Origin of the sequence: Bittarella sp. HCP28S3_D9 (assembly GCF_052065655.1) — a bacterium.
Taxonomy (GTDB): domain Bacteria; phylum Bacillota; class Clostridia; order Oscillospirales; family Ruminococcaceae; genus Bittarella; species Bittarella massiliensis.
This window is the reverse complement of the sequence record NZ_JBQHTP010000008.1, coordinates 54,928-98,544: the sequence shown is the minus strand read 5'-3', so window position 1 is coordinate 98,544 and position 43,617 is coordinate 54,928. Positions and strand designations below refer to the sequence as shown.

At 63.7% G+C, this 43,617-nt stretch carries 43 protein-coding genes (1 of these 43 only partly in view); 41 read left to right on the top strand and 2 right to left on the bottom strand.

Annotated features, from left to right (window positions below):
• Positions 1 to 73: 73 nt before the first annotated feature.
• From mutS to ACTNAU_RS06250, 17 genes are all read left to right on the top strand, one after another.
• Positions 74 to 2,677: a DNA mismatch repair protein MutS gene (mutS, locus tag ACTNAU_RS06330; protein WP_441097896.1), complete on the top strand. Its 2,604-nt coding sequence runs from the start codon at positions 74 to 76 to the stop codon at positions 2,675 to 2,677.
• A gap of 45 nt (positions 2,678 to 2,722) precedes the next feature.
• The gene (gene mutL / locus ACTNAU_RS06325; protein ID WP_441097895.1) at positions 2,723 to 4,750 is read left to right on the top strand and encodes a DNA mismatch repair endonuclease MutL; all 2,028 of its coding nucleotides are present in this window, start codon (positions 2,723 to 2,725) and stop codon (positions 4,748 to 4,750) included.
• Between the two features lie 6 nt (positions 4,751 to 4,756).
• Complete coding sequence (gene miaA / locus ACTNAU_RS06320) at positions 4,757 to 5,704, top strand: tRNA (adenosine(37)-N6)-dimethylallyltransferase MiaA (protein ID WP_441097894.1); 948 nt, start codon at positions 4,757 to 4,759, stop codon at positions 5,702 to 5,704.
• A gap of 27 nt (positions 5,705 to 5,731) precedes the next feature.
• Positions 5,732 to 6,991, top strand: a complete 1,260-nt coding sequence (locus ACTNAU_RS06315; protein WP_185915102.1) for an HlyD family efflux transporter periplasmic adaptor subunit — start codon at positions 5,732 to 5,734, stop codon at positions 6,989 to 6,991.
• Entirely contained in the window at positions 6,975 to 7,682 is a 708-nt protein-coding gene (locus ACTNAU_RS06310) for a YggS family pyridoxal phosphate-dependent enzyme (RefSeq protein WP_441097893.1), read from the top strand. Before ACTNAU_RS06315 ends, ACTNAU_RS06310 begins: the two co-directional genes overlap by 17 nt.
• 14 nt (positions 7,683 to 7,696) lie before the next feature.
• Positions 7,697 to 8,170 carry a cell division protein SepF gene (locus ACTNAU_RS06305; RefSeq protein WP_185915104.1) on the top strand — a complete coding sequence of 158 codons (474 nt, stop codon included), beginning with the start codon at positions 7,697 to 7,699 and terminating at the stop codon, positions 8,168 to 8,170.
• A gap of 4 nt (positions 8,171 to 8,174) precedes the next feature.
• Complete coding sequence (locus tag ACTNAU_RS06300; protein ID WP_441097892.1) at positions 8,175 to 8,933, top strand: RNA-binding protein; 759 nt, start codon at positions 8,175 to 8,177, stop codon at positions 8,931 to 8,933.
• Positions 8,934 to 8,944: 11 nt separating this feature from the next.
• The gene (locus tag ACTNAU_RS06295; protein WP_185915106.1) at positions 8,945 to 9,595 is read left to right on the top strand and encodes a DivIVA domain-containing protein; all 651 of its coding nucleotides are present in this window, start codon (positions 8,945 to 8,947) and stop codon (positions 9,593 to 9,595) included.
• 136 nt (positions 9,596 to 9,731) lie between these two features.
• Positions 9,732 to 10,748 (top strand): signal peptidase II, encoded by a 1,017-nt coding sequence (gene lspA, locus ACTNAU_RS06290; protein ID WP_441097891.1) that lies wholly within the window; start codon positions 9,732 to 9,734, stop codon positions 10,746 to 10,748.
• Between the two features lie 11 nt (positions 10,749 to 10,759).
• Positions 10,760 to 11,692 (top strand): RluA family pseudouridine synthase, encoded by a 933-nt coding sequence (locus ACTNAU_RS06285; protein WP_441097890.1) that lies wholly within the window; start codon positions 10,760 to 10,762, stop codon positions 11,690 to 11,692.
• On the top strand, positions 11,685 to 12,506 hold the full coding sequence (locus ACTNAU_RS06280; RefSeq protein ID WP_185915109.1) for a Cof-type HAD-IIB family hydrolase: 822 nt from the start codon (positions 11,685 to 11,687) through the stop codon (positions 12,504 to 12,506). The genes ACTNAU_RS06285 and ACTNAU_RS06280 overlap by 8 nt, the downstream gene beginning before the upstream one ends.
• Positions 12,507 to 12,623: 117 nt before the next feature.
• On the top strand, positions 12,624 to 13,466 hold the full coding sequence (locus ACTNAU_RS06275) for a transketolase (RefSeq protein WP_021659268.1): 843 nt from the start codon (positions 12,624 to 12,626) through the stop codon (positions 13,464 to 13,466).
• A 4-nt stretch (positions 13,467 to 13,470) separates the two neighbouring features.
• Complete coding sequence (locus ACTNAU_RS06270) at positions 13,471 to 14,421, top strand: transketolase family protein (protein ID WP_216401278.1); 951 nt, start codon at positions 13,471 to 13,473, stop codon at positions 14,419 to 14,421.
• A 419-nt stretch (positions 14,422 to 14,840) separates the two neighbouring features.
• Positions 14,841 to 15,467 carry a DUF2812 domain-containing protein gene (locus ACTNAU_RS06265; RefSeq protein WP_441097889.1) on the top strand — a complete coding sequence of 209 codons (627 nt, stop codon included), beginning with the start codon at positions 14,841 to 14,843 and terminating at the stop codon, positions 15,465 to 15,467.
• Positions 15,468 to 15,480: 13 nt separating this feature from the next.
• Positions 15,481 to 15,651: an HD domain-containing protein gene (locus ACTNAU_RS06260; RefSeq protein ID WP_441097888.1), complete on the top strand. Its 171-nt coding sequence runs from the start codon at positions 15,481 to 15,483 to the stop codon at positions 15,649 to 15,651.
• Positions 15,652 to 15,760: 109 nt separating this feature from the next.
• Positions 15,761 to 15,958, top strand: coding sequence for a hypothetical protein (locus tag ACTNAU_RS06255; RefSeq protein WP_441097887.1), 198 nt, complete (start codon positions 15,761 to 15,763; stop codon positions 15,956 to 15,958).
• Between the two features lie 127 nt (positions 15,959 to 16,085).
• Positions 16,086 to 16,355 (top strand): thioredoxin family protein, encoded by a 270-nt coding sequence (locus ACTNAU_RS06250; protein ID WP_208074190.1) that lies wholly within the window; start codon positions 16,086 to 16,088, stop codon positions 16,353 to 16,355.
• Positions 16,356 to 16,404: 49 nt separating this feature from the next.
• Here ACTNAU_RS06250 and ACTNAU_RS06245 read toward each other — a convergent pair whose 3' ends face one another.
• The gene (locus ACTNAU_RS06245; protein WP_441097886.1) at positions 16,405 to 16,806 is read right to left on the bottom strand and encodes a secondary thiamine-phosphate synthase enzyme YjbQ; all 402 of its coding nucleotides are present in this window, start codon (positions 16,804 to 16,806) and stop codon (positions 16,405 to 16,407) included.
• Between the two features lie 130 nt (positions 16,807 to 16,936).
• Between ACTNAU_RS06245 and ACTNAU_RS06240 the strand changes: the two genes are divergently transcribed.
• The 15 genes from ACTNAU_RS06240 to thrC all read left to right on the top strand — a co-directional run bounded on the left by ACTNAU_RS06240 (position 16,937) and on the right by thrC (position 33,607).
• Positions 16,937 to 17,197 carry a ComEA family DNA-binding protein gene (locus ACTNAU_RS06240; RefSeq protein ID WP_441097885.1) on the top strand — a complete coding sequence of 87 codons (261 nt, stop codon included), beginning with the start codon at positions 16,937 to 16,939 and terminating at the stop codon, positions 17,195 to 17,197.
• 445 nt (positions 17,198 to 17,642) lie between these two features.
• A complete protein-coding gene (locus tag ACTNAU_RS06235) occupies positions 17,643 to 18,230 on the top strand; it encodes a helix-turn-helix domain-containing protein (protein WP_441097884.1) in 588 nt (195 codons plus the stop codon).
• A 3-nt stretch (positions 18,231 to 18,233) separates the two neighbouring features.
• Positions 18,234 to 19,871 carry an AMP-binding protein gene (locus tag ACTNAU_RS06230; protein WP_441097883.1) on the top strand — a complete coding sequence of 546 codons (1,638 nt, stop codon included), beginning with the start codon at positions 18,234 to 18,236 and terminating at the stop codon, positions 19,869 to 19,871.
• Positions 19,872 to 20,260: 389 nt separating this feature from the next.
• Positions 20,261 to 23,215, top strand: a complete 2,955-nt coding sequence (locus ACTNAU_RS06225; protein ID WP_441097882.1) for an N-acetylmuramoyl-L-alanine amidase — start codon at positions 20,261 to 20,263, stop codon at positions 23,213 to 23,215.
• Between the two features lie 128 nt (positions 23,216 to 23,343).
• On the top strand, positions 23,344 to 24,213 hold the full coding sequence (locus ACTNAU_RS06220; RefSeq protein ID WP_441097881.1) for a M23 family metallopeptidase: 870 nt from the start codon (positions 23,344 to 23,346) through the stop codon (positions 24,211 to 24,213).
• 57 nt (positions 24,214 to 24,270) lie between these two features.
• A complete protein-coding gene (locus ACTNAU_RS06215; RefSeq protein WP_441097880.1) occupies positions 24,271 to 24,837 on the top strand; it encodes a site-2 protease family protein in 567 nt (188 codons plus the stop codon).
• Positions 24,838 to 24,947: 110 nt separating this feature from the next.
• Complete coding sequence (locus ACTNAU_RS06210) at positions 24,948 to 26,816, top strand: TIGR03960 family B12-binding radical SAM protein (RefSeq protein WP_185915123.1); 1,869 nt, start codon at positions 24,948 to 24,950, stop codon at positions 26,814 to 26,816.
• A complete protein-coding gene (locus ACTNAU_RS06205) occupies positions 26,791 to 27,441 on the top strand; it encodes a TIGR03936 family radical SAM-associated protein (RefSeq protein ID WP_441097900.1) in 651 nt (216 codons plus the stop codon). The genes ACTNAU_RS06210 and ACTNAU_RS06205 overlap by 26 nt, the downstream gene beginning before the upstream one ends.
• A gap of 213 nt (positions 27,442 to 27,654) precedes the next feature.
• Positions 27,655 to 27,999 (top strand): 50S ribosomal protein L19, encoded by a 345-nt coding sequence (gene rplS / locus ACTNAU_RS06200; protein WP_044992397.1) that lies wholly within the window; start codon positions 27,655 to 27,657, stop codon positions 27,997 to 27,999.
• Positions 28,000 to 28,436: 437 nt separating this feature from the next.
• The gene (gene lepB / locus ACTNAU_RS06195) at positions 28,437 to 29,021 is read left to right on the top strand and encodes a signal peptidase I (protein ID WP_243164279.1); all 585 of its coding nucleotides are present in this window, start codon (positions 28,437 to 28,439) and stop codon (positions 29,019 to 29,021) included.
• 5 nt (positions 29,022 to 29,026) lie between these two features.
• Entirely contained in the window at positions 29,027 to 29,917 is an 891-nt protein-coding gene (ylqF, locus tag ACTNAU_RS06190; protein WP_441097899.1) for a ribosome biogenesis GTPase YlqF, read from the top strand.
• Complete coding sequence (locus ACTNAU_RS06185) at positions 29,914 to 30,540, top strand: ribonuclease HII (RefSeq protein ID WP_256135704.1); 627 nt, start codon at positions 29,914 to 29,916, stop codon at positions 30,538 to 30,540. The genes ylqF and ACTNAU_RS06185 overlap by 4 nt, the downstream gene beginning before the upstream one ends.
• On the top strand, positions 30,537 to 30,914 hold the full coding sequence (locus ACTNAU_RS06180; protein ID WP_052537630.1) for a YraN family protein: 378 nt from the start codon (positions 30,537 to 30,539) through the stop codon (positions 30,912 to 30,914). The genes ACTNAU_RS06185 and ACTNAU_RS06180 overlap by 4 nt, the downstream gene beginning before the upstream one ends.
• A gap of 23 nt (positions 30,915 to 30,937) precedes the next feature.
• On the top strand, positions 30,938 to 31,858 hold the full coding sequence (locus ACTNAU_RS06175) for a dipeptidase (protein WP_441097879.1): 921 nt from the start codon (positions 30,938 to 30,940) through the stop codon (positions 31,856 to 31,858).
• 261 nt (positions 31,859 to 32,119) lie between these two features.
• Positions 32,120 to 33,607: a threonine synthase gene (gene thrC, locus ACTNAU_RS06170; protein ID WP_256135697.1), complete on the top strand. Its 1,488-nt coding sequence runs from the start codon at positions 32,120 to 32,122 to the stop codon at positions 33,605 to 33,607.
• 78 nt (positions 33,608 to 33,685) lie between these two features.
• On the opposite strand, the gene ACTNAU_RS06165 is transcribed toward thrC, so the two are convergent.
• Positions 33,686 to 33,856: a DUF1540 domain-containing protein gene (locus tag ACTNAU_RS06165; RefSeq protein ID WP_021659173.1), complete on the bottom strand. Its 171-nt coding sequence runs from the start codon at positions 33,854 to 33,856 to the stop codon at positions 33,686 to 33,688.
• Positions 33,857 to 33,966: 110 nt separating this feature from the next.
• Between ACTNAU_RS06165 and ACTNAU_RS06160 the strand changes: the two genes are divergently transcribed.
• From ACTNAU_RS06160 to ACTNAU_RS06120, 9 genes are all read left to right on the top strand, one after another.
• Positions 33,967 to 34,653 carry a metallophosphoesterase gene (locus ACTNAU_RS06160; RefSeq protein WP_185915128.1) on the top strand — a complete coding sequence of 229 codons (687 nt, stop codon included), beginning with the start codon at positions 33,967 to 33,969 and terminating at the stop codon, positions 34,651 to 34,653.
• A 146-nt stretch (positions 34,654 to 34,799) separates the two neighbouring features.
• A complete protein-coding gene (gene tig / locus ACTNAU_RS06155; protein ID WP_256135696.1) occupies positions 34,800 to 36,167 on the top strand; it encodes a trigger factor in 1,368 nt (455 codons plus the stop codon).
• A gap of 77 nt (positions 36,168 to 36,244) precedes the next feature.
• Entirely contained in the window at positions 36,245 to 36,826 is a 582-nt protein-coding gene (gene clpP, locus ACTNAU_RS06150) for an ATP-dependent Clp endopeptidase proteolytic subunit ClpP (RefSeq protein ID WP_044992346.1), read from the top strand.
• Positions 36,827 to 36,838: 12 nt separating this feature from the next.
• Positions 36,839 to 38,146, top strand: a complete 1,308-nt coding sequence (clpX, locus tag ACTNAU_RS06145; RefSeq protein ID WP_441097878.1) for an ATP-dependent Clp protease ATP-binding subunit ClpX — start codon at positions 36,839 to 36,841, stop codon at positions 38,144 to 38,146.
• Positions 38,147 to 38,388: 242 nt separating this feature from the next.
• Entirely contained in the window at positions 38,389 to 40,782 is a 2,394-nt protein-coding gene (lon, locus tag ACTNAU_RS06140; protein ID WP_441097898.1) for an endopeptidase La, read from the top strand.
• Between the two features lie 10 nt (positions 40,783 to 40,792).
• Positions 40,793 to 41,419 carry a ribosome biogenesis GTP-binding protein YihA/YsxC gene (gene yihA, locus ACTNAU_RS06135; protein ID WP_185915131.1) on the top strand — a complete coding sequence of 209 codons (627 nt, stop codon included), beginning with the start codon at positions 40,793 to 40,795 and terminating at the stop codon, positions 41,417 to 41,419.
• 4 nt (positions 41,420 to 41,423) lie between these two features.
• A complete protein-coding gene (lysA, locus tag ACTNAU_RS06130; RefSeq protein WP_441097877.1) occupies positions 41,424 to 42,722 on the top strand; it encodes a diaminopimelate decarboxylase in 1,299 nt (432 codons plus the stop codon).
• Positions 42,723 to 42,914: 192 nt separating this feature from the next.
• Positions 42,915 to 43,220 carry a YerC/YecD family TrpR-related protein gene (locus ACTNAU_RS06125; RefSeq protein WP_021659164.1) on the top strand — a complete coding sequence of 102 codons (306 nt, stop codon included), beginning with the start codon at positions 42,915 to 42,917 and terminating at the stop codon, positions 43,218 to 43,220.
• Positions 43,210 to 43,617: the 5' portion of a class I SAM-dependent DNA methyltransferase gene (locus ACTNAU_RS06120; RefSeq protein ID WP_256135691.1), read on the top strand. The gene runs 360 nt beyond the window's last position; only the first 408 of its 768 coding nucleotides appear in the window; the start codon lies at positions 43,210 to 43,212; its stop codon lies beyond the right edge, outside the window. Before ACTNAU_RS06125 ends, ACTNAU_RS06120 begins: the two co-directional genes overlap by 11 nt.

Genomic DNA, 43,617 nt, shown 5'->3' with positions numbered 1-43,617 from the left:
GCCTCTCTCCGGCGGGAGAGGCCCCGCCGCCCCTTTTTCTTTCGCACACTTTGATTGGATGGAGAGGTAAAAAATGGCACCACTGTCACCGATGATGCAGCAGTACATGGACATCAAGGAGCAGCACAAGGACGAGATCCTCTTTTTTCGCCTGGGCGACTTCTACGAGATGTTCTTTGACGACGCCATCAAGGTCTCCAAAGAGCTGGAACTGACCCTCACCGGCCGCGACTGCGGCCAGGAGGAGCGCGCCCCCATGTGCGGCGTGCCCTACCACAGCTGCGAGGCCTACATTCAGCGGCTGCTGAAAAAGGGGTACAACGTGGCCGTCTGCGAGCAGATGAGCGAGCCCACCAAGGGCCCCAATCTGGTGGAGCGGGAGGTCATTCGCATCTACACCCCCGGCACCCTGCTGGAGGGCGGGATGCTGGAAGAGGGAAAGAACAACTACCTCTGCGCCGTGGCCACCGGGAAAAACCGCTGCGGGGTCTGCTTTGCCGACGTCTCCACCGGCGAGTGTCTGGTGACCGAACTGCGGGGGCGGGACGTTCGCCAGAAGCTGGTGGACCAGCTGGGGAAATTCTCCCCCAGCGAGATCCTCCTCTGCCAAAACTCCCTCCAGCTGAAATACCACCTGGAGGCCGTGAAGGAGGCCATCGGCTGCCGGGCGGTCAAGCTGGTGGGCGACCAGTTCGGCAGAGAGGAGAACGAGGCCCGCATCCTCGCCCAGTTTGATGCCATCGCCCTCTCCGACTTGCAGCTCGAGGGCAGGGAAGAGTGCGTCCTGGCCCTCTCCATCCTGCTGCACTACCTGGACCACACCCAGCAAAAAGGGGTCTCCCGCATCCGGGAGCTGGACTTTTACCGCTGTGAGCAGTACATGAACCTAGACATCAACACCCGCCGCAACCTGGAACTCACCGAGACCATGCGCCGGGGGGAGAAGAAGGGCAGCCTGCTCTGGGTGCTCGACCGCACCCATACCGCCATGGGCAAGCGCCTCATCCGCAGCTACCTGGAACAGCCGCTGCAAAACATCGTCCACATCGAGAAGCGGCTGGACGCGGTGGAGGAGCTGGTGGACCAGCCCTCGGCGCGCGCCGACATTGCCGAGCACCTCTCCCACATCGCCGATGTGGAGCGGCTGATGTCCCGCATCGTCTACGGCAGCGCCTCCCCCAAAGAGGTAAAGGCGCTCTCCTTTACAGCGCAGCAGCTCCCCCCTGTCCGGGACCTGCTGGCCGAACTGCGCAACAGCGCCCTGGTGGAGTGCCACCTGCAAATCAGCGAACTGCCCGAAATCAAGGAGCTGGTAGACCGGGCCATCGAGGACGACCCGCCGGTGACCCTCAAGGACGGCCGGGTCATCAAGCGGGGCTACAACGCCGAGGTGGACGAGCTGCGGGACTTAATTGAAAACAGCAAGGACATCCTCATGCAGATGGAGGCCCGCCTGAAAGAGGAGACCGGCATCCGCAACCTGAAAATCGGCTTCAACAAGGTGTTCGGCTACTTTATCGAGGTCAGCAAGTCCCAGACCGAACTGGTGCCGGACGGCTTTATCCGCAAGCAGACCCTGGTCAACTGCGAGCGCTATATCACCCAGGAGCTCAAGGAGCTGGAAAACCGCATCCTGGGCGCAAACGACAGCATCATCGCCCTGGAGCGCACCCTCTACGACGGCGTCTGCAAGGAGATCGCCGCCCGCATCGAGGAGGTGGAGACCACCGCCAAGGCCCTGGCCCGGCTGGACGTCTTCTGCTCCTTTGCCGAGGTGTCCGCCCGCAACGGCTACTGCCGGCCCCAGATGACCGGCGGCAGCCGCATCCAAATCAAGGACGGCCGCCACCCGGTGGTGGAGCAGCTGCAAAAGGACGTGCCCTTTGTCCCCAACGACACCCTGCTCGACGGGCGGGAAAACCTGGTGGCCATCATCACCGGCCCCAACATGGCCGGCAAGTCCACCTACATGCGGCAGGTGGCCCTCATCACCCTCATGGCCCAGGTGGGCTGCTTTGTCCCCGCCTCGGCGGCGGAGATCGGTGTCGTGGACGCGGTCTTCACCCGGGTGGGCGCCTCCGACGACCTGTCGGCGGGCAAGTCCACCTTCATGGTGGAGATGAGCGAGGTGGCCTACATACTGGACAACGCCACCAAGCAGAGCCTCTTGATTTTGGACGAAATCGGCCGCGGCACCTCCACCTTTGACGGGATGAGCATCGCCCGGGCGGTGATCGAGTACATCGCCGACCCCAAAAAGCTGGGGGCCAAGACCCTCTTTGCCACCCACTACCACGAACTCACCGAGGTGGAGAAGGCCCTGCCCAACGTGAAAAACTACAACATCGCCGTGAAGAAGCGGGGGGACGACATCACCTTCCTGCGGCGGATCATCCCCGGCGGGGCCGACGAGAGCTACGGCATCGAGGTGGCCAAGCTGGCGGGGGTGACCGGCGCAGTGGTGGAGCGGGCCAAGGAGATCTTGGCCTCGCTGGAGGCACAGGCCCCCCAGGCCGCTGCACCGGCCGCCCCGCGGGAGGAGGCGGTGCCCGACCTCTTCTCCTCGGCGGTGGAGAGCGCCCTGGTGCAGAAGGTCCGGGAAATCGACCCCAACGCCTACACTCCCATCGAGGCCCTCAACTTCCTGTACGAGCTGGTCAAGATCGCCAGGGAGTAGGGGCCGCTGGGAAGAGGATTTTAAAGAGAAGAGGAGGGAGGGCCTGTGGGCCAGAAGATCAACCTGTTGCAGGGCCACGTGGCAGAGCTCATCGCCGCCGGGGAGGTGGTGGAGCGCCCGTCGTCCATTGTCAAAGAGCTCATCGAAAACGCCATTGACGCCGGGGCAAACGCCATCACGGTGGAAATCGGGGAGGGGGGCATCCGCCTCATCCGCATCACCGACAACGGCGGCGGCATCGGCAGGGAGGACGTGCCCACTGCCTTCCTCCGCCACGCCACCAGCAAGATCGCCTGCGAGGAGGACCTGAGCCACATCGGCACCCTGGGCTTTCGGGGCGAGGCGATGGCCGCCATCGCCGCGGTCTGCCGGGTGGAACTCTTGACCCGCACCCCCGACAGCCAACTGGGCACCCGCTACTGCATCGAGGGCGGGGTGGGGGGCGAGTGTGAAGACGCCGGCTGCCCCCAGGGCACCACCATCATCGCCCGGGACATCTTCTACAACACCCCGGCGCGGATGAAGTTTTTAAAGAAGAACGTCACCGAGGGCAACGCGGTGGAGTCGGTGGTGCAGAAGACCGCCCTCTCCCACCCGCAGATCTCCTTCCGCTTTATCCGCGACGGGGTGGACAAGCTGCACACCCCCGGCACCGGCCGGCTGAAGGACGCCGTCCGCGAACTCTTCGGCAGGTCGGTGGCGGACAACCTCATCGAGGTGAGCCACGAGGCCCCACCCTACCGGGTGAGCGGCTACATCTCCAAGCCCCAGTACGCCAAGTCCAACCGCACCCTGCAGCACTTCTACGTCAACGGCCGCTTTGTCAAGACCAAGACCGGGATGGCCGCCCTGGAGCAGGGCTATAAAAACGTGCTGATGGCGGGCAAGTTCCCCGCCTGCTTCCTCTTTATCGAGATGCCGAACGAGCTGGTGGACGTCAACGTCCACCCGGCCAAGATCGAGGTGCGCTTCGCCGCTGAAAACGACGTCTTCCGCGCCGTCTATACCGCCGCCAAGAGCGCCATCCTCAACTTTTCCGACCAGACGGCGGCCCTTTCGCCGGCCCAGGCCAAGGCCGCGGCGGAACAGCCGCTGCCGCTGGAAAAGGGGGCCGGCGGCTGGCGCCCTGCGACCCCCTCCACCGGGGGGAGCGCCGTGCGGGGCACGGGGGAGCTGCACAGCCCCACCGCCGCCCCCCGCCCCCCGGACGGCCGCTACGGCATCGGGGTGAGCGGCGCTGCCGCCGACCTGCTGCGCCGCAGCACCGCCCTGCGCGCCGAAGCGCAGAGTGCGCGCCCCGCCCCGGCCGCGGAGAGGCCTGTGCCCAAAGCAGTCTCGCAGCAGCCTCCCCGCCCGAGCGGCGTTTTCTCTGCCGGTTCGGAGCGCCGCCCCGGACCCGCCCCCCATCGGACGGCCTCGCCCCGCCCCGCCGTCCCCGCCGAACCCGCGGCGGCGGAGGACGGGCAGCTGCAGTGGGCGGCCCCCTCGGCGGGCGGGGTCGAGGGGGAGGTGCCCACCGTGGTGGGGGAGCTCTTTCACACCTACATCCTCGCCTGCACCGAGGACCGCTTCTTCCTCGTGGACAAGCACGCCGCCCACGAGCGCATCCTCTTTGAGCGGCTCAAGCGGGAGTACCGGCAGATCGCCCGCCAGATCCTCTTGGAGCCGGTGGCCGTGACCCTGGCGCCGGAGGAGATCAGCGCCGTGCTCGAGCACCGGGAGCTGCTGCAAAACGCCGGCTTCATCGCCGAGGAGTTGGGGGTCAGCGCCATGGTGGTGCGGGAGATCCCCTCCTTCCTCCAAAACTGCGACATCGCCGGCATCTTTGAGGAGGTGGCCTCCAACCTGGCCAAAGGCGAGCAGGAGGTCAGCGCCTCCCACATCGACTGGCTCTTCAACTCCATCGCCTGCCGGGCTGCCATCAAGGGGGGCAACCGCTCCACCCAGTATGAGCTGCAGCAGCTGATGGAGGACATCTACCGCTACGACATCGTCAAGTACTGCCCCCACGGCAGGCCGATCGTCATCGAGCAGACCAAGAAGGACATCGAGAAATTATTTGGAAGGCTGTGATTTGAGTTGGAGAAGCCGCTGAAGATTTTGGCCGTGGTGGGGCCGACGGCGTCGGGCAAATCGGCGCTGGCGGTCAAACTGGCCAAAGCCCTCGACGGGGAGATCGTCTCTGCCGATTCCATGCAGATATACACCGGGATGGACATCGCCACCGCCAAGCCCACCCCGGAGGAGATGGAGGGGGTGCCCCACCACCTCATCGACTTTGTCCCCCCCACCCGCCGCTACAGCGTGGCCGACTACGTGGTGGACGCCAAGCGGATCATCGCCGGCATCGCCGAGCGGGGCCGCCTGCCCATCGTGGCCGGGGGGACCGGCCTCTACGTGGACGCCCTGGTGGGCAACCTCTGCTTTGACGACGCGAAGGTGGACGAGGAGGTGCGGGCCCGGCTGCAAAAAGAACTGGCCTGTCGGGGGCCGGAGGAGATGTACCGCAAGCTGGCCGCCCTGGACCCGGAGCTGGCCGAAAAGCTCCACCAGAACAACACCGGCCGGGTGCTGAGGGCCCTGGAGACCATGGAGGTCACCGGCCAGAAGATGAGCGAACTGCAAAAGCGGGCCGCCGCCGCGCCCAAGCTCTACGACGCCTGCTACCTGGGAATCGAGTACAGCGACCGGGAGCTGCTCTACAACCGCATCAACCGGCGGGTGGATCGGATGGTGGAACAGGGCCTCATCTCCGAGGCGCTGGCCTTTTACACCGAGCGGCGAGAGTACCAGACGGCCCAGCAGGCCATTGGCTACAAGGAGCTGGCCGACTATTTCGAGGGCAACTGCACCCTGGAAGAGGGGTTGGAGAACCTGAAAAAGCGCACCCGCAACTACGCCAAACGGCAGCTGACCTGGTTTCGGCGAAACCGGTCCATCCACTGGATCGACGCGGGGGAGCAGACCACCGACGAAGAGATATTTCAGCGGGCGCTGGAGATCGCCCGCCGCCACCTGGAGGACTGACCGGGGGAGAAAGGGAGGGGCAACGCATTGAAAAGGGTACTCAAATGGCTGGGGGTCGCCGGCCTCTGTCTGCTGCTCATCCTCTACGTGGGGGTGCAGGCCTTTCAGATCTACTTCAACCGCAACAAGACCGAGGTGGCCGTCAGCTATGTGATGAGTTCGTCCGCCACCACCAAGGGGCTGGCCATCCGGGATGCGCAGGTCCTCCGCGCCAGCCAGGAGGGCTACTTCAACTACTCCCTCACCGACGGCTCCAAGGTCTCGGGGGGGGAGCTGATCTCCGAGGTCTACGCCAGTGAGAGCGATTCGGCCCTGGTGAGCAAGGCGCGCGCCCTGCAAAGGGAGCTGGATATGCTCAAGGAGTCCAGCGCCCTCTCCACCTCGGTGACCGACCCTTCGGCCCTGGGCACCCAGATCGGCAAGACCATCGCCCAGATGGAGGGGGAGTTCCAGAGCGGCAGCTACGCCAAGAGCGCCGACTACAAAAACCAGCTGCTGGCCCAAATCAGCCGCCGGCAGGCGGCCACCGGCCAGGCGGTGGACTACACCGCCCAGATGAGCGCCCTGCAGGGCCAGATCGACAGCCTCAACAGCCAGTTGGGGGGCAAGGTCTCTTACGAGTACGCCCCCGCTTCCGGCTATTTTTCCAGCGCGGTGGACGGGTACGAAGAGGTGCTCACCCCCCAGGCCCTGGAGGGGATGACCGCCGCCCAGGTACAGGACATCCTCGACGGCAAGAGCCAGCCGGCCGCCGTGGAGGGCAACCCCCTGGGCAAGCTGGTCAAGGACTTTGACTGGTACGTGGCCTGCATCCTCCCCGACGAAAAGCTGCGCTGGGTCAAGGAGGGGGCCACCCTCTACGTGGAGTTTCTGGGCGCCTACAACGAGGAGGTGCCGGTGGTGGTGGAGCGCATCACCTCCGGCGAGGGGGGAAAGAGCCTGGTGGTGCTGCGCTGCGACTACATCACCAAGGACTTGGTCAACCTGCGCATCCAGAACATCCGCTTAAGCAACAAGCAGCTTGGCGGCCTGCGGGTGCCCGCCCGGGCCCTGCGGGTGGAAAACGGGGTCAAGGGCGTCTACGTGAAGGACGGAGGCACCGTTCGCTTCAAACAGGTCAACGTGTTGGTGGAAGAGGGGGACTACCTGCTGGTAGAGCAGGTCGCCACCCCCGAGGAGACGGTCAAAAACGAGGAGACAGGGGAGGAGACCACCGTCCGCTACCTGGAACTCTACGACGAAGTGTTTGTGGAAGGGAAGGACCTTTACGATGGAAAATATCTCTGATGCCGGGCGCATCCTGCGGGACATTCGCGGCCGCATCGACCGGGCGGCCCAGGCTGTCGGGCGCAGCGGCGGCGAGGTGGCGCTGATGGCCGTCACCAAGACGGTGCCGGCCGAGCGGGTCAACCAGTTCATCGACAGCGGCGTCTCCCTCATCGGCGAAAACCGGGTGCAGGAGTTTTTGGACAAGTACGACAGCTACCACAAAGAGGGGCTGAAGATCGCCTTCATCGGCCACCTGCAGCGCAACAAGGTCAAGTACATCGCCGACAAGGTGGACCGCATCGAGAGCGTGGACTCCCTGGCCCTGGCCGAGGAGATCAGCCGCCGCTGCGCCGCCATCGGCCGGCGGATGGACATCCTGCTGGAGGTCAACATCGGCGGCGAGGCCAGCAAGTCCGGCTTTGCCAAAGAGGAGCTGGAAGGGGCCCTGCCCCAAATCGCCGCCCTGCCGGGGGTGCGCATCGCCGGGCTGATGGCCATCCCCCCCGCCGCCGAGGGAGAGGGCGCCGCCCCCTATTTTCGGGAGATGGAGAAACTATTTATTGACATAAAGCACAAAAAATTAGATAATGTCTTTATGGAAACTCTTTCGCTGGGCATGTCTGGCGATTTTGAAACGGCCGTCTCCTGCGGGAGCACCCAGGTGCGCCTGGGCAGCATCCTCTTCGGAGAGCGGAAATCGCAAGTTTAGGAGGAAACAGGACAATGGGTTTGGTCGACAAGTTTAAAGACTTCATGGGGATGGACTCCGATGAAGAGGGATATGAGGACGATTTTGAGGGCACCGGCGAGGTGGATTTCCTGAGCGGTACCCCCTCTGCCAAGAAACAGGAGGAGACGACGGTCGTGGGATACGATGAAGTGGCGTCCAAGCGCAACAAGGTAGTAAACATCAACACCACCGCCCAGCTGCAGGTGGTTTTGGTCAAGCCCGAGAAGTTTGAAGACGCCTCCGCCGTGGCCGACCACCTCAACGCCAAGCGGACGGTGGTCCTCAACCTGGAGGGGACCAACAAGGACATCTCCCGCCGGCTGGTGGACTTTCTCAGCGGGGTGGCCTACGCCAACAACGGCCAGATCCAGCGGGTCGCCAACAGCACCTTCATCATCACCCCCTACAATGTGGATCTGGTGGGCGATTTGATGGACGAGCTGGAAAACAACGGCATCTTCTTCTAAAAAGGTGCGCGCTGTTTTGCCCGCGGACGAGGGCGAACGCCTCTTTCTGCGGGGCATTGAAGAGATGATGGAGAGCTGCTACAGCCGCAGCGCCTGCAAGAGCACCTACTTTCTCGACGAGCGGCAGCGGCTGCTCTGTTCCCCTATGCTCGCCGCCCACACCGAGGTGGAACACCGCTTTTTTGGCGGCCACCCGGAATGCCGCCGGGCGGTGCTGGCAATCAGCGGCGGCCCGCCCATCGGGGAGGGGTGCTTTCCCATCCGCCCCCTGCGCTTTCTCTACCGCAAACAGGATGTACTCACCCACCGGGACTTTTTGGGCGCCCTTCTCTCGCTGGAGATCGAGCGCCGGCTGGTGGGGGACATCTTTGTGGGCGAGGGCGAAGCGGTGGCTTTTTTGCACCAAAACGCCGCTCCCCTGGCCCTGGAAATCAAAAAGGTGGGGCGCGTCGGGGTGCGCGTGGAAGAGGGGGGCCTGGACCGGGTGCCCCCCCAGCGCTTTGAGGAGATCGGGGGGACGGTGGCCTCCCTGCGGCTGGACGGAGTGCTCGGCGTTCTGTTGCGCCAGAGCCGGGGCCGCTGCACCCAGCTGGTGCAGGCCGGCCAGGTGCAGCTCAACCACCGGGAGGTGCTCTCCCCCTCCGAACCGCTGGAAGAGGGGGATGTCCTCTCTGTCCGCGGGGCGGGGAGATTTGTATTGACCGCCGTGGGCGGGCTCACCAAAAAGGGCCGCCTCGGCATCACCGCACAGAAGTATTTGTAGGAGGATAGAGGATGCTGACACTGGAGCAAATCAAGAACGCGACCTTTGAGCGCTCGGGGATGAAGGGCTACAAGGCCGATTCGGTGGACGATTTCATCGACGAGGTCATTGCCACCGTCGAGAAGTTGGAGGCGGAAAAGGCGGATCTGGAGCAGAAGCTGGAACTGCTGGCCGACAAGTTGGAGGACTACCGCAAGGACGAGGACAGTCTGCGGGCGGCCCTGCTGGGCGCCCAGAAGCTGGGTGCCTCGGTGATTGCCGAGGCGCGCCAGAAGGCCGACATCATCATGCGCGACGCCACCATCAAGTCCGAGAGCATGCTCTCCAAGTCGGAAGACAAGATCCACTTCTACCAGGACGAGCTGGCGCGGATGAAGGCCGAGGTGTCCTCCTTCAAGGGGGCGCTGCTCTCCCTCTACCGCAACCACATCGAGGTCATCTCCCAGATCCCGGCGGAAGAGCCCGCCGAGGAAGAGCCGGCCCAGGAGGCCGAGCCCCAGGCGGAGACTGCCTCTGAGCAGCCCGTCGCCCCCGAGCCCACTGCCGCCCCGGCAGAGGAAGAGGGCTTTTCGGTCAAGGCGGGGGAAATCAACCCCGAACTCTTTGACACCGGTTTCGACCTGAATTTTGAGATGGGGGAGCGGGGCGTCTCTGAGAAGTAAGAGCGCCTGTCGCCCCCACTTGTAACGCGGACACTGTTTTTGGCAGAGGGGCAGCTGGGAGAGATCGCCTGCGGGCGCCCGTTCTTCCGGCGGCCCCTTTTGCCGGCCCAGACGATACACAGGAGGAGTAGACCCCATGGGAATGTTGACGATATTGGCCACCTGCCTGGCGCTGGTGGCGGCGGACCAACTGCTGAAGATGGCGGCGGTCATCTTTTTGCAGCAGTCTGGCCCGATCGAGGTGATCCCCAATGTGCTGGGGCTCACCTATGTGGAAAACCGGGGCGCTGCCTTCGGGATGATGGAGGGGAGCACCACCCTCCTCATCGCCGTCACCACGGTGATTTTGGTCTTTGGCTGCTTTGTGCTCACCAAGAACATCCTGCAAAACAGGGTGCTCAACGGCTGTGTGCTGGTGGTGATGGCGGGCGGCCTGGGAAATTTGATCGACCGCATCTTCCGGGGCTGCGTCATCGACTACCTGCAGTTTCAGTTCATCGACTTCCCGGTCTTCAACTTTGCCGACTGCCTGGTGGTCTGCGGCATTGTGGTGATGGTGGTGGACATCCTCTTCTTTGACAAGACCTTTTTCCCCCAGAAAAAGGAGAAAAAGGCCGCTGCGGTGACCGAAGTGCCGGCCCAAGAGGTAGCGACCGCCCCCGTTCGCCCGGCCGAACCCATTGACGCCGACGCCGAACTGGTGTTCCCCTTGGCTGTCGAGGCGCAAGGGGAAGGGGAGCCCACCGCCAGCGCCGAAGAAGCCGACTTGACGGCAGAGGAACCCACACCCGCGGCAGAAGAGGGGGACCTTTCTTCGGAGGAGTCTGCCGCCGGGGAGGGAATCGCCGACGCCGAAGTGGCGGAAGCGGCTGCCGAAGAAGGGGACGTTCGGACGGAAGAGACCGCTGTTGAGGAGGACATCCCCCAACCGGAGGGGGCTGTTTCCGAAGAGGGGGCGGCCGCCCCACAGGAAAAAGAGAGTGCCTCCGGGGCAGAAAAGCCCGCTGGAGCAGAAGGGGAGACCGCCGCGCCCACCGGGGCCGACCAAGGGCCCTCTGCCAGTCCGGCAGGGGCCCCGCAGGAAGAGGCTGCTCCGTCCGATAAAGGGGAGACGGGCGATGGCGAGACACCGCCCAAAGAGGAGCGCGTCTGAGGGAGAACGGCATGGAGTTTTTCTACACGGTACAGGCGGCGGATCTGGGGGAACGGGTGGACCTGCTCCTCAGCCGCCGGTCTGGGCTCTCCCGCTCCCAGGTGAAACGGGCCCTGGAAACGGGGCAGGTCGATTGCAACGGCAGGCCTCTCTCCAAAAAGCAGAAGCTGCAGGAGGGAGACCTGCTTGTTTTGCGCCGGCAGGAGGAAGCGCCCTTTACCCTTCGCCCCAACCCCATTCCGCTGGAAATCCTCTATGAGGACGACTGTCTGGCGGTGGTCAACAAACCCAAGGGGATGGTGGTCCACCCTGGGGCCGGGCGGGAGGAGGACAGTTTGGCGTCCGCCCTGCTGGCCCGCTATGGGTGGGAGGGGCTCTCCGACATGGGAGGCCCCCTTCGCCCCGGCATCCTCCACCGGCTGGACCGAGACACCAGCGGTCTGCTGCTGGTGGCAAAGACCAACAGGGCCCACCAAATACTGGCCGAGCAGATTCGGGCGCACAGTTTTCTGCGCCGCTATGAGGCGGTGCTGCACGGGGGGATCAAAGGGCCCCATCTGGTGCTGGAAAACCAGCTGGGCCGCCACCCCGTCGAGCGCAAGAAGATGGCAGTGGTGGCCCAGGGCGGGCGGACGGCCCGAACCGAGCTCTGGGTGCTGGGGCGATATGGGCCCTACACACATGTAAAGCTAGAACTCTTTACAGGGAGGACCCACCAGATCCGGGTGCAGACAGCCCAGATCGGCCACCCGGTCTGCGGCGACCCCCTCTACGGTCCCAAGCACCCGGAAAAGGGGCTGCAGGGCCAGTGTCTGCACGCCCGCACCATCGGCTTTCTCCACCCGGAGAGCGGCCGCTACCTGGAATTTACCAGCGACCTGCCCCCCTATTTCACCGCCTTTTTGCAGGCCCTGACAACCCGCTACGGAGGTATTTATGAGTAAGCAGATCAGCGATTTTTTGGTGGTTTCCGACATGGATGGGACCCTGCTGCGGGCGGGCATCGGCCTACCCCAGCAAAATGTCGATGCAGTCCGCGCCTTTTCCGAGGCGGGGGGCCACTTTACCGTCGCCACCGGCCGGCACAAGGACTCGGCCCGGCGCTACCTCGACCGCATCCAGCTCTCGGCCCCGGCCATCCTCTGCAACGGGGCCCTCATCTACGACTACCAGAGCGGCCGCGCCATCCGCGAGCGCTGTCTGCCCCACGCCCTGGGGGTGGAGCTGGTGCGGGCCGCCTGCGCCGCCTTCCCCGATTTAGGAGCGGAGATCATGTGCCCGGATACAATTTATGTCGCGAAAAATAACCACTTTGCCCATAGACATACCAGCACAGATAGATTAGAATATATAGTAACGGATGTGGACAGCGTCCCCCAAGCGTGGTATAAAGTCCTCTTTTGTATCGACCCGGCTGAGATGGCGCGGTTGGAGGCCTTTCTCCGATCCCAGCATCACCCGGGCGTCTACTTTGTCAAGACGGCCCCCCAGTTTTTAGAGGTGATGGCCGACGGGGTCAACAAGGGGGAGGCACTCCACTTTCTGGCCGACTACCTGGGTTTGCCCCAGGACGCAACCGCCGCCATCGGCGACTACTACAACGATCTCGAGCTGCTGCGGGCCGCGCACTTCTCCGCCACCCTGGCAGACGCGCCGCAGGACATCAAGGTGCACGCCGACATGGTCTGCGCCAGCTGCCTAGAGGGGGGCGTCGCCGAGTTTTTGGGCTACCTGCGGCAAAATTGTGGCCGCCTGTAGACCCGCTTTCTCTCAAATGCCATCGCCGCGTCAAACCGGCGTTTGCAGCTGGGCCCGGCTGGGCCCAGAATACGGGGAGAACTCTCCCCAGTGATAAAATACTTAGGAGGTACCGTTATGGACCAGGCAACAAAAAAGCAACTTGCCGCGCAGGCTTGCAAAGTCCGCATGGGCGCTGTTGAGGCCGTTTACAACGCAAAATCGGGTCATCCGGGTGGCTCTCTCTCCATCGCCGACACGATGACTTATCTGTATTTCAAGGAGATGAACATCGACCCGAAAGACCCGAAGAAGGCCGATCGGGACCGCCTGGTGCTGTCCAAGGGCCACACCGCCCCGGCGCTGTACGCCACGTTGTCTGAGCGCGGGTACTTCCCCCACGAAGAGCTGCTGAAGCTGCGCAAGCCCCACGCCATGCTGCAGGGCCACCCCGACATGAAGGGGACCCCCGGCGTGGACATGTCCTCCGGCTCCCTGGGCCAGGGGCTCTCGGTCGCCTGCGGCATGGCCCTGTCGGCCAAGCTCTCCGGCGAGAGCTACCGGGTGTACGCCATCTGCGGCGACGGCGAGATTCAGGAGGGCCAGATCTGGGAGGCCGCCATGTTTGCCGGCGCCAAAGGGCTGACCAACCTCACCGTGGTGGTGGACAACAACAACCTGCAGATCGACGGCACCGTGGAAGAGGTCTGCTCCCCCTATCCCATCGGCGCGAAGTTCGCCGCCTTCAACTGGCATGTCATCGAGATCGACGGCCACGACTTTGACCAGATCGAGGCGGCCTTCAAAGAGGCCAGAGAGGTGACCGACAAACCGGTCGCCATCATCCAGAAGAGCGTAAAGGGCAAAGGCGTCTCCTTCATGGAGAACAACGTGTCTTGGCACGGCGCCGCCCCCAACGCAGAGCAGTTTGAGATTGCAATGAACGAGCTGAAGGCGACTTTGGCGGAAGTGGAGGCGTAGGAAGATGGCAGATGTAGTGAAAAAGGCAACTCGTGAGAGCTACGGCGAGGCGCTGCGCGACCTGGCCGAGAAATACCCCGAGGTAGTGGTCCTGGACGCCGACCTGGCGGCCGCGACCAAGACCGGCACCTTTAAAAAGGCCTACCCCGAGCGCTTTATCGACTGCGGCATCGCCGAGGCCAACATGGTGGGCATCGCCGCCGGCCTGGCCACCACCGGCAAGATCCCCTTTGCCAGCACCTTTGCCATGTTCGCCGCCGGCCGGGCTTACGAGCAGGTCCGCAACGCCGTTGGCTACCCCCACCTGAACGTGAAGATTGGCGCCACCCACGCCGGCATCACCGTGGGCGAAGACGGCGCCACCCACCAGTGCAACGAGGACATCGCCCTGATGCGCACCATCCCCGGCATGGTGGTCATCAACCCCGCCGACGACGTGGAGGCCAAGGCCGCTGTGGAGGCCGCCATCAACTACTATGGCCCGGTCTACCTGCGCTTTGGGCGCCTGGCCGTGCCGGTGGTCAACACCGACCCCAACTACAAGTTTGAGCTGGGCAAGGGCGTGCAGTTGAGAGACGGCAGCGACCTGACCATCGTCGCCACCGGCCTGGAAGTGTCCGAGGCCCTGCAGGCTGCCGAGATGCTGGCCGCCGAGGGGATCAGCGCCCGGGTCATCAACATCCACACCATCAAGCCCATCGACCGCGACATCATCGTCAAGGCCGCCTGCGAGACCGGCTGCATCGTCACCGCCGAGGAGCACAGCGTCATCGGCGGCCTGGGCTCCGCCGTGGCCGAAGTGGTCACCGAGGAGTGCCCGGTGCCGGTGGTGAAACTGGGCATCTACGACCGCTTTGGCATGTCCGGCCCCGCCGCCGAGCTGCTCGACATCTTCGAGCTGCGCGCCAAAGACATCGTCGTCAAGGCCAAAGAGGCCCTTGCCAAAAAGAAATAGGGACATCCCCATTCGGCCGAGAGGGCTGGGCGCACTGCGCGCCCAGCCCTCTTTTTTGCGTAGAGAACACCCCCGGCAGGGGGGCAGGTACACCGGCAGGAAGAGGAGGGGTGTCTTTTCCCAGAGTCCGCCAGCGCGGAGGAGGGAGAGCAGGGGGGCGCCGCAGGCGCCGCGCCATCGGCGACAGTCGACTGTACAAGCGGCAGCGCCGGGTAAACCTCTCCCGACGTGTGGGGAAGGGTAATCGGTGAAACGGTCCCGGTTGCCGGGCGCGATGCCCCTGTACAAGGCCTGTAAAAACGGCTGTACAAGATTCTTGTGCGGGACTTTGGCCGCTGGAAATCTGGCCGCCGGTGGCGAAGTGTGCTATAATGGCCCCAGAAGAACAGGGCGGGAGTGCGCCCAAAGGGAGAGAGCCGATGGAAGACAGCAAATTCATCCCCTCCGGCGGGTTTGTGCCGGGAAAGAAGCCCCGCAGAGGGGCCCAGGACGAGCTGGACATGCTCTCCTATTACAGCCAGGAGGGCTGGATCCTGGAGCAGTTCACCAGCATGGGCTTCCTCCTCAAGAAAAAGGAGCCACAGACCACCGCCTACCTCTACGACTGCGCCGAACACACCCGGGCGGAGATGCCCGCCTATATCGCGCGCTTTGCCGGCCAGGGGTGGGAGTACGTCACCTCCTGCGGAGAGGGCTGCCACTTTTTTAAGGCCCCCGCAGGCACCCCTCGGCCGGAGACGGCCGGGGAGGAGGGGGAGCCGCCCTTCACCCCGCTGCCGGGCCAACCCGCCCCGCCGCCGCCCGCCCCGGTGACCCGGCAAAGCGTGCAGAGCTGCCTGCGGATGAGCGTCCTCTTCTGGCTGCTGGGGGTGGCGGCGCTCGTCCTCTCCGCGGTGGGCAGGGTCGGCGGCATCGCGGTGTTGCAGATGGCGGCCTTGGCCCTGGCGGTACTCTTTCTATTTGTGGGGAGCACCTACTTCCTCAACTTCCTCTTCACCCGCAGCCAGTTGAAGTCGGCGGGCGGGGGAGAGGACGACCCAAAATGACCATTGTGTAGAGTTGACCGAGCGGATAATTGGCTGTTCTGGCGGCAATCTTCACGATATCGACCACTTTTTAAAGGTCTATGCCCTCGCCGAGACCATTGGCGAGCGGGAGGGGCTGGACGGGGAGGCGCAGACGGCGTTGGAGGTGGCCGCCGTCCTTCACGACATCGCCTGCCCCCTCTGACGGGAGCGATACGGAAACGCCGACGGCAAGCGCCGGGAAGCGGGAGAGCGCCCCGCGGCGGCTGCTTTTTTAGAGGACAGCGGCTGGCCCTTAGGGCCGCATCGACCGGGTGGTCTACCTGGTCGGGCACCATCACGCCCTCAAAGGGGTGGTGGGACTTGACCACCAGATTTTGCTGGAGGCAGACTACCTGGTCAACACCGGGGAGAGCGGCGATTCGGAAGAGGCGATTTACAGGATGCGGGAGGTCCTCTTTCGCCCCCCCACCGGCACCGCCCTGCTCGACCAAATCGATCTGGCGCGCTGATTGCGGCCCCTGTATGGCGAGGGCGGAAGGAGCGCATCCTTTTTATCCGAAAAGATTTTTCCCCGGGAGGGGGAGGTGAGCCGCCTCAAATAGGCAGCCTGTGTCAAAAAAGAAGGAGGGGTTTCTCATGCCGAAACCGGTCAAGATGATGATTTTAGAGGACTGCCCGTACTGCCGTCAGGCCTTTGCCATGGAAAAGGAGCTGATCGCCGCCCACCCCGAGTACGGCCAGGTGAACATCGAGGTGATCGAGGAAAACCGCGAGCCGGAAAAGACCGAGGGCTATGACTACTGGTATGTGCCCACCTATTTTGTCGGCGACAAAAAGGTCCACGAAGGGGTCCCCACCCTGGAAAAGGTGGAACAGGTGTTCAGGGAAGCCCTGCAGGGCGAGTGAGAGCAGAGAAAAGAGGGCGGGCCAAAAGGCCCACCCTCTTTTGTTGCCGTCAGCCCTCGATCACCTTGACGTAGAAGGTGCGGCGGCGGGGGCCGTCGAACTCGCAGAAGTAGATGTCCTGCCAGGTGCCGAGGATGGGTCTCCCCTCGCTGATGATGAGGGAGAGAGAGGGGGCCATCAGGCTGGATTTCATGTGCGCGTCGGAATTGCCCTCAAAGTGGCAGTATTCCCGCAGAGGGGGGAAAGTCTTGTCCAGCCCTGCCGAGAGGTCGCGCAGCACGTCGGGGTCGGCGTTTTCGTTGATGGTGATGGCGGCGGTGGTGTGGGGGGTAAAGACGACGGCGATCCCGTCGCGCACCCCGGTCTCGCGGACGTACTCGCGCACCTGGCTGGTGATGTCGTGAAAGCTGTGCTCGCCGGTGGAGAGCTGAAAACTCTTGCAGTGGGCCATAAAAGTGACGCTCCTTTTTGCCAATTTGCCCCGCTGGGCCCCGCGCTGTGCTACAATACAGAAAAGGGGGCGGAAAATGGTGAGCGAGGGCAGGCAGATTCGCATTTTTTTGTCTCTGTTTCTCATTATAGTGGCGGGACTGCTGTTCTGGCAAGGGGGCAAGGTGGGAAAAGACCTGGGGCCCCTCTACGACGGGCAAAACCGGGTCAATGTCAACCTGGCCGACCAAGAGACCCTGGCCGCCGCCGAGTACGTGGACAGCCAGCTCGCCGATGACATTGTGCGCGTCCGGGAGGAGCGGGGCGCCTTTGCCAGCGACGAAGACCTGATGCGGGTGCCGGGGATCGACGAGTACAGCCTGCCGGTACTCAAAGAGGTACTCTTTTACTAGGGGCATCTCCCTGCGCCTTTTCCCCTTAAAAAATTGGAGGAATTGCTAAAATACAGCAGAAAACGCGCGGCATAAACCAGCGACCTTCCAAATTGGCCGGGTGGTATTGACAGCTCCCGGGCGGGGAGACTATAATGGCTGCAATGACAAAGACGGAGAGAGTCCGGTGCAATGCGCCTTTCCAGAGAGCCGGCGGATGGTGGAAGTCCGGCAGAGGTTGCGCAGCGGCTAGTCACTCCTGAGTTGAAGGGCAGAAAACCGCCAGGGCGGCCAGTAAGTTCTTCCGCGTGGGCTGCGTTAACCGGTCCGGGGTTTGTTGGAACCCTGCAAAGCGGCACAGATCGTGCAATCTGGGTGGTACCGCGGGCTACTTGTACACACAAGGCTCGTCCCTTTTATGGGGACGGGTCTTTTTTATTTGAGTTTTGAAACGGAGGACTGAAAGATGGACAGCAAAATTGCAGAGATCGCAGTGAGGGTCGGCGTCATGCGGGAGATTTTGGGGATCAGTGCGGAGGAGATGGCTGCCCAGGTAAACGTCCCTCTGGAGGAATATATCCGCCTGGAGGGGGGCGAGAGCGACTTCCCCATCACCTTTTTGCAAAAGTGTGCCGCCGTCTTTGGGGTGGACATGATCGAGCTGCTCACCGGCGAGCGGCCCAAGCTGAACATCTACACCGTGGTGAGAAAGGGCAAGGGGCTGCCGGTGGAGCGCCGTCAGGGGCTGGCCTACCTGCACAAGGCCCACCTCTTTCGCAACAAGATGTGCGAGCCCCTCTACGTGACCGCCCCCTACCTGGAGGGCAACGAGGACCGGCCGATGATGATGAACAACCACAGGGGGCAGGAGTTTGACTACATCCTCGAGGGGAGCCTGCGCATGGAGGTGGACGGCCACACCGTGACCCTGGAGGCGGGGGACAGCATCTACTACGACTCCACCTACCCCCACGGGATGGCGGCTGTCGGCGGCAGGGACTGCACCTTTTTGGCCATCGTCATCCACGGCGGCGACGAGGGAAAGGGGGAATAGGCGATGTTGGAACTCTACAAGGACTATCTGCAGGAGGAGTGGGCCGCGGACGGCTCGCTGAAATCGGTGCAGCTGCGCGCGCCGGACGACTTCAACTTCGGCTACGACATCATCGACCGCATCGCCCTGGCGGAGCCCGAGCGGCGGGCCATGGTCTGGTGTGACGACTACGGCTGGGAGGAGACCTTCACCTTTGCCGACATGATGCGCCGCAGCAACCAGACGGCCAACCTGCTGCTCTCCCTGGGGATCAAAAAGGGGGACGCGGTCCTCCTTCTCCTCCGCCGGCACTACGAGTATTGGTTTTGCATTCTGGCCCTGCACAAGATCGGGGCCATCGCCATCCCGGCCACCGACCAGCTCACAGCCAAAGACATCGCCTACCGCATCGATGCGGCGGGGGTGAGCGCGGTCATCTGCACCGCCGAGGGGGAGGCGGCCGCCTCGGTGGACGCCGCGGCCGAGAAGTGCCCGACCCTGCGCACCAAGATCTTGGCCCGGGGCGAGCGGGAGGGCTGGCTCTCCTACCACCGGGAGCTGGAGCGGCAGAGCGACCAACTGGAGCGCATCCCCAACTGCGCGAGCGACCCCATGCTGCTGTTCTTCACCTCCGGCACCACCGGGATGCCCAAGATGGTGCTCCACGACTACCTCTACCCCCTGGGGCACATCGTCACCGCCAAGGAGTGGCACCAGGTGGTGCCCGACGGGCTGCACCTCTCGGTGGCGGACACCGGCTGGGCCAAGGCCTCCTGGGGCAAAATCTACGGCCAGTGGATCATGGAGGCGGGCATCTTTGTCTACGACTACATCCGCTTTGCACCGAAAGACCTGCTCCACCTGATTGAAAAGTACAAAATCACCACTTTCTGCGCGCCCCCTACCATCTTTCGCTTCTTTATTAAAGAGGGGATCGAAAACTACGACCTCTCCTCCCTGCGGCACGTGACCACGGCGGGGGAGGCCCTCAACCCCGAGGTGTTCGACCGGTTCAAGGAATACACCGGCCTCAACCTCACCGAGGGCTTTGGCCAGAGCGAGACCAGCCTGCTCATCGCCAACCTGCCGGGGACGGAGATCCGCCTGGGCTCCATGGGCAAAATCAACCCCCAGTACCAAATTGCCCTGCTGGGGGAGGACGGTGAGATCGTCGACCCCGGCGAGGAGGGGGAAATCTGCATCCGCACCGAGGAGGGCAAGCCCTGCGGCCTCTTCTGCGGCTACTACCTGGACGAGGAGAAGACCGCCGAGATCTGGCACGACGGGTACTACCACACCCGGGACATCGCCTGGCAGGACGAGGACGGCTACCTCTGGTACGTGGGGCGGACCGACGACGTCATCAAGGCCTCGGGCTACCGCATCGGCCCCTTTGAGATCGAGAGCGTGCTGATGGAGCACCCGGCGGTGCTGGAGTGTGCGGTCACCGGGGCCCCCGACCCCATCCGCGGCCAGGTGGTCAAGGCCACCATCACCCTCACCCGCGACTACGCCCCCAGCGAGGAGCTGGTCAAGGAGATCCAGACCTTTGTCAAGCACCAGACCGCCCCCTACAAGTACCCGCGGATCGTGGAGTTCGTGGACGAACTGCCCAAGACCATCAGCGGCAAAATCAAGCGAAACGAGTTGAGGAACCGGTAAATCCCCCTTCGAGAGCCACTGTAATGGCAAGTGCCTTTATAGTGGCTCTCGAAATTTTTTTGCCGCTTTTCCCCCTGGAAGAGAGAAATCACAAGAGAAGGGGCAAATTCGGCCAATTCGTCAAAAAAGGGGAAAACAGCGCCGATTTTGGTTATAAAGGGGGATGCCATTACACTTCTTTGTGGACAGGGCAAAAGGGCCTATAAATGGCTTTGCAAAGCCGTTTCTGCACTGACTGCCCTTGCCATTCGCCGCCCTTTTATTGTATGATGGCTCTGGATATACCCGCTGCCGCCGGTGTGGAGGCAACGGGAGAGACGCGAGACAGCGAAGCGCAGGTATCGGCCCCGCCACTTGGCGCCGGGGCGTTTGCATAGGGGAGAGACGAGATGGGAAAGAAACTTTTGGGAGCTGCCATGGCGCTGGCCATCTTTTCGGCGGCGCTGCTTCTGCCCGGCTGGGAGTGGGTCCGGGGGAAAGAGAAGGGCGACCAGCCCCTGGACGGTACCTCCCTGACGGCGACCGATCAGGAGGGGACGGCGGAGGAGCCGTCCGACGGCGAGCAGATTTTTTCCCGCCCGGACGAGATGAAGGCAGTCACCCTCACCCCCGGCGTCGACTATGCCGCAGGGGAAGAGCTGGACGCCGACGGGGTTGCCGACGAGATCGACAGCCTGTTGGACAGCGCCCAGGAGATGGGGATGAACACGGTGCTCCTTCCCCTGCTGCGGGGGGAGAGATCCATCCACCCCTCCCTCTACTTCGACGCCCTCCTGCCGGACACCGACCTGTTGGCCTATCTGCTGCAGGGCTGTGCCGAGCGAGACCTTTTTGCTTACCCGGTGGTGGACCTGGGGGTGCGGGCGGAGGGGGCCTCGGCCCTCCCCACCAGCGCCGAGGAGATCGCCTACATGGCCGGACGGGCGGGGGAGATCGCCCGGGGCTACCAGTTTGTCGGGCTGCTTCTCTCGGGCTACGAGAATGCCGCCAGTGCCGCCAGCTACCAGGCCTACCGCCAGGCCGGCGGGGGCGAGGGGTTGGAGGACTGGCTGCGCCAGGGCTCGTCCTCGGCGGTGCAGGCGGCGGCCCGGCAGGTCAAGACCGACAGCCCCCAGGTGCAGTTGGGGCTGCTGGTGGGGCCGATCTGGGCCCATGCCTCCCAGCTGGAGGGGGGCTCGGAGACGAGCCGGGTGCCCACCGCCTACTTCGACAGCTGCGCGGATACCCGGCAGATGGCGACCAGCGGGCTCTTTGACTTTTTGGCGGTGGACATGCCCTATGCCACTGCCGACCCGGACGCCCCCTTTGGGGTGCTGGCCGCCTGGTGGAAGGGGGCCCTGACCGCCGACGAGGGGGCCGCCACCCCGCCCATCTACGCCCTGCTGCACAACGAGAAGGTGCTGGGGGAAGAGAGCGGTTGGGGCGCCCCCGACCAGTTGATCCGCCAGGTGATGGCCGCGCGGGAGAACCAGTTGGCGGGCTGCGCCTTCGGCTCCTTTCAGACCCTGCGGGAAAATCCCGGCAAAACCACCGACAAGCTGCTGCAGTACTACCGGGACGAACTCAACCCCAACACCATTCTCAAGGAGCTGTCGGTGGACAGCCCCCGCTCCGCCGATTCGGTCACCTATGAGCCGGTGCTCACCCTCTACGGCGGGGGCGACCCCAATTTCGATTTGACCATCAACGGCGAGACCGTCCCCCTCAACGACAAGGGGCTCTTCTCGGTGGAGCGGGAGCTGAAGGTGGGGGCCAACACCTTCACCTTTGAGCACAAGGGAAAGACCGCCACCTATACCGTCACCCGCCGGGTGAAGGTGTTGCAGTCGGTCTCCCCCTCGGGCAGTGTGCGGGTGCCCGGCGGCACCTCCATCAAGGTGACGGCGGTGGCCTACGCCGGCTCTGCCGTGACGGCCAGCCTGGGCGGCAGCTCGGTGCGGCTCAAGGAGGTGGAGGCGGTAGATGACAGCGGGGAGGGAACGGTGGACTCCTACAAGACCTTTGAGGGGGTCCTCCCCACCTCCGTCTCCGCCGGCGACCAGAAGCTGGGGAACATCTCGGTGAGCGCCAGTTGGAGCGGTTACTCGGAAAAGATGAGCGGCGGCTCGGTGACGGTCACCGGGGCGGGGGAGGCCCCGCCGGCGGTGGTGCCCGGGGGCGGCGACTCGTCCTCCTCTTCCTCGGGGGGCAGCTCTTCTAGCGGCGGCTCTTCCAGCTCGGGGGACGCCTCCTCGACCCCCTCGGAAAACCTGCCCCAAATCAGCGGCAACCTGGCAATCATCACCGCCTCCGACGGCGAGGCGGAGGGGTACTCCCCCTCGGTCAACTCCAACTACTCCGACCCCAGCTGTTTCCCCCTGGCCAAGGGGGCGCAGGTCTTTGTCAAGGGCGAAAAGGTCACCTGTTCGGACGCGGGCTACACCGATAGCTACTACAACCTGGGCTCCGGCACCCGGGTGGAGGCGCGGGACATTCAAATCAAGGGGCAGGCCACCGTCGACGCCAATGTGGTGCGAGGGGTCAGCTTTGCCAACACCGGCGGCGTCTTTCGGATGACCGTCTCCCAGGACTGGGCCGCCCCCACCCGCATCACCCTGGAGGGCAATACCCTCACCGTCCGCCTCTACTACAAGACCGGCTATCGGCCCCGCCTCGAGCTGCCTGCCAACTCCGTCTTCTCCGCCGCCCAGTGGGTCACGGCCGAGGACGGAGCGGACGCCATCCGCTTCACCCTAAAGAGCGGGCAGTTCCGGGGACTGCGGCAGAGCTACCAGGCAAACGGCGACCTGGTGGTCGACTTCAACAACGTCCTCACCTCCCTGTCGGGGATGCGGGTCTACGTGGACCCCGGCCACGGCGGCAGCGGGGATCCGGGCGCGGTCAACGGCCCCCTGCAGGAGGCGGCCATCAACAAGGCCATCGCCGACAAGCTGGTGGCCGAGCTGCAGGGCCGGGGAGCGGTGGTCAAACTGGGCAGCCGCGTCAAGGACTTGAGCGCCCGGGTGCGGGAGGCGAACAGCTTTGGCGCAGACCTCCTGGTGAGCATCCATCAAAACTCCACCACCGGCGCCAGCGCCCGGGGGGCGGAAGTCTGGTACTTTAACCCCTACTCCAAGACCATCGCCTCCACTATTTCCAGCAGGGTAGCGACGGCCAACCTCTCGGGCATCGACCGGGGGGCCAAGTTCGGGTATATGGCCGTCACCCGGCAGATGCGCTACCCGGCGGTGCTGGTGGAGTGCGGCTTCCTCTCCGACGCCACCGAGGGGCAAAACCTGGCCAACGCCGCGGTGCAGGAAAAGATCGCCAAGGCCATTGCCGACGGCATCGCCGCGGGCATTTAGCAAAACAGAGATGAAAGAGGGCCCGACAGCACCGTCTGCCGGGCCCCCTTGGCGCCAGGGGGCGGTTCTGCCCCCGCCCCCGCCCGCATAGGGTTACAGTGAACGAAACCCGCGGGGAGGTAAGGAAAATGGAGGATTTTCGCAATCGCAGCTACGCCTTTCGGGAGGGCCGCTCCCGCCGGGACGAGCAGGGGGAGGGGCCGGGGGGCGGATTTGTCACCCTGGTGCAGATCGTGCTGGCCGCCCTGCTGGTGGGCAGCGCCTTTTTGCTGAAGACGGCCAACCCCGAATGGTACGAGCGGCTGCGGCAGGACTACGCCGCCGCCATCACCCGGGAGGAGAGTTTGGAGGAGGCCAAGGACGTGCTCTTTCAAATTTACGGCGGCATCACCGGCAAGGGGGCGGGCGAGGGCGGCTCCTCCGCTCTCGACGGGGGCTCGTCCGCCCCCTCGTCCGCCACTCCGCTGCCCGGCAGCTCGTCCGCCGCGCCGGGGGAGGCGGTGGAGACCATGGGCGGCCAGGGCGGCATGCAGGAGGTGCCCTACGACGACTACGACAAGACCATGACGCCGCCGGAGAACGCCTCTTACGAGCCCTATACCCTGACGGTGACCCCGCAGCTGCCGGTGTCGGGTCGGGTCACCTCGCCCTTTGGCTACCGCTGGCACCCCATCACCAAGAAGCTGGACTTTCACACCGGGGTGGACATTGCGGCGGCCAAGGGCACCAAAATCGCCGCCGCCCTGAGCGGCACGGTGGCGGAGGCCGGGCAGAGCCGGGTCTACGGCAACTACATCCTCCTGCGCCACAGCGACGACCTCTACACCTTCTATGGCCACTGCGACAGCCTGCAGGTGAAGGCGGGGACGGTGGTGCGCCAGGGCGAGACCATTGGCTATGTGGGGAGCACCGGCCTCTCCACCGGCCCCCACCTCCACCTGGAAATCCGGCTGCGCGGCAAACAGGTGGACCCCCGCTGGGTATTCCCCCAGCTGTAAGGGGTGCGCTTCTCCCTGGGGAAAGCGGCGGTGCGCGTCTCGCCCCTCTACCTTTTTTTGCTGCTGTGCATCTCGGTGTTCGACTACACCGGCATCCTGCTGCAGGCCTTTGTCGCCAGTTTGCTCCACGAGATGGGACACCTGCTCTGCCTGCTGTTGCAGCGCCGTCCCGTCTGCGCGCTGGACTTTACGGTGGCGGGCATCCGCCTGGACCGGGGGACCGACTACTGCCCTTCGCCGGCCGACATCCCGGTCTACCTGGCGGGTCCGGCGGTCAACCTGGCCATCGGCCTGGGGGCCCTCTGGCTGCTGCAGCGCCGCTTTGCCCTGCACCTGGCCACCCTGGCGCTGATCCACCTGCTGCTGGGGGCTTTTAACCTGCTGCCCATCTCCCTTCTGGACGGGGGACAGGTGCTGCTGATTTTTCTGCGGGAAAAGCTGCCGCCCCGGCGGGCCGAGCGGCTCTACTGGGCCTTTTCCTTCTGGACCTCTCTCGCCCTGTTGGGGGCGGGGCTCCTCCTCTTCGCGGCCACCCGCCAAAATGGCACCCTGGCCCTTTGCGGCGGGTACCTCTTTTACTCGGTGGTGCGGGGCCGTCAGAGGGAGGAGGGGCGGCGCCGTTAACTGCCTTCTGCCAACCTGTCCGGCGGTTGCGGCGCGGCCGGATTTAGTGTATGATAAGTAGGCGCAAAGGGATTCTTTGCGCCTACTTTTGACGTTTGAAGAGGAATGACATGTTAAGAGATACCATTGAACAGGTGCTGCTCAAGGTGCAAAAGCCCGCCCAGTACATCGGCGGGGAGCTGGGCAGCATCGTCAAAGACAGAGACGGGGTGGACCTTCGCTTTGCCTTTTGCTTCCCCGACACCTACGACGTGGGGATGTCCCACCTGGGGATGAAGATCCTCTACGGCCTGCTCAACGAGCGGCCCGACATCTGGTGCGAGCGGGTCTTTGCCCCCTGGGTGGACATGGAGGAGCAGATGCGGGAAAACCACATCCCCCTCTACGCCCTCGAGAGCCTGGACCCGGTGGCCGATTTTGACATCGTCGGCTTCACCCTCCAGTACGAACTCAGCTTCACCAACATCCTGAATATGCTCGATCTGGCGGGCATCCCTGTGCTGGCCGCGCAGCGCGGGGACAGCCTGGCCCCCCTCATCGTGGCGGGGGGACCCTGCGCCTGCAACCCCGAGCCGCTAGCCGATTTCATCGACCTGTTTTTGCTGGGCGAGGGGGAAGAGCTGAACCTGGAGCTCTGCGACCTCTACCTGGCATGCAAAAAAGAGGGGGTGGGGAAGGGGGAGTTCCTCCGCCGGGCCGCCCAGATCGAGGGGGTCTATGTCCCCTCCCTCTACGAGGTGCAGTACAAAGAGGACGGGACCGTCGAGCGGGTCACCCCCCGCGAAGGCGCCCCCGCCACCGTGCGCAAGCGGATCGTCAGGGAGATGAGCAGCGCCTATTTCCCCGAAAACTTCGTGGTGCCCTTCACCGACATCGTCCACGACCGGGCCATGGTCGAGGTGCTGCGGGGCTGTATCCGGGGCTGTCGGTTCTGCCAGGCGGGGTTCATCTACCGCCCCCTGCGGGAGAAGGACCCCGGGGTCATCGACGCCCAGGCGAAGGCCCTGTGCAAAAACACCGGCTACGACGAGGTGTCCCTCACCTCGCTGAGCACCAGCGACCTGACCACCCTGGAGGGGCTTCTCGACGAGATGCTCACCTGGACCGAGGACGAGAAGGTCAGCCTCTCGCTGCCCTCTCTGCGGGTGGACAACTTCTCCAAAGAGCTGGTGGACCGCATCACCTCGGTGCGAAAGAGCGGCCTTACCTTCGCCCCGGAGGCCGGCACCCAGCGGCTGCGGGACGCCATCAACAAAAACGTCACCCAGGGGGAGATCGACCGCACCTGCGCCCTGGCCTTTGAAAACGGCTACACCGGCGTCAAGCTCTACTTCATGATCGGCCTGCCCACCGAGACGATGGAGGACGTGGAGGGGATCGTCGAGACCGCCCAGGGGGTGGTGGAGCTCTACTACAAGACCAAGGAGCACGCCAAGGGCAAGGGGGTGCAGGTCTCGGTGAGCACCGCCTGCTTTGTGCCCAAGCCCTTTACCCCCTTTCAGTTCGAGCCCCAGGACACCATGGAGCAGCTGGCGCAGAAGCAGGAGCGGATGCGCGCGGTGCTGCGCAGCAAGAAGATCAAGCTCAGCTGCCACGACACTCAGGTCAGCTTTATCGAAGGGGTGTTTGCCCGGGGCGACCGGCGGCTGGGGAAGGCCATCCTCTGCGCCTGGGAGAGCGGCTGCACCTTTGACGGGTGGAGCGAGCGCTTCTCCTACGAGCGGTGGATGGCGGCCTTTGCCGAGGCGGGGCTCGACCCGGCCTTTTACGCCAACCGCCGCCGCCCCTACGACGAGGTGCTCCCCTGGGATCACCTGGACTACGGGGTGAGCAAGGCCTTCTTGGTGCGGGAGAACCAGCTCGCCCACCAGTCGGTCGCCACCCCCCACTGCCGACAGCACTGCAGCGGCTGCGGCGCCAACAAGCTACTGGGAGGACCCTGCTTTGGAAACGATGCAAACGATACGCCTGTGGTTTAAAAAGGATGGGCTGGCCAAGTACATCTCCCACCTGGATCTGGTGCGGTGTATGGCCCGGGCCCTCAAGCGCTCGGGGCTGCCGGTCTGGTACACCCAGGGCTTTAACCCCCACATCTACCTCACCTTCGCCCTGCCCCTCTCTCTGGGGCAGGAGAGCGAGTGCGAGATCATGCAGTTTCGCCTGGTGGAGGAGCTGCCCCTGAACGAGGTGAAGGACCGGCTGAACGCCGCCCTGCCCGCCGGGCTGCAGGTGCTCGCCGCCGCCCTACCCCAGCAGGACCTGCAGGCGATCGCCGCCGCCGACTACCGGGTGTCCCTCGAGGGGACGCCGGGTTTGGCCGAGCGCTTTTTGGCGTTTGCCCGGCAGCCCCAGATCAAGACCCTCAAGCGCAGCAAGAAGGGCCCCAAAGAGGTGGATATCCGCCCCCTGGTCCTGGCCTGTGACGGCGAAGAGGGGGAGGGGGGCCGGGTGCTCCTCTCTCTGCGGCTGGCCGCGGGGGGGCAGCAAAACCTCAACCCCGCCCTCCTCATCGACGCCTACTGCGCCCAGAGCGGCGAGTCGGTCAAGACCGCCTCCATCCGCCGCACCGCCCTCTACGACGGGGCGGGCGCGCCCTTTTGCTAAAATTGCCGCGCCCTGCCAAACATTTTGCCTTTTCTGGCCGTTTTCCCCTTGCACAGGGGGGAAGTGTGTGGTAAAATACAGCAGTATGTTCCGCTGTAGGGCCTTTGGGCCCGGCGGCGGGGTTTCTGTCAATATCTGAAACCAGGCAGTCCTCTGCTCACCGCAAGGTATGAAAAAGAAGCAAGAATGTCGGAAAACCAAGGAGGATTTATCATGGATGCAATGAAACTGATGACCGACTCGATGCTCAAGTCCGAGCTCCCCGAGATCAACATCGGCGACACCGTTCGGGTGCACGTGCTGATCAAAGAGGGCCAGAGAGAGCGTATCCAGGTGTTTGAGGGCACTGTCATCGCCCGCAAACACGGCGGGATCAACGAGACCTTCACCGTGCGCCGGGTTTCCTACGGCGTCGGCGTGGAGCGGGTTTTCCCGGTCCACTCCCCCAAGGTCGAAAAGGTCGAGATCGTTCGCCGCGGCAAGGTGCGCAGAAGCAAGCTCTACTACCTGCGCGACCGCGTCGGCAAGGCCGCCAAGGTCAAAGAGCAGCTCCGATAAACCGCGAAGGGCGGCCGGTTCAAACCGGCCCCCCTTTTCTTTGCCCTTTTGGCGACTGAATTTCCCAATCTTGTTGGAGGAGAGGGAGGGGGGTCTTTGGGGGATGGGGGACACAGAGGGCTGTCCTGGACTGCCAGTTTGCCGGTGGCAGCGGGTAGGATGCAAATCTAAACTGCTGGTGTTCCTTGCGGGGCGAAGCCCCGATGCCGCCCTTTTGGGGCTGGTGCATCCCGCCTCTTTCACCGGCGGTTTTGATTTTGCCGGTATCTGGACGGCGGGCGGGGGCGGGGAGGAGATTTGAAATTTCTGTGAATCCCTTTTTTTGCGGCGCAGAAAATGGTACAATAACACCGAGAAACATGGGGCCGCCTGTCCCCAGGGCCGAGGGCGAGGGGAGAGGCGGCCTTTACTTTCGTCGAGAAAGGTCGGTGCCTTTTATGGAACACGCCGTTGCGCAGCGGGGAAAATCGCGCCCGCAGATGCCCAAGCGGGCCCCGGCGGGGGCGCTCTACCGCGAATTTTTCAGCTGGGTCGAGACCATCGTCCTCTCTTTGGTGGCGGTGTCGCTGGTGTTCACCTTTGTGGTGCGCATCATCCGGGTGGACGGGGACTCCATGCTCCCCACCCTCCAAAACAACAACGTGCTGCTGATTTCCCCCTTCCTCTACGAGGTGGAGCAGGGGGACATCGTCGTCCTCAACAGCCACGAGGACGAAAAGCTCTACATCAAGCGGGTCATCGCCACCGAGGGGCAGGTGGTCAACATCGACTTCGACTCCGGCACCGTCTTTGTGGACGGGGTCCCTCTGGACGAGCCCTACATCAACGAGGCCACCGCCCTGCGGGGGGACGAGCCCTTCCCCCAGACAGTGCAGCCCGGCCACTACTTCGTGATGGGGGACAACCGCAACCACTCGGAGGACAGCCGCTTCTCCTCGCTGGGCCAGGTGGCCAAGCAGGACATTGTCGGCGAGGCTTATTTTAGACTGCTGCCCTTTGGCGGCTTTGGAAAGGTAGGGTGAGCGAGATGGCAAACGACCTGCACACCATTCAGTGGTTCCCCGGCCACATGGCCAAGACCCGCCGGCTCATCGCCGAAAATCTCCGCCACGTCAACCTGGTGGCCGAGATCGTGGACGCCCGCATCCCCGCCTCCAGTCGCAACCCGGAAATCGACGCCCTGGTGGGGGAGAAGCCCCGGCTGCTGCTGCTCAACAAGTCGGATCTGGCCGACGAGGCGGCCACCCGCCGCTGGATCGAGTGGTACCGCGGCCAGGGGATCCCCGCCATCGCCATCGACGCCAAGAACGACAGGGGATTGGGGCAGTTCAAACCCGCCGTCCTCGCCGCGCTGGAGGGGTATTTGCAGCGCCGCCGCGAAAAGGGGATGACCGGCCACCAGATCCGGGTGATGGTGGTGGGGGTGCCCAACGTGGGCAAATCCTCCTTCATCAACCGCATCGCCGGGGGCAAGCGCGCCAAGGTGGAGGACCGCCCCGGCGTCACCCGCGGCAAGCAGTGGATCAAGATCGACGAGGACTTGGAGCTGCTCGACATGCCCGGCATCCTCTGGCCCAAATTCGACGACCCCGCCGTGGGGGAGAAACTGGCCTTCACCGGCGCCATCAAGGACGACGTGATGGACATGGAGTTCATCGCCATGAAGCTTTTGGACATCCTCTCCGCCCAGTACCCCGAGGCGCTGGCATCCCGCTACAAGCTGGACCCCGAGGCCCTGGCCGCCTGTGCCGACGGCTTTGCGGTGCTGCAGCTCATCGGCCGCAAGCGGGGGATGCTCATCTCCGGCGGGGAGATCGACACCGAGCGGGCCGCCATCATGCTGGTGGACGAGTACCGGGGCCAGAAGATCGGCCGCTTCACCCTGGAGACGCCGCCCCGGGCGGAGGGGGCGCAGTGAGCGCCCCGGCCCTGCACCCCGAGCTGTTGGCCTTTGACCAAGACCTGCGCCAGCGCTTCGGCACCCTCTGCGGGGTGGACGAGGCGGGGCGGGGCCCCCTGGCCGGCCCGGTCTGCGCCGCGGCCGTGGTGCTGCCCGAGGGGTATCTGCCGGCGGGACTCAACGACTCGAAAAAACTCACCGAAAAGCGGCGGGAACTGCTCTTTGACGAGATACGGGAGAACGCCGTGGCCTACAGCGTCCAGCTGGTGGATAACGAGATCATCGACGACATAAACATATTAAACGCCACCATGCAGGCCATGGCCCAGGCCATTGCCGGGCTGGGGGTGCCGGTGGAACTGGCCCTCATCGACGGCAACCGCTGTCCCCCCGCCGACCTGCCCTGTCAGGCCGTCGTCCAGGGGGACGCCCGCTCGGCCAGCATCGCCGCCGCCTCCATCCTCGCCAAGGTCACCCGGGACCGGCTGATGCTGGAGTACGACCAGCTCTTTCCCGGCTACGGGTTTGCCCGCCACAAGGGCTACCCCACCAAGGCCCACTATCAAGCCCTCACCGAGCTGGGGGTCACCCCCATCCACCGGCTGACCTTCCTCAAAAAGTGGAAGGGGCGCTCCCAGTGAGGGAGCGGGGGCGGGGGATGAAGTCCACCTCCGGCATTTTGGGGGAGGTGGAGGCCGCCCGCCTGGCCCGGCGCAAGGGGTATCAGATCCTGCGCTCCAACTTCACCTGCCGCTACGGGGAGCTGGACTTGGTTGTCGCAGACGGGGACACCCTGGTGATCATGGAGGTCAAGACCCGGCTGCAAAATGCCCTCTACACCCCGGCCGAGGCGGTGACCCGCCAGAAGCAGGAGCGGATCAAGCTGGCCACCAACGTCTTTTTGGCCGCCCAGCAGCTCGACGACGTGCAGGTGCGCTTTGACGTGGTGGAAGTGATCATGGATGAGGCCTTTGAGGTGGTGTCGGTCAACCACCTGGAAGATGCCTTTCGCTGAACGCGAGAGAGGAGAGAGCGCTCATGGATTTGTTTGACCTGCACTGCGACACCCTGACTTCCTGCTGCAACAAGGGGGTGTCCCTGGCGGAGAACGAACTGGAGATCTCCCTGCAAAAGGGGGCCTATTTGGAGCGGTGGGCCCAGTGCTTTGCCGTCTTTGTCCCCGACGAGTTGCGGGGGGAGGCGGCCTATGACTACTACCGCCGGGCGGTGGACTACTATCGCGCCCAGGCCGCCCCGCCGCTGCTGCGCGAGGGGGCACAACTGGCCGCCCTGCGACGGGGGGAGAGGCGGCTCTGCCCCATCCTCACGGTGGAGGGCGGCGCTGTCCTGGCCGGCCGGCTGGAGCGGATACAGGCCCTGGCCGAGGACGGGGTGCAGATGCTGACCATCACCTGGAACGGCGAGAACGAACTGGGCTGGGGGATCAGCGAGAACCGGGGCCTCAAGCCGCTGGGCAGAGAGGCAGTGCGGGAGATGGAGCGCTGGGGCATCCTCCCCGACGTCTCCCACCTCTCCCAGTGGGGTTTTTACGATTTGGCGGCGGTGGCGGAAGGGCCGATCGTGGCCTCCCACTCCAACGCCAAAGCCCTCTGCAACCACCCCCGCAACCTGACTGACGAGCAGTTTGCCATCATCCGCGACCGGGGCGGACTGGTGGGCCTCAACTACAACCAGGGCTTTTTGCGAGAGGACGGTCCCGCCACCCCCGACGACATCGCCGAGCACGCCCTTCACTTTTTGGCCCTGGGAGGTGAAAAGACCCTGGCCCTGGGCTCTGATTTTGACGGGGCCGAGATGCCGCAGCAGCTGCCGGACATCGCCGCCCTGCCCGCCCTGGCCGACGCCATGGCCCGGCGGGGGATCGGCCCGCAGCAGATACAGGCCATCTTCTTTGACAACGCCGCCGACTTTTTTGAGAGAAGGCTGTCCTCTTTTTGAGGGGGGCGGAATAGGATTTGGCGGGAAGGATTTTCCAGCCCAAAAAATTGGCGACTTCTCATAGCCTGTGGTTTATGGTATAATGGCGAAAAATCGGCTGTGGGCGGGGGAGGGCTCTGCACCCTCCTCCCGCCGCCTGCAAAGGGCGGACAGCAGCCGGTTTGTCCCCCCTGTTCTCTGCCTGTGGGAGGAAGGGGACGGGGGAAGAAAAAGAGGGCGGCCCCGTGCCGCCGGACCTGGAAAATTGAAGAGGTGAGCAGATTGCGTTACAGCAGTACAAGGGATTCTTCGCTGCAGGTGTCGTCCTCCGAGGCGATTTTGCAGGGCATCTCAAAAGACGGCGGCCTGTTTGTCCCTGAGACAATTCCCGCCTTCGCGCCGGGTGAACTGGCCCAGCTGCAGGGCAGCAGCTACCAGGAGGTAGCCTCTGCCGTTCTGTCCCGCTACCTGACCGATTTTTCGCAGGAGGAGATCGACGCCTGCGTGAAAAAGGCCTATGGCAGCAAGTTCCCCGAGGGGGAGGCCCCCCTGGCCGAACTGAAAGACGGCCTTCAGGTGCTGGAACTCTGGCACGGCCCCACCTGCGCCTTTAAGGACATGGCCCTGCAGATGCTGCCCCAGCTGCTGACGGTGGCCAACAAAAAGGCGGGCGACGGCAAGACCATCCTCATTTTGGTGGCCACCTCCGGCGACACCGGCAAAGCCGCCCTCGAGGGGTTTTGCGACGTGCCGGGCACCGAGATCGCCGTGTTCTATCCCCAGGACGGGGTCAGCCACATGCAAAAGCGCCAGATGGTGACCCAGGCGGGGGAGAACGTGCACGTCTGCGGGGTGGACGGCAACTTTGACGACTGCCAGACCGGGGTGAAGCGGATCTTCACCGACGGTCGCGCCGCGGCGGAACTGGCGGCCAAGGGGATGCGCTTTTCCAGCGCCAACTCCATCAACTGGGGGCGGCTGGCGCCCCAGATCGTCTACTATGTATACGCCTATCTGGAGATGTGCCGCGCCGGCAAGGTCGCCATGGGGGAGCCGGTGAACTTTGCCGTCCCCACCGGGAACTTCGGCAACATCCTTGCCGCCTACTTTGCCAAGGAGATGGGCGTCCCCATCGGCAAACTCATCTGCGCCTCCAACCGCAACAACGTGCTCACCGACTTTTTGAGCGAGGGTCGCTACGACCGCAACCGCCCCTTCTACACCACCCTCTCCCCGTCGATGGACATCCTGGTCTCCTCCAACCTGGAGCGGCTCCTCTACCTCCTCTCCGGGCGGGACGACGGGCTGATCGGCCGCCTCTACCGCGACCTATCCGATTCCGGCCGCTTTGCGGTGAAAGAGGAGATGCTCGGCCGCCTCCAAGAGAGCTTTGCCGCCGGCTGCGCCGACGACGCCGAGACCTCGGCTGCCATCAGAGAGGTCTACGACCGCTCGGGCTACCTCTGTGACCCCCATACCGCCGTGGCCTTCAAGGTCTACGGCGAGTACCGGGCGGCCACTGGGGACGAGACCCCCACGGTGGTGGTCTCCACCGCCAGCCCCTACAAATTCCCGGCCAGTGTGCTGGAGGCGCTGGGCGGCGAACTGCCGGGGAAAAACGACTTCTCCATCCTCTCCTCGCTGGAGGAGCGCAGCGGTGTCGCGGCCCCGGCGGCCCTCAAGGCCCTGCGGGACAAACCCATTCGCTTTGGCGACTGCTGCATGCCCGGCGAGATGTTCGGCTGGGTCAAGGCGGTCCTCAACATCTAGCGGGCACCGGACAGGAAAAAAGGGCGGCTGGGCCGCCCTTTTTTGAGGGGTATCGCAGATGTTCAGTCCCTCTGCCGCCTATTCCCCCTCTTTGGGGTGAAAGGTGGAGCAGATGGTGTCGCAGCAGGAGCAGGCAAAGTGCGGCCCCACCTGAATATCTGCCGCTGTACAGCGCCGGTCGCGATTGTAAATGCAGTTTTCCACGTCGCAGACGACCTGTGGAATGGGTCCGGGCTTGCTCTTTTTCACGCGCAACCACACCCTTTGGCAAATTTCTGTGAACCCGTGTACATCAGCCCTCTCTAAAAGTGTGTCTGCTTGGGAGCGCTTTTATGGCAGGGAAAAGGAGGAGGGAAAATTTGAGTATTTTTGCGCTGGGCGACACCCATCTGTCGCTGGCCAGCGACAAGCCGATGGACGTCTTTCCCGGCTGGTCGGGCTATCTGCCCAAACTCGAAAAAAATTGGCGCGATACCGTTTCGGACGGCGACACGGTGGTGATTCCCGGGGATGTGTCCTGGGCCATGTCGCTGGAGGAGGCGGCCACCGATTTTGCCTTTCTCGACAGCCTGCCGGGCCGCAAGATCTTGTTGAAGGGGAATCACGACTACTGGTGGTCCACCAAAAACAAGATGGACGGCTTTCTCGCCGCGCAGGGGTTCACCTCCCTCTCCATCCTCTCCAACGAGAGCTACCAGGTGGAAGGGGTCAACATCTGCGGCAGCAGGAGCTGGTTTTTTGAGGACACCGACCCCCACGACGCCAAGATCCGCGCCCGGGAGCTGGGGCGGATCCGGATGTCGCTGGAGAAGGCCGACCCCGCCCTGCCCATCCTCCTCTTTCTCCACTACCCGCCCGTCTACCGGGACTTTCTCTCCCAGGAGACCATCGACCTGATGGGGGAGTGGGGGATCACCCAGTGCTACTACGGCCACCTCCACGGCAAGGCCATCCAGTGGGCCTTTGAGGGGGACTACGGGGGGATCGCCTTCCGCCTGGTCTCCGCCGACGCCCTGAACTTCTGCCCGCTGCGCATCAAGGAGTGACGGGCAGCGCCCTGCAAACTGCCATTTTGCCGCCAAAGCGGCGAAAAAGGTGAGAATCAGCCGCTCGGCCGGTTGCAATTGGCCGAATTGGTGTGATATAATTACAAAGATAATTGTCTGTGACAAAATTAGGAGGAAGTATAATTATGAGCCTTAACAGTTCTACTAAAGTTGAGACCAACAAATACGAATTGGAGGTCTCGGTCGCTCCCGACGTGTTTGGCAGCGCGGTAGACAAGGTGTACCATAAGAACGCCAAGAAGATCAGCGTTCCCGGCTTCCGCAAGGGCAAGGCCCCCCGCCACCTCATCGAGAAGATGTACGGCGAGGGTATCTTCTTTGACGAGGCCATCAACGACGTGATGCCCGAGGCCTTTGTCGAGGCCGCCAAAGAGGCCGGCGTCGAGCCCGTCTCCACCCCCGAGGTCAGCGTCGAGTCGGTCAGCAAGGCGGACGGCCTGGTCTTCAAGGCCACTGTCATCGTCAAGCCCGAGGTCGAGGTCAAGGACTACAAGGGCATAAAGGCCCAGAAAACCGTCAACACTGTCACTGCCGCGCAGGTCAAGGCCGAGCTGGAGAAGATGCAGGACAGGAATGCCCGCATCATCACCGTGGAGGACGCGCCCGCCAAGTCCGGCGACACCGCCATTATCGACTTTGAGGGCTTTGTCGACGGCGTCGCCTTCGAGGGCGGCAAGGGCGAGGGCCACCCCCTGGTGCTGGGCAGCGGCCAGTTCATCCCCGGCTTTGAGGACCAGGTCATCGGTCACAAGCCCGGCGAGGAGTTCGACGTGAACGTCACCTTCCCCGAGCAGTACCAGGCCGAGGAGCTGGCCGGCAAAGCGGCCACCTTTAAGGTGAAGGTGAACGAGCTCAAATCCAAAGAGCTGCCCGAGCTCGACGACGAGTTCGCCAAGGACGTCAGCGAGTTCGACACCCTGGACGAGCTGAAAAAGGACATCAAGAAGAAGCTGCAGGAGCAGGCCAACGCTCAGAGCGAGACCGAGCTGGAGAACAGCCTGGTGGACGCGGTCATCGAGAAGCTGGAGGGAGAGATCCCCGAGGTGATGTTTGAAAACCGCATCGACGAGATGGTGCAGGACTTCGACTACCGCCTGCAGTCCCAGGGGATGAACCTGCAGCTCTACCTGCAGTACACCGGCATGGAGATGGCCGATTTCCGCAAGACCTTCCGCGAGCAGGCCGAGAAGCAGGTCAAGATCCGCCTGGCCCTGGAGAAGATCGCCAAACTGGAAAAGATCGAGATCAGCGACGAGGCCGTCGAGGAGGAGATCGCCAAGATGGCGGAGAACTACCAGATGGAGCCCGAGAAGATCAAGAGTCTGGTCTCCCTGGACAACATCCGTGAGGACCTGGCTGTCAACAAGGCCATCGACCTGATTCGCGAGAGCGCCGAGGTCGAGGAGGTCAAACCCGCCAAGAAGACCGCGGCCAAGAAACCCGCTGCCAAAAAGGCCGCCAAGAAGGCTGAAGAGGGCACCGAGGAAAAGTAAGCGGCATACATACCTCGCCTGAGGGGACTTTTGCAGCTAGGTGGGTAGAATCACTTTTGTTTGGAGGCGCATTGTAAATGAGTTTAGTACCTATGGTAGTGGAGCAGACCAGCCGGGGAGAGCGCTCTTACGACATCTACTCCCGCCTGCTCAACGACCGCATCATCATGCTCTGTGACGAGGTCAACGACCAGACCGCCAGTCTGGTGGTGGCCCAGCTGCTGTACCTGGAGGGGCAGGACCCCGACAAGGACATCATGCTCTACATCAACAGCCCGGGCGGCTCGGTGACCGCCGGCCTCGCCATCTACGACACCATGAACTACATCAAGTGCGATGTCTCCACCACCTGCATCGGGATGGCGGCGTCCATGGGGGCCTTCCTGCTCTCCAGCGGCGCCAAGGGCAAGCGCTTTGCCCTGCCCAACAGCGAGATCATGATCCACCAGCCCTCCGGCGGCAGCCAGGGGCAGGCGACCGACATCAAGATCCAGGCCGATCACATCCTCCGCACCAAAAAGCGCCTCAATGAGATCCTCGCCAAAAACACCGGGCAACCCCTGGAAGTGATCGAGCAGGACACCGAGCGGGACAACTTCAAGAGCGCGCAGGAGGCCGTGGAGTACGGCCTGGTGGACAAAGTCATAGAGAAACGGTAGGGATTTTATTCAATGCCAAATCAAGATAACGGCAACAGCGGAAACATGCTGTTTTGCTCCTTCTGCGGCAAGTCGGCCGACGAGGTCTCCAAGCTCATCACCGGGCCGGGGGTCTACATCTGCGACGAGTGCGTCTCCCTCTGCCAGTCCTTTCTGGACGACGACGATTTCGCCCCCCAGAAGGGCGGCAAGGGGAAGGACACCAGCATCCACGTGCTCACCCCCAAGGAGATCAAGGCCATCCTCGACGAGTATGTGATCGGCCAGGACAGCGCCAAAAAGACCTTGGCGGTGGCGGTCTACAACCACTATAAGCGGCTGTTGGCCGGCCCCCAGGAAAACGGGGTGGAGCTGCAAAAGAGCAACATCCTGCTGCTGGGCCCCACCGGGGTGGGCAAGACCCTGCTGGCCCAGACCCTGGCGCACATCCTCAACGTCCCCTTCGCCATTGCCGACGCCACCACCCTGACCGAGGCGGGCTACGTGGGCGAGGACGTGGAGAACATCCTCCTCAAGCTCATCCAGGCGGCGGACTTCGACGTGGAGCGGGCCGAGCACGGCATCATCTACCTCGACGAGATCGACAAGATCACCCGCAAGTCGGAAAACCCCTCCATCACCCGGGACGTGTCCGGCGAGGGGGTACAGCAGGCCCTGCTGAAGATGGTGGAGGGCACCATTGCCAACGTCCCGCCCCAGGGCGGGCGCAAACACCCCCAGCAGGAGTTCATCCAGATCGACACCTCCAACATCCTCTTCATCTGCGGCGGCGCCTTCGAGGGCATTGAGAAGATCATCGAAAAGAGGATCTCCTCCTCCGCCATGGGCTTTGGCGCCAACGTGGTGAGCAAAAAGGAGATGGCCGAGAGAAACCTGCTGGAGGAGATCGTCCCCCACGACCTGGTGAAGTTCGGCATCATCCCCGAGCTGGTGGGCCGTCTGCCCATCATCAGCTCCCTGCGGGCGCTGGACGAGGACTCCCTGGTGAAGATCCTCTGCGAGCCCAAAAATGCGGTGCTCAAGCAGTATCAGGCCATGTTGGAGATGGACGGGGTCGACTTGGAGTTTACCCCGGAGGCCCTGCGGGCCGTGGCCCGCAAGAGCATCGAGCGCAAGACCGGCGCCCGGGGGCTGCGCTCCATCATGGAGGAGCTGCTCCAGGACGTGATGTACGAGATCCCCTCCCAGGAAAAGGTCAGCAAAGTCCAAATCGGGGAGAAGTGCGTCGAGGGCAAGGCGGAGCCCGTCCTCACCTACGACGAGAAAAAGCGGCCGGTCCGCTTTTCCGGAAAGCTGACGGGCAAGCAAAAAGCCATTTAAACGCAAGTTGCAAAGGGGCGGCGAGGCCGTCCCTTTTTGCTGTCCTGTAAGGGAAAAGGACCCGCCCCAGAGGGCGGCGGAACAAATGAGAGTTATTTGGTGTATTTTGCTTGAAAAAAGGGGCAAAAGCAGCTATAATGAAGCGTAAATCCTTTCTGGCGCCGCCCCGTTTGAGCGGCCCCTTTCGACGAGAAATACGAGGTGATCTTTTGAATATAGAAAAACGCGGCGGATCGGAGAGCATGCCCGCCATGGCCCTGCGGGGAATGGTCCTCTTCCCGGGCAACATCATGCATTTTGACGTGGGGCGGGACCAGTCCATCCGCGCGGTGGAGAGTGCCCTGGAGAGCGGCAGCAACCTCTTTGTGGTGGCCCAAAAGGACGTGCGGGTGGACGACCCCACCCCCGACGACCTGTATGAGTACGGCACCGTGGCCCGGGTCAAACAGCTTCTGAAGATGCCCGACGACGGTGTAAAGGTGCTGGCCAGAGGGCTTTACCGGGCCCGCGCGGTGGAGCTGCAGGCCGGGGGAGAGATGCTGCAGGCCACCGTTGAGCGCAGCGACCTGCCCCAGCCCCGGCGGATCACCCCGACCCTGATCGCCAACGTGCGGGCGGCCAAACAGCTTTTTGAGGAGTACGTGAGCGCCGGCAACAAGGGGGCGCCCAAAGAGGTGCTCCTGGGGGTGCTGGGAGAGCAGGACCCGGGCCGCCTGGTGGAGCAGATCTGCCAGAGCGCCAACCTCCCCTATGAGTCCAAACAGGAGATTTTGGAGCAGCGCACCGTCTCCCGCCAGGTGGAGAAGCTGGTGATCGCCCTGGAGCGGGAAATCAACGTCCTCCTCATCGAGAAGGACATCTACGACAAGGTGCGGGTGCAGCTGGACCAGAACCAGCGGGAGTACGTCCTGCGCGAGCAGATGCACATCATCTCCGAGGAGCTGGGGGAGGACGGCGACGACAGCGAGCTGGAAGAGCTGCAAAAGAAGATCCAGGCGCTGGAACTGCCCCAGGAGACCCGGGAGCACTTTGAGAAAAACCTGAACCGGCTGGCCAAAATGCCCCAGGGCTCGCAGGAGGGCAGTGTCATCCAGACCTATTTGGAGACCTGTCTGGAACTGCCCTGGAACACCTATTCCAAGGTGAGTGCCAACCTGCAGGCGGCGTCCAAGATCCTTGAGCGGGACCACTACGGCCTGAAAAAGGTCAAGGAGCGGATCCTCGAGTTTATCGCCGTCTCCAAACTGGCTCCCAAAAACAGCGGCCAGATCCTCTGCCTGGTGGGCCCTCCGGGGGTGGGCAAGACCTCGATCGTCAAGTCCATCGCCGAGAGCATGGGCAGAAAGTACGTCCGCATCTCCCTGGGCGGGGTGCGGGACGAGTCGGAGATCCGCGGCCACCGCAAGACCTACATCGGCTCGATGCCCGGGCGGATCATCAAGGCCATGGCCCAGGCCAAGACCCAAAACCCCCTCATCCTCCTCGACGAGGTGGACAAACTGGGCAACGACTACAAGGGCGACCCCTCGTCGGCCCTGTTGGAGGTGCTGGACAAGGAGCAGAACCAGGCCTTCCGGGACCACTACATAGAGGTGCCCTACGACCTCAGCGACGTCCTCTTCATCACCTCGGCAAACGACGCCGCGGCCATCCCCGCCCCCCTCTACGACCGGATGGAGGTCATCGAGCTGGGCAGCTACACCGACGTGGAGAAGTACAACATCGCCAAGCGCCACCTCATCCCCAAGCAGATGAAGGCCCACGGGCTGGAGGCGGGGCAGCTCAAAATCTCCCGCGACGCCGTCTTTGAACTCATCGACGGCTACACCCGGGAGGCGGGCGTCCGCAGCTTGGAGCGGGAGATCGCCGGCCTCTGCCGCAAGGCGGCCAAAGAGGTGGTGGCGGGCGAAAAAGGGCTCTCGGTCACCAAGGCAAACCTCTCCCGGCTGATCGGCCACCGCCGCTTTGACCGGGAGGACGCCTCCCTCGAAAACAAGGTGGGCACCGTCACCGGCCTGGCCTGGACCGCGGTGGGCGGCACCACCCTGCCGATGGAGGCGGTGGTGCTGGAGGGCAGCGGCAAAATCGAGATCACCGGCTCTCTGGGCGACGTGATGCAGGAGTCGGCCAAGATCGCCGTCAGCTATGTGCGCAGCATCGCCGACCTCTACGACATTCCCCACAACTTCTACAAAAACCGGGACATCCACATCCACGCCCCCCAGGGCGCGATCCCCAAAGACGGTCCCTCGGCGGGGGTCACCATGGTGACCGCCCTGGTCTCGGCCCTGACCGAGCGGCCGGTGCGGGGCGAGGTGGCCATGACCGGCGAAATCGACCTGCACGGCAACGTGCTGCCCATCGGCGGCCTGAAAGAAAAGAGCATGGCCGCCTACAAAAACGGCTGCACCACCGTCTTGCTCCCCAAGCGAAACCTCCCCGACTTGGAGGAGGTGGACCAGGAGGTCAAGGATCACCTGCACTTTGTGCCGGTGGAGACCATCTCCCAGGTGCTGGAGACCGCCCTGGTCAAACCGGCCGCACCGCTGCCCGAAGAGGTGGAGGAACTGCCCTCCGCCCCCCCGAGGAAGAAGGCGGGACCCGCCCGCCCGCGGGACACCCACATCCAACAGTAGGGAGGACGCCATGAACTTTAACGCCATTGAATTTTACGCCTCGTACGGGGTGTCGTCCCAGCTGCCCCCCAGCGACCGGGCCGAGATCGTCTTCTCCGGCCGCTCCAACGTGGGCAAGTCCTCCCTCATCAACAAGGTGGCCAACCGCAAGCGGCTGGCGCGGGTGTCGGCCTCGCCGGGCAAGACGGTCACCATCAACTTCTTTACCGCCGGCCCCGGCTACATCGTCGACCTGCCCGGCTACGGCTACGCCAAGGTCTCCCGCTCCGAGAAGGAGCGCTGGGCCAAGTTGATGGAGGACTACTTTCACAGCGACCGGGACATCCGCCTGGTGGTGCAGCTGGTGGACATCCGCCACCAGCCCACCGCCGATGATTTGCAGATGATCGACTTCCTCATCGACAGCGAGATCCCCTTTCTCATCGCCCTGACCAAGGCCGACAAGCTGACGGCCAAGCAGAAGGAGAAGCGGCTGGAAGAGCTGCGAGAGGAGATCCCCTGCGGCGACCAGCTGCACCTGGTCGCCACCTCCGCCCAGACCTTTGAGGGCATCCCCGAGCTGCGGGGCATTTTGGAGGCCCTCTTGGAAGAGGACGACGGGGAGGACACAGAGGAAGAGTGCGAAGGGGAGGAGTGAGGAGATGTTCGTTTCCAAGAATTTGGACGTCAACAACCTGGGTCACCTGACCGTCGGCGGGCTGGACGCCGTCGCCCTGGCCGAGCGCTACGGCACCCCGCTCTACGTGATGGACGAGGACTTGATCCGGGAGAACTGCCGGGCCTTTAAGCAGTCCATCGACCGCTACTACGACGGCAGGGGGCTCTGCACCTATGCCAGCAAGGCCTTTTGCTGCAAGGCGGTCTGCCGCATTGCCCAGGAGGAGGGGTTGGGATTGGACGTGGTGTCCAGCGGGGAGCTCTACACCGCCCTGCAGGCGGGCTTTCCCATGGAGCGGGTCTACTTTCATGGCAACAACAAGACCCCGGCTGAACTGACCATGGCCCTGGAGAGCGGGGTCGGCCAAATCGTGGTGGACAATCTGGAAGAGCTGCAGCTCGTCGGCAGCCTGTCCCGGGCTGCTGGGCGGGTGACCGACATCCTCTTTCGCATCAAGCCCGGCATCGACGCCCACACCCACGACTTCATCCGCACCGGGCAGATCGACTCCAAGTTCGGCCTGGCCCTGGAAAATGGCGAGGCCATGGAGGCCGTCGACGAGGCCATGGCCATGAAGGGGGTGCGGCTGAAGGGGCTGCACTGCCACATCGGCTCACAGATTTTCGACATCGCCCCCTTCGAGTTGGCGGCCGAGGTGATGATCCGCTTTATGGGTGAGATCCAGCGCAGGTACGGCAGAGCGCTGGAGATCCTCGACCTGGGGGGCGGTTTTGGCATCAAGTACGTCGACTCCGACAACCCCTCCAGCTACGACGAGTACATGCAGCGGGTCTCCAAGGTCATCCACCGCTGCTGTGGCGAGGAGGGGCTGCCCATCCCCTATGTGGTCATCGAGCCGGGTCGCTCTATTGTGGGGCCCGCCGGCACCACCCTCTACACCGTGGGCTCGGTGAAGGAAATCAAAAATGTCCGCACCTATGTGGCCATCGACGGGGGGATGACTGACAACCCCCGCTACGCCCTCTACCAGGCGGCCTACGACGTGCTGGTGGCCAACCGGGCGGCCGAGCCCAAGACCCAGACGGTCACGGTGGCGGGCAAGTGCTGCGAGAGCGGCGACTTGATCCAGGAAAACACCCGCATCCAGGAGGTGGGGCCCGGCGACATCCTGGCGGTGCTGGCCACCGGGGCCTATAACTACTCCATGGCCTCCAACTACAACCGCATCCCCCGCCCGCCGGTGGTGATGGTCTCCCAGGGGGAGAGCCGCCTGGTCGTCCGCCGGGAGAGTTTAGAGGACTTGCTGCGAAACGACCTCTGACAGGGAGGGGTGTCCCGGACCCCTTGAGACAGCTTGTGAAAGCGCGCGGAAACCGGTGTTTCGGCGCGCTTTTTCTTGGGCGAACTGCCGGATTTCTCCATCTCCGCCACAAAAGTGGTGGGGAAGCCTTTACTTTCACAATTTAAGGTGTTAAACTTTAAATCAAGATGATTTGGAAAGGCGGGTTTTTCATTGAACAGCAATCTGTCAAGAGATACCTTTGACGACCTGTTTTCGGCGATCGTGTCCATCGACAACCTGGACGACTGCTACGACTTTTTTGACGACCTCTGCACCATTCAGGAGCTCAAGGCCATTGCCCAGCGCTTTCACGTGGCGCGGATGCTGCGGCAGAAAAAGGTCTACAGCGACATCGTCAAGGAGACCGGCGCCTCGACGGCGACCATCAGCCGGGTCAACCGCTCCCTTCTCTACGGGTGCGGCGGCTACGACAAACTGCTGGACTCGATGGCGGGAGAGACCGACCTTGAAGGGTAGACAGCAGAATTTCTACGGCAATTTTGCCGGCTTTTACGACGCCCTCACCGAAAACGTGGACAGGGCGCGTATGGCCGGCTTTATTGTGGAAAAGCTGGCAGAGCAGGGGATCGACGGCGGCATCGTGCTGGATGCCGGCTGCGGGACGGGGGAGCTCTGCCTGCGCCTGGCGCGGGCCGGGTACGACCTCATCGGCGCCGACCCCTCGGAGGAGATGCTGGAGATCGCCCGGGAGCGGGTGATGGAGAGCGGGGAGGACATCCTGCTGTTGGGCCAGGGGATGGAGGAGCTCGACCTGTACGGGACCATCCGCGCCGCCGTCTCCACCTTGGACACCGTCAACCACCTGCCCGACCGGGAGGCGGTCCGCCGCGCCTTCTCCCGCGTCTCCCTGTTC

Bases quoted from the DNA above. Each gene is read 5' to 3' on its own strand.
- mutS (WP_441097896.1), top strand. From the start codon at position 74: ATGGCACCACTGTCACCGATGATGCAGCAGTACATGGACATCAAGGAG.
- ACTNAU_RS06310 (WP_441097893.1), top strand. From the start codon at position 6,975: ATGGAAAATATCTCTGATGCCGGGCGCATCCTGCGGGACATTCGCGGC.
- ACTNAU_RS06305 (WP_185915104.1), top strand. From the start codon at position 7,697: ATGGGTTTGGTCGACAAGTTTAAAGACTTCATGGGGATGGACTCCGAT.
- ACTNAU_RS06295 (WP_185915106.1), top strand. From the start codon at position 8,945: ATGCTGACACTGGAGCAAATCAAGAACGCGACCTTTGAGCGCTCGGGG.
- lspA (WP_441097891.1), top strand. From the start codon at position 9,732: ATGGGAATGTTGACGATATTGGCCACCTGCCTGGCGCTGGTGGCGGCG.
- ACTNAU_RS06285 (WP_441097890.1), top strand. From the start codon at position 10,760: ATGGAGTTTTTCTACACGGTACAGGCGGCGGATCTGGGGGAACGGGTG.
- ACTNAU_RS06280 (WP_185915109.1), top strand. From the start codon at position 11,685: ATGAGTAAGCAGATCAGCGATTTTTTGGTGGTTTCCGACATGGATGGG.
- ACTNAU_RS06275 (WP_021659268.1), top strand. From the start codon at position 12,624: ATGGACCAGGCAACAAAAAAGCAACTTGCCGCGCAGGCTTGCAAAGTC.
- ACTNAU_RS06270 (WP_216401278.1), top strand. From the start codon at position 13,471: ATGGCAGATGTAGTGAAAAAGGCAACTCGTGAGAGCTACGGCGAGGCG.
- ACTNAU_RS06265 (WP_441097889.1), top strand. From the start codon at position 14,841: ATGGAAGACAGCAAATTCATCCCCTCCGGCGGGTTTGTGCCGGGAAAG.
- ACTNAU_RS06250 (WP_208074190.1), top strand. From the start codon at position 16,086: ATGCCGAAACCGGTCAAGATGATGATTTTAGAGGACTGCCCGTACTGC.
- ACTNAU_RS06245 (WP_441097886.1), bottom strand. From the start codon at position 16,806: ATGGCCCACTGCAAGAGTTTTCAGCTCTCCACCGGCGAGCACAGCTTT.
- ACTNAU_RS06235 (WP_441097884.1), top strand. From the start codon at position 17,643: ATGGACAGCAAAATTGCAGAGATCGCAGTGAGGGTCGGCGTCATGCGG.
- ACTNAU_RS06230 (WP_441097883.1), top strand. From the start codon at position 18,234: ATGTTGGAACTCTACAAGGACTATCTGCAGGAGGAGTGGGCCGCGGAC.
- ACTNAU_RS06225 (WP_441097882.1), top strand. From the start codon at position 20,261: ATGGGAAAGAAACTTTTGGGAGCTGCCATGGCGCTGGCCATCTTTTCG.
- ACTNAU_RS06220 (WP_441097881.1), top strand. From the start codon at position 23,344: ATGGAGGATTTTCGCAATCGCAGCTACGCCTTTCGGGAGGGCCGCTCC.
- ACTNAU_RS06210 (WP_185915123.1), top strand. From the start codon at position 24,948: ATGTTAAGAGATACCATTGAACAGGTGCTGCTCAAGGTGCAAAAGCCC.
- ACTNAU_RS06205 (WP_441097900.1), top strand. From the start codon at position 26,791: ATGCAAACGATACGCCTGTGGTTTAAAAAGGATGGGCTGGCCAAGTAC.
- rplS (WP_044992397.1), top strand. From the start codon at position 27,655: ATGGATGCAATGAAACTGATGACCGACTCGATGCTCAAGTCCGAGCTC.
- lepB (WP_243164279.1), top strand. From the start codon at position 28,437: ATGGAACACGCCGTTGCGCAGCGGGGAAAATCGCGCCCGCAGATGCCC.
- ylqF (WP_441097899.1), top strand. From the start codon at position 29,027: ATGGCAAACGACCTGCACACCATTCAGTGGTTCCCCGGCCACATGGCC.
- ACTNAU_RS06175 (WP_441097879.1), top strand. From the start codon at position 30,938: ATGGATTTGTTTGACCTGCACTGCGACACCCTGACTTCCTGCTGCAAC.
- tig (WP_256135696.1), top strand. From the start codon at position 34,800: ATGAGCCTTAACAGTTCTACTAAAGTTGAGACCAACAAATACGAATTG.
- clpP (WP_044992346.1), top strand. From the start codon at position 36,245: ATGAGTTTAGTACCTATGGTAGTGGAGCAGACCAGCCGGGGAGAGCGC.
- clpX (WP_441097878.1), top strand. From the start codon at position 36,839: ATGCCAAATCAAGATAACGGCAACAGCGGAAACATGCTGTTTTGCTCC.
- lon (WP_441097898.1), top strand. From the start codon at position 38,389: ATGCCCGCCATGGCCCTGCGGGGAATGGTCCTCTTCCCGGGCAACATC.
- yihA (WP_185915131.1), top strand. From the start codon at position 40,793: ATGAACTTTAACGCCATTGAATTTTACGCCTCGTACGGGGTGTCGTCC.
- lysA (WP_441097877.1), top strand. From the start codon at position 41,424: ATGTTCGTTTCCAAGAATTTGGACGTCAACAACCTGGGTCACCTGACC.